The following is a 45,569-nucleotide window of genomic DNA, read 5'->3' on the forward strand; positions in this document are numbered from 1 at the left end:
GACTGGGCCTTCGTCCCCTTCTTCCCGGACAGCCGCAGACCCTGCGGGTGTGACTTGGACACCACCGAGCCGTCGGGGGCGTTGGTGAGGTCCACGTCCACGTCACGCCACTGGCCCGTGGCGTCCTTGAAACGGATCGGACCCGCGGCGACCTCGGTGGTCAGCGAGCCGTCCTTGTTCACCCATGTCGTCGAGGTCTCCGACCGCTCCGACAGGGCCTCGACCCGCTGGCCCGACAGACGGGCGGCCACGCGGGCGGACGGTATGTCCGCCGCGGCCGTCGCCGGTGCCGCCTCGCGCTGCCCGTCCGGCACGGTGGCCGCGACGGCGACGTCGGAGCCGGGCAGCGCGGAGACCGCCATGACGACGGCAAGACCGGCAGCGGTGGCGCTGAGCAACCCCGCACGGCTCGCCATCGGGCGGGCACGCCACAGCTGCGTGCCCGATCTACTACGGAATTTCACTTTCCCCCCAGGGAGAAACCTTGAAGTGCTGACGTCTCAAGATCAACGTCGGGTGAAACGTAGTTGCTCACTCCGGTCGCCGAGACGGGCAAATGGGTGCATATCGACTGCAAAGTTGATCAAGAGTTATGGAAAGGTGAGCAAACGTCAGAAGATCGTGACGACTCTTCAGGTGTTTTTCGCCGACCGTTACTTCGCTGGTCAGGGGCGGTGTGACAGGAGTCGAGGGGATCGCGTCGGGCGCTCGGCCCCTCCGGCTCGTCGGCGCCCGTGCGCCCTCTGGCCGACGTGCCGTGCCGCGCTGTCACGCAATGTCAGAACCCTGGTCCCCGGCGCGTCATCTGACGTACCGTCATACCTGCTTGTCCGCACCGCAGCCGCCGTCACGCACAACGCCCGGAGGTCCGCCATGCCCGCCGATCGGCCCGTCGCCCTCGATGAGTACCCGATCCACCAGGCACCCCTGTCGATGAAGCACCTCGTCAGCGGTGACCGCAACGCCTACGACCGCTGCATCTTCCACGTCTTCGACCACGCCGGCCGCGCCGTCCTCATCCTCGGCCTCGGGGTCTACCCCAACGCGGGTGTCATCGACGCCTACGCCACCCTCCGCGTCGGGGACGAACTCCTCGCCGTACGGGCCTCCGACGCCCTCACCGACGACCGGATGAACCTCTCGGTGGGACCGCTGTCCCTCACCGTCGACGTGCCGCTGCGGCAGCTGACCCTGCGCTGCGCCGCCGATCCGGACGACCCGGACGGGCTCTCGTACGACCTCACCTGGACCGCCGAGTTCCCCGCGGTCTGGGAGCCCCACCACACCCAGCGGCGCGGCGACCGGCTCATCCTGGAAGGGCGCCGCTTCGTGCAGGCGGGCAACGTCACCGGCACCATCCGCGCCAAGGGCGAACAGATCGCCGTCACCGCGGGGGAGTGGACGGGGACCCGCGACCGCAGCTGGGGCGTGCGCCCCGTCCCCGGGGAGGACGGCGGCCGGGCCGCCGAGGAGCACCGGCCGGAGGGGTTCCACTGGCTGTGGATCCCGGTCCGCTTCGAGGACCGGTTCGTCATGGTCATCGCTCAGGAGGACGCCGACGGACACCGCACCCTGAGCGAAGCCGTCCAGGTGTTCCCCGAGGGCAGCGGCCGCCACGACGTGCAACTCGGCTGGCCGCACACCGAGATCCGCTACCGGCCCGGCACCCGGCACCCCGAGAGCGCCGTCGTCCACCTCACCGACCCGGCCCGCAAGCCCCTCGAACTCGGCGTGCGGATCCTGAACTCCTCCCCGCTCGCCGTCGGCGCCGGCTATCCGCCCGCCGCCGACTGGCAGCACGGCACCTGGCAGGGGCGCGGGTGGACCGACCGCCGCGTCTACGACCTCTCCGACCCCGCCGCCCACCCGATGGCCGCCTTCGGGGTCACCGACCACTCGGCCCGTTTCACCCTCGACGGACAGGTCGGGCACGGGATCTTCGAGCACGGCAGCTTCGGCCGCCACGACCCCAGCGGCTTCACCGACTACTCCTCCGTCGCCCAGTAGGTCCCGCAGGAAAGGGGTTCACCCATGGCCACCGCACCACGTCCGCGCACCTCCACCCGCGAGCCCGAGGAACTCGGCCGGCGCCTCGCCGCCTGGCTGGACACCCAGCTCCCCGGCGCGAAGGTCACCAACGTCTCGGTGCCCGGGTCCAACGGCATGTCCAGCGAGACCCTCCTCTTCGACATAGACCACCCCGACACCCCGCTCCGCGCCTGCGCGCTGAGACTCGCCGCCGACCCCGCCGCCTACACCGTCTTCCCCACCTACGACATGCCGCGCCAGCACCGGGTGATGAGCCTGGTGGCCCGGCACACGGACCTCCCCGTCCCGCGCGTGCAGTGGCTCGAGGAGGACCCGGGGCCGCTCGGGGCTCCGTTCTTCGTGATGGCCCGCGCCGAAGGGCGGGTCCCGCCCGACGTCATGCCCTACACCTACGAGGGCAACTGGCTGCACGCCGCCACCGACGCCGAGCGTGCCGAGCTCCAGGAAGCCAGCATCTCCCTGCTGGCGCGCCTGCACGACCAGTTCCCGGCGAAGGAGGCCGAGTTCCTCCTGCCCGACGGCGCCGGCAGCCCGCTGCGCCGGCACGTGGACGCCCAACGCGCCTACTACTCCTGGGTGGTGGGCGGACTCGCCCCGTCACCGCTGATCGAGCGGGCGTTCGCCCGCCTCGAGGAGCTGTGGCCGCAGGACGAGGGGCCGGCGGTCCTCAACTGGGGCGACGCCCGCATCGGCAACGTCATCTATGACGGCTTCCAGCCCGTGGCCGTCCTGGACTGGGAGATGGCGGCCTTCGCCCCGCGCGAAGTGGACCTCGGCTGGACCGTCTACCTGCACCGGTTCTTCCAGGACCTCACCGTCGGCTTCGGCCAGCCCGGCCTGCCGGACTTCCTGCGCCGCGAGGACGTGGAGCGCCGCTACGCGGAACTCACCGGGCACACCCCGCGCGACATGGAGTTCCACACGCTCTACGCGGCGCTGCGGCACGGCATCGTGATGCTGCGCATCGCCTACCGGCAGGCGCACTTCGGCGAGGTCGAGATCCCCTCGGACCCGGACGGCCTGATCCTGCACCACGCCAGTCTGGCCGCCATGGTGCAGGGAACGTACTGGTAACGGGGCTGGTGCAGGGGCAGATCGGGCGCCCGCACCGCCCGCGGTCAGGCCGCCTGGGCGTGTTGCCCGCGGGTCTGCGGCAGCAGCGGGCTCAGCATGCGCACCGGACGCGAGCCCGGACCGCCGACGTGCGAGAAGGGCTGCGTCCGCCAGTCGAGCCCCTGCGGCAGGCTCAGCATCACCACGGGCTCCAGCTCCTGCGCCGCCGCCGGCTGGACCATGCCGACCGTGGGAAGTGCGTCGCCCACGGGCCGTCCGGTGCCCGCGCACACCGTGAGCCCGAAGGGGTTCCACGGGGTCAGGCAGAGGGCGTGCTGCGGCAGGTGCTCCTCGTCGGCGACGAGGGCGATCGACTGGCCGCAGTCGGGGCAGACCGCGTGGTGGATCTCGAAGCCCTCGGCGTCGTCGAGGTATTCGCCGTCCTCGGCGTACGCGTCCTCGCCGGGATCGAGCGCTTCCAGTGGCTCCGGTTCGGTGCGACCGGCGCGCTTGGTGTTCAGCATGGATGTACTCCCCCTTGGGTGGGCCGGGCGGGCAGGTTCTTCGGCCTCGGCCACACCAAGCACTTCCCGCCGCGCGGCACGAGTAACCACAACAGCCCCCAGGACGCCCGCATCCGCTTGTGGCCTTGGTCACATGCCCGGCGCAGATGCCTCCAGTGGATGGACAGCACTGTGCCTGGAGAGGCGTTGGGCCTTAGGTTGAGCGGCTATGAGCGCAATGGAGGAGCTGGACCGCCAGATCGTGGATCTGCTCGTGCGGGACGGGCGGATGAGCTACACGGATCTGGGCAAGGCCACCGGACTGTCCACGTCGGCCGTCCATCAGCGAGTACGCCGGCTGGAACAGCGCGGTGTGATCCGCGGCTACGCGGCCGTGGTCGATCCCGAGGCCGTCGGCCTGCCGCTGACCGCCTTCATCTCGGTCAAGCCGTTCGACCCGAGCGCCCCGGACGACATCGCGGACCGGCTGGCCGGCGTTCCCGAGATCGAGGCCTGCCACAGCGTCGCGGGCGACGAGAACTACATCCTCAAGGTCCGCGTCGCGACCCCGCTGGAGCTGGAAGACCTCCTGGGCCGCCTGCGCGCCCTCGCGCACGTCTCGACGCGCACGACGGTGGTCCTGTCCACCCCCTACGAGGCCCGCCCGCCCCGCGTGTAGAACGACTCCGCGGCGCCCGGAGGGACCCGGCGGTCGGGCGGCGCCGGGCGACGCGCGAGACTGGTCCGCATGACTGACCGCACCGCCCACTCCGCCGACGCCGCCGGAGCACCGACCAGGACCGTCCTCCTCCGCGGGGGCGAGGTGCACAGCCCCGCGGACCCCTTCGCCACGGCGATGGTGGTCGAGCGCGGGCACATCGCCTGGGTCGGCTCCGAGGGCGCGGCCGACGCCTTCGCGCAGGGCGTGGACGAGGTCGTCGACCTGGGAGGGGCGCTCGTCACGCCCGCCTTCACCGACGCCCACGTCCACACCACGTCCGCCGGCCTCGCGCTCACCGGGCTGGACCTCTCCGCCGCGCCCACCCTCTCCGCCGCGCTGGACCTCGTACGCGCCCACGCCGCGAGCCGTCCCGCCGACCGGGTGCTCCTGGGGCACGGCTGGGACGCCGCGCGCTGGCCCGAGCGGCGCGCGCCGCGCCGCCGCGAGCTCGACGAGGCCGCCGGGGGCCGCCCCGTCTACCTCAGCCGCATCGACGTGCACTCGGCGGTGGTCACCACCGCCCTGCTGGACCTCGTCCCCGGCGTGACCCCCGACGGCGACGAGCCGCTGACCCGCGACGCCCACCACGCCGTGCGCGCCGCCGCCCTGGCGGCCGTCACCCCCGCCCAGCGCGCCGAGGCCCAGCGGGCCGCCCTGGACCGGGCCGCCTCGCTCGGCATCGGCTCCGTGCACGAGTGCGGCGGGCCCGGTATCTCCTCGGCCGAGGACTTCACCGCCCTGCTGGCGCTGGCAGCGGAGCGTCCGGGGCCGCGCGTGTTCGGGTACTGGGCCGACCGCGACCTCGACCGGGCCAAGGAGCTCGGCGCGGTCGGCGCCGCCGGGGACCTGTTCGTCGACGGCGCCCTCGGCTCGCACACCGCGTGCCTGCACGCCCCGTACGCCGACGCCCCGCACACCGGCACCGGCTACCTGGACGCGCGCGCGGTCGCCGAGCACGTCGCAGCCTGCACCGAGGCGGGCCTCCAGGCCGGGTTCCACGCGATCGGGGACGCCGCGATCACGGCCGTCGTCGAAGGGGTCCGCGCCGCCGCGGAGAAGGTCGGCCCGGCCCGGGTCCGCGCCGCCAGGCACCGCGTCGAGCACGCCGAGATGATGACCCCCGCCACCATCGCAGCCTTCGCCGAGCTGGGCCTGACCGCGTCCGTGCAGCCCGCCTTCGACGCGGCCTGGGGCGGCCCGGACGGCATGTACACCGACCGGCTGGGCGCCGAGCGCGCCCGCACCCTGAACCCGTACGCGGCCCTGCTCAAGGCCGGCGTGCCGCTGGCCTTCGGGTCGGACGCGCCCGTCACCCCGCTGGACCCGTGGGGCACCGTACGAGCGGCCGCCTTCCACCGGACCCCCGAGCACCGCATCTCCGTCCGGGCCGCCTTCACGGCCCACACCCGGGGCGGCTGGCGGGCGCTGGGCCGCGACGACGCGGGGGTCCTGGTCCCCGGCGCCCCGGCCGACTACGCCGTCTGGCAGACCGCCGAACTCGTCGTCCAGGCCCCGGACGACCGGGTCGCCCGCTGGTCCACCGACCCCCGCTCCGGCACGCCCGGACTGCCCGATCTGTCCCCCGGCGCCGAGCTGCCGGTGTGCCTGGCGACCGTGGTCGGCGGGCGGGAGGTATTCGTACGCCCACAGGGGTGATCCGGCGAGCCTGGGTTCGGTGCGGGCGGCCGGACCCGGATAGGTTCGGCCGGGTCCACCACAGGACGTCCGTGCCGGACGGATCCGTCTGCTCAGCGCGCCCGCGCCTCGGGGGCGAGGGAAGGTTTCGCCGGTGGGGGCACCCCCAGCGGCAGTTGGGGGAGGGTGGCCCCAGTTCGGGGCCCGGCGGTCCAGTAGACAACGGTCACGGCGGCCCGCAGCCAGCGGGAGTCCGACCGGCCCGAAGGACCGCGGGCCCCGATCACTGTTCTAAAGTCATTGACTGCGACCAGACCATCAGGACGTGCAAGCGCACAAAAGGGGACTCAGTGAGCGACGGCGGACAGCGGACCTACGGACCGCTCGGTACGGCCTTGGTGATCATTCCGACCTACAACGAGGCGGAGAACATCGGGCTGATCGTCGGCCGCGTCCGCGCGGCGGTGCCCGAGGCCCACATCCTGGTCGCCGACGACAACAGCCCGGACGGCACCGGCAAGCTCGCCGACGAGCTCGCGGCCGGCGACGACCACGTGCACGTCCTGCACCGCAAGGGCAAGGAGGGGCTCGGCGCCGCCTACCTGGCCGGCTTCGTCTGGGCCCTGGACGCCGGCTACGGGGTGATCGTCGAGATGGACGCCGACGGCTCCCACCAGCCGGAGGAGCTGCCGCGGCTGCTCACCGCCCTGGCCGGCGCGGACCTGGTGCTGGGCTCCCGCTGGGTGCCGGGAGGCCGCGTCGTCAACTGGCCCAAGAGCCGCGAGTTCCTCTCGCGCGGCGGCTCGACGTACTCACGGCTGATGCTGAACGTCCCGATCCGCGACGTGACCGGCGGCTACCGGGCGTTCCGCCGCGAGACCCTGGAGGGGCTGGGGCTGGACCAGGTGGCCTCCGCGGGCTACTGCTTCCAGGTCGACCTGGCGCGCAGGGCCGTGCAGAAGGGCTTCCGCGTCGTGGAGGTCCCGATCACCTTCGTCGAGCGCGAGTTCGGCGACAGCAAGATGAGCAAGGACATCGTGGTGGAGGCCCTGTGGCGGGTCACCCAGTGGGGGCTCAAGGCCCAGGCGGCCAGGCTGCTGCCGGGCCGGGCCGCGGACAAGGACACCGACAAGGGCACCGACAAGGGCACCGGCACCGGCACCGACAAGGGCACCGGCAACGGCACCGACAGGGACACCGGCCGGGGCTCCGGCAAGGCCTGACCGGCCGGCCGGGTTCCCTTAAGGGACGCCCTGTACCTCCGGCTGAGGCTGCTCTTACGCGGGCCCGGGCACACTGGGGGGTATGACGACCGGCGTTCCCACTTCGACGGCCCCCCGGCAGCGGCGCTCACCCGCCCGTACGTTCCTCCCCCTGGCGCTCGCCGCCTGGCTGATCCTGGAGATCTGGCTGCTCGGCCTGGTCGCGGGCGCGGCCGGCGGGCTCACCGTCGCGGCGTTGCTCGCGGGCGGGATGGTTCTGGGCGTGGTGGTCATCAAACGGGCGGGCCGCCGTGCCTTCAAGAACCTGACCGACACCTTCCAGCAGGCGCAGCAGGGCGTGCGGCCCACCCCGCAGCAGCCCGGCCAGGGCAACGGCCTCACCATGCTGGCGGGCCTGCTCCTGATCATGCCCGGCCTGCTGTCCGACGTGGCGGGCCTGCTGTGCCTGCTTCCCCCCGTCCGCGGGTGGATCGGCCGCCGGACGGCGAGCTCGCTGGAGCGGAGGATGGCCTCGGCGTCCGCCGGGACCTTCGCCGACGCCTTCCAGCAGGCCCGCATCCACCACCCGGACGGCAAGGTCGTCCAGGGCGAGGTCATCCGCGAGGACCGGCCCGGGCAGCACCCCGGTCCCGACACGGGCTACCGCCCGCCCCTCTCCCCGTAACTCCCGCCCGCAGCCCCGCCCCGCAGCCGGAGGCCGGCCCCGGGGACACACCGAACAGCCGAGGGCCCCGCCACACACTGTGTGGCGGGGCCCTCGGCTGTTGTCTCGTCCGGCTGTCAGGCGGACTTGCGGCTGTCCCGCGGATGCACGGCAATGTTCATGGCGCCGGAACGAAGGACCGCGAGCCTCTCGGCCAGCACTTCCTCCAGCTCCTCGCGGGTGCGCCGCTCCATGAGCATGTCCCAGTGCGTTCGCGCAGGCTTGCCCTTCTTCTCTTCGGGCCCGTCCCCGTCCACCAGGAGTGCCATGGCGCCGCACGCCTTGCACTCCCACTCCGGCGGAATTTCTGCCTCAACCGAGAACGGCATCTCAAATCGATGTCCGTTCTGGCATGCGTACTCCACCGCCTGGCGCGGGGCCAGATCGATGCCGCGGTCCGTCTCGTAGCTGGTAACCACGAGGCGCGTACCGCGGAGAGCTCGCTCACTCATGAATCGTGCCTCCCGGGCTTGTCGCCCACAGGACAGGTGTCGCTGTCGTCGTCATCCGGTCAACGTCCGGTCGGCGGTATAGATTCCCGCTCCGGGTCGTGCGTCGCCCGTCGTGCCGCCCCTTGTTGTACCCACCAATGCCCGTTTTGTCACATCTGGCAGCAGATGTCACCCAACGTCTACACTTCTCGAGCGCGCAGTAACGGTCCGCCTGGCAGGCCAAAGGCGTACACTACCGGCCCTCGGCTTCAACGTCTAAATCCGTTCGGAATTCGTTCGCGGATCCGAGGCCGGACGCACTGCGGACCCGCTCTCAGATCCGTTCCGGTACAGGATTGCCCGCCGCTTCCACCGCGCGCCGGACCGGCACTCTGGCCAGCAGCACGAATCCCAGTGCGAAGAAGACCACCAGCGAGATGATCGCGTCCCGGTAGCTGCCCGTGACCTGGTAGGTGAGGCCGAAGACCAGGGGGCCCACCCAGCTCAGCCCGCGGTCGCTCATCTCGTACGCGGAGAAGTACTCGGCCTCCTTGCCCGCGGGCACCAGGTGCGAGAACAGCGAGCGCGACAGCGCCTGGCTGCCGCCCAGCACCAGCCCGATCATCGCCGCGAGCGCGAAGAACCACACCGGAGTCCGGGCCGGCAGGAAGTACCCGGCCGCCAGCGTCACCGCCCACGCGGCCAGCGAGCCCAGGATCGTCCGCTTGGCGCCGTAGGTCCGGGCCAGCCGGCCCATCCCCAGCGCGCCCGCCACGGCGAGGACCTGCACGAGCAGCACCGCCCCGATCAGCGTGGACTGCTCCAGCTGCAATTCCTCCTTGCCGTAGATGGAGGCCTGGGAGATCACCGTCTGCACGCCGTCGTTGTAGATCAGGTACGCCAGCAGGAACGACAGGGTCAGCGGGTAGCGCCGCATGTCCTTCAGTGTGGCGACGAGCTGCTTCCAGCCGTTGACCGGCTGACCCGCCCCCGCCTCCCGGACCACGGCCCGGTCCCGCAGCCGCCGCAGCGGGATCAGCGCGAAGGCCCCCCACCACAGGCCCGCCGAGGCCAGACAGATCCGTACCGCCTCGCCCTCGGACAGGCCGAAGGTGTCGTGGCCCATGTAGAGCACCAGGTTCACCACGAGCATCAAGGACCCGGCCGTGTAGCCGAAGGCCCAGCCCCGCGAGGACACCGCGTCCCGCTCGTCCGGCGTGGAGATCTGCGGCAGGTACGCGTTGTAGAGCACCATCGAGACGGACAGCGCGGCGTTCGCCACGACCAGCAGCAGCCCGCCCAGCAGGTAGCGCTCGCCGCCCAGGAAGTACATCCCGGCCGTCGCCGCCGCGCCCGTGTACGCCGCCACCGCCAGCATGGGCTTCTTGCGGCCGGACCGGTCCGCGAGGGCCCCCACCAGCGGCATCAGCAGTACGGCCAGGATCACGGAGGCCGAGACCGCGTACGCGAAGAAGGAACCCGCCCGCACCGGGACGCCCAGCGGGTGCACGAACCCCTCGCTGTCCGCCGCGGCCTTGGCCACCCCGGTCAGGTACGGCCCGAGGAACACCGTGAGCACGCTGGCCGAGTACACCGACACGGCGAAGTCGTAGAAGTACCAGCCCCGCTGCTCGCGCTTGCGGTCGGCCGCCGCCGCGACGGCCGATCTGCCGTCCTCGGCCCCGGATTCCGCTTCGTCTGACGTCCGCGCACTCATGGGTGCCCCCTCGCTGGTCCCCGTACCGCGCGGCCCCCCGGCGCCCGCACGGAGACCCGCGGCCTCGTCAGGCCCAGGCCCCGCGCCGGTCCAGCACCGCGCGCAAGATGTCGATCCGGTCGGTCATGATGCCATCCACTCCCAGGTCGAGGAGAGACTCCATGCGTTCCGGTTCGTTCACGGTCCACACGTGCACCTGCAGGCCCCGCTCGTGCGCGGTCCGCACGAAGCGCCGGTCGACGACGCGGATGCCCCCCTGGACCTCCGGAACCTGGGCCGCCACCGCCCCCACCCGCAGCGCCGCCGGGATCGCGTACGAGCGCAGCCGCAGGCCGACCACCCCGCGCACGCCGTACGAGGTCGCCAGCCGGGGCCCGGCGATCTTCTGCGCCCGGGCCACGCGGCTCTCGGAGAACGAGCCCACGCACACCCGGTCCCAGACCCGGGCCCGCGCGATCAGGTTCACCAGCGGGTGCAGCGCCGACTCGGCCTTGACGTCGATGTTCCACCGGGCGTCCGGGAACTCCTCCAGCAGGTCCTCGAAGAGCGCCAGCGGCTCGGTGCCGCCCACCCGCGCCTCGCGGATCCGCTTCCACGGCAGCTCGGCGATCCGGCCCTGCCCGTCGGTGATCCGGTCCAGGGTGGAGTCGTGGAAGGCGACGAGCTTCCCGTCGAGCGTGGCGTGCACATCGGTCTCGAAGTACCGGTAGCCCGCGGCGGCGGCCCGCCGGAAGGCCGCGGCGGTGTTCTCCAGCCCGTCCGCGGCCCCTCCCCGGTGGGCGAAGGGGATCGGGGCCGGGTGGTCCAGATACGGATGGCGAAGGCGTACGTGCGTCACGGCGGCAGTATCCCCCGAGACGGGGGTGGCGGTGCTCCGCAAGGTGAACGCGGGAGGCAGGCCCCTGGTGCAGGTGGACCGGCGCATGACAGTCTGTCTTCGCAGACTTCAATCCAATCCCGGCCTCCGGCGCGCCCAGTCGAGGCCAATTCGACGAAGGTGGACCGGACGCAATGGCCGAATGGACCTCGGCGGTCGGTGCCGCGCAGCTCGCCCGCCTGATCACGTCCCAGCAGGACCGGCCCACCGCGCCCGGGTCCCGCAAACTGCCCGCGTACCGCACGCTCGCCGACGGCATCCGCCTGCTCGTCCTCGAAGGCCGCGTTCCGGTCGCCGCCCGGCTCCCCGCCGAGCGCGAGCTGGCCGCCGCCCTCTCGCTCAGCCGCACCACCGTCGCCGCCGCGTACGAGGCCCTGCGCGGGGAGGGGTTCCTGGAGTCCCGCCGGGGCGCCGGCAGCTGGACCTCCGTGCCGGCCGGCAACCCGCTGCCCGCCCGCGGCCTGGAACCGCTGCCGCCGGAATCCCTCGGCTCCATGATCGACCTGGGCTGCGCCGCCCTGCCGGCCCCCGAACCCTGGCTCACCAAGGCGGTCCAGGGAGCCCTGGAGGAGCTGCCGCCGTACGCGCACACGCACGGCGACTACCCGGCGGGCCTGCCGGCCCTGCGCCGGATGCTCGCCGACCGCTACACCGAGGCGGGCATCCCCACGATGCCCGAGCAGATCATGGTCACCACGGGAGCGATGGGCGCGATCGACGCCATCTGCAGCCTGTTCGCCGGGCGCGGGGAGCGGATCGCCGTCGAGTCCCCCTCCTACGCGAACATCCTCCAGCTCATGCGCGCGGCCGGAGTGCGCCTCGTACCGGTCGCGATGGCCGCCGGGCTGACCGGCTGGGACATGGATGTCTGGCGCCAGGTGCTGCGCGACTCCGCCCCGCGCCTGGCCTACGTCGTCGCCGACTTCCACAACCCCACCGGAGCCCTGGCGTCCGAGGACCAGCGCCGGGCCATGGTCGAGGCCGCCCGGTCCGCCGGCACCGTCCTGGTGGTCGACGAGACCATGCTGGAACTGCGGCTCGACCCGGACATGGAGATGCCCCGCCCGGTCTGCTCCTTCGACCCGGCCGGCAGCACGGTGATCACCGTGGGCTCCGCCAGCAAGGCCTTCTGGGCGGGCATGCGGATCGGCTGGGTCCGTGCCGCCCCCGACGTGATCCGCAGCCTGGTCGCCGCCCGCGCCTACGCCGACCTGGGCACGCCCGTGCTGGAACAGCTCGCGGTGAACTGGCTCATGCGGACCGGCGGCTGGCAGGAGGCCGTCGGCATCCGCCGGGAACAGGCCAGGGACAACCGGGACTCGCTGGTCGCGGCGGTGCGCCGCGAGCTTCCGGACTGGGAGTTCGAGGTTCCGCAGGGCGGGCTCACGCTGTGGGCCCGGGCGGGAGGACTGTCGGGCTCCCGGCTGGCCGAGGTCGGCGAGCGGGTCGGCGTACGGGTCCCCTCGGGCCCCCGGTTCGGCGTCGACGGCGCCTTCGAGGGCTATGTCCGACTCCCGTTCACGGTCGGCGGCCCGGTGGCGGAGGAGGCGGCGGCCCGACTGGCGGCCGCAGCCCGCCTGGTGGGCACGGGCGCAGGCAGCAACGGCTCGGAACCCCCGCGCACGTTCGTGGCGTAATGCGGGGTGGGGGCCGGTGCCGGGGCCGGGGTGGGGTGTCGTCGGGCCCCGGCCCCGGCCCCGGCCCGGCCCCGCCGTAGCCGCCGCCTACGGCGCCTCGGCCGCGACTTCCGGCGCCTCCGAGGCGTCCATCGCCGACCCCTGGGCCGGTGGCTGCGCGGGCTTGGTCGCCGTGACCGGCCCCCGCCCCCCGCCCCCGCCCCCCGCGGGCCGTTCCGGCAGCAGGTCCAGCACCGCCTGCCGGAACGCCGGATGCGCGGCATCGTCGTACGGGTCCGGCGTGGCGGGCACCTGCAGCCGGTGCACGGGCCCCGAACCGAGCCGGGCGTACCCCCGCCCGGGCGGCACCTGCGCCGGCGGCGTGGTGTGCGGTGGCAGCCCCAGGACGTCGGCGACCTGCTGGATCGCGGCGGGCCCGAGGACGACCCGGGCGCGGGTGTGCTGCCAGACGGCGTCGTGCAGCAGTTCCAGGTGGTCGAACTGTTCGGTGACGGCCACCGTGACGTACGCGCTCCGCCCGTGCCGCAGCGGTACCTGGAGCTGCGCGAGTGGATCGGGGCCGCCCTCGGCTGCCGCGAGGTGCGCGAGCACGCTGGGCCGGTCCAGCAGGATCCACAGGGGCCGGCGGGTGTCCTCGGGCGCGGGGCGGCCGGCCTCCCGGGCCCGGTGGGCGGCGATGAGGCGCCGCTCGGTCTCCTTCGCGGCCCACTCCAGGGTGGCCAGCGCCCCGACCGGCCCGCATTCGACGGCGAGGACGCCGCTGCGGCCGGACAGGCAGGAGTACTCCCCGCTGCCGCCGCCCTCGACGATCAGTACGTCGCCGCCGTGCCGCAGGGCCTGCAGGGCGAGGGAACGCAGCAGGGTGGAGGTGCCGCTGCCGGGCTGGCCGACGGCCAGCAGGTGGGGCTCGGTGGCGCGGGGTCCGGTGCGCCAGATGACCGGCGGCACGTCCCGGGGCTCGTCGCCCTCCAGGACGGGCAGGGTGCGCTGGACGCTGCCGGCGTCGGTGAAACCGAGGACGGTCTCGCCGGGGGAGGTGACGAACGGCTGGGCGGCGATGCCCGTCGGCAGCGCCGCCAGCACGCTCAGGTCGAGCTGGTTGCCCTCCTCGTCCCATTCGAAGAGATACTCCCGTCCGCGCCCGGACTTGGCGTGCAGCAGTGCCTCGATCCGGGCCCGTGAGGCGGCCTCGCCATCGGTGAAGTAGGCCGGGTAGCGGATGTGGAGCCGGGTGACGCGGCCCGCCTCGTCGAACTCGTAGCCGCTGAAGGCCTTGTCCCAGTCCCCGCCGTGGGCGAAGAGCGGGCTCGGGTCCTCCGGGGTGGAGAAGTACGGCACGAGTGCTTCGTAGAGGGAGCCGAGCCGTTCGGTCTCGGCATCGCTGGGCCCGGTCTTCACCGGGGTGCGGTCGCGTCCCTGCCAGGCCGCCGCCGCCATGAGGGTGATCAGGGCGAGGAGCGGACCGTAGGGGACGAGCGCGACCACCAGGACGCAGGCGGCTCCCAGGAACAGCGCGGGACCACGCTTGTCCTTGGGGGTTTCGGACCATTTGCGCCGCCCGGCCGAGGCCAGGATGCGCAGGCCGCGTCCGATGGTGAGGAGCGGATGGAGGACGTCCGTGGCGCTGTCGGCGGCCGTGCGAGCGATGTCGCGGCCCCTTACCAGCGACGCGGTGCCGCTGCTGAGGATGCGGGGAAGTGGGCGCCGGGCCACGGGCGTCTCCTGGAGTTGTGGGTGTTCGGGTACTTCGGGTGCGGCTGGTGTCGCCGTGCGCGGGCCGGGCTAGAGCTTGATCCCGCCGAGCAGGCTCGCGAGGCTCGCCGTGCTCGCGGTGATGCTCGGAGCGATGGCGGAGCCGGCGAGGAAGAAGCCGAACAGCGAGCAGACGAACGCGTGGGTCAGCTTCATCCCGTCCTTCTTGAAGAAGAGGAAGCAGATGATGCCGAGCAGGACGACGCCTGAGATGGACAGGACCATGAGAGGTTCTCCTGGTGGGTGGGGACAGTCACCATCAGTTGTTCCAGGCTCACAGGAAGTATCAATGCGACAAAAGGTGCATACGGGTGAATCCAGGAGTTTTTCACTGGACCGGGTCACTCCGACTGGCGCGTCCGGTGCGAAGGGGGGCAAGGGTGATCATTGCCTCGGCCTGGCCCCGACATGTGCAGGTCCGGGCGCTACCCTGACGATTCACCCGTACGGACGCAGTGCCGTGCACCCCCCTGCCCCGCACCGCCCCCGGCCCGCCCGGGCCCGGGCCGCCGCGGGGGCGGACCATGCCAGCAGCGAGTGGAAGGCGGTACGAACGATGAGCGAGCACACCGAAGGCGGCTCCGGTTCGCAGGGCGTCCCCGACGAGGACGTCATCGAGCTGGCCACCAAGATCTTCGACCTCGCCCGTCAGGGCGAGACCGCGACGCTCGCCGCGTACCTCGACGCCGGGGTGCCGGCGAACCTCACCAACGACCGCGGCGACACCCTCGTGATGCTGGCCGCCTACCACGGCCACGCCGACACCGTCACGGCCCTGCTGGCCCGCGGCGCCGAGGCCGACCGCGCCAACGACCGCGGCCAGACCCCCCTCGCCGGAGCGGTCTTCAAGGGCGAGGAGTCCGTCATCCGCGCCCTGCTCGCCGGAGGGGCCGATCCGACTGCCGGAACCCCCTCCGCCGTCGACACGGCGCGCATGTTCGCCAAGGCCGACCTGCTGGAACTCTTCGGAGCCGAGTAGTCCGCTTTTTGCCCGGTGGCGGCCGGGTCCGACCGGCCTGCGACCTCACAGGTTGGTCACGGCAGCCGTAAATGTGGTCGCGGCGCACAAACCGGCTGGGTCATCATGGCGTCGGATTCGATTCGCGAACATGACGGACGGGCAGGAGCGGGCTGGACACGAAGGGTGTCCACACCCCACCCCTGCCGCTCCGGCCGCCATGGCCGCGAAGCACCGACGAGAGTGAGAAGGCAATGGTCTACATCGAGCGGAACCTGACGGCGAACGTCCTCACATGCTGTTACGCGGCCCTGTGAATCCCGATTCCCGGTTGCGTCCCCAGCTTGATTTGAGGCCATTCCCATGTTCGAACCAGTCATAGCGCCGAGCGGCACGCTGCTCGGGATGCTCCAGCGGGGCCGTGGCGACGGCACGCTGCACGCCCTCGCGGCGCCCAGGGCGGAGGCCCTGGAGGCCCTCGACCAGTGCGTGCTCCGCGACCCGCGCCAGGACTGGCAGGTCGAGAACCGCTCCCTGTACTACGCCAGGCTGTACCTGGATCTCGACGGCCCCCTCGGCGCGATCGAGGCCCACCTGTTCGCCGCCGAGGACCTCCTCGACGACGCGGAGGAGCGGACGGGCCTCGCCCTGTCCGTCCTGGGCCACCTCGCCTCGTACGGCCGCGACGACGCGCTCATGCTGCTGCGCCGGTACGCCGCCTGCGGAGCGAACTGGGCCTGGGCCCTCGACGAGCTCGCCCTGCGCGACGACGACGAGGGACTGCGGTCCCTGGCCGAGCCGGTCATCGCCCGCTTCCCCGCCACGGCGGAGGGTGAGGCGCGGCTGGCCGCCGCCATCCGCGACGCGTACGAGCCCCGGCCCTGGTGCCTGTGGGAGGAGTCACCCCGGTACGGCGAGCGCCTGCGGGCGGCCCGCCGGCAGGGTTCCTTCGACCGCTGGCAGCGCCAGCTGAACCCGAGCGGCCCCCGCCCCGGCTGGGGCGTGCAGGCCGTCTTCGACTGGGCCGCCGACGGGCTGCGCCGCGGCACTCCGCTGCACGTCCCCGCCGCCCGCTGTCTCGCCGCCGTGGCCCAGCCCGAGGACCGCCCTGCCATCCTCGCGGCGGCGGCCGGAGCCTGCGGCGAAGCGGCCCGTGCCACCGCACTGCACCACCTGGTCCTCGCCGAACCGGAGAACCCGGCCGTCCTGGACCTCATCGAAGCCGCCGCCGACGAGCCCGCCGTGGCCGCGTACGAGCGCATGTGCGGCCCCGGCGCCGTCGAACGCGCCCGCCGCTGGATCCACCGGCCCGACGCCCTGGGCGCGGCCGCAGCGGCCACCCTGGCCGCCCGGGGCGGAGCCGAGGACGCCGGCCTGGTCCTCGGAGCCCTGCGTTCCACCGTCCGCGGCGAAGGCCCCGGCACCCGGGCGCTGTACGCCCTGGTGGACGGAGCGGGCCGCCTGGCGATCGCCTGCGCGGCCCCCGTGCTGCGGCACATCTACCGCGAGACCGCCTCGTCCCACCTGCGCGGCCGGGTCGCGCGGGCCCTGGCCAGCACCGACCCCTCCTTCGCGGCGGGCTTCGCCGTCGAATGCCTGTGGGACTGCGAGGAGACCACCCGCGAGGTGGCCGCCCGCCACGCCGAAACCGCCGACGCCCGGGTCGCACCCCGGCTGCGGCGCCTGGCGGCGGATCCCGCGGAGGAAGAGGACGTCCAGTCGGCCGTCCGGAGCCGCATCGCCCCGGAGTCCGCCGTGTAGCCGCTCCGGCCCCCTCTCCGAAACGCACCCGGCCCGGCCCCCTGACACGAGGGGCCGGGCCGAATGCCGTGCCGGCGGGGCCGGGCTCAAGGAGACGGCGTCCCTGTGTCCTGCCGATCCTTGAGCGCCTTGAGCGCGGCGTCCATCTCGGCCAACTGCCTCGACTCTTCTTCCGGGCTCGGCGCGTAGTCGGGCTCGCAGGCAGGCACCTTCGAGGTCTCCTTCACCCCGACCCTGACCTGGTTCGGGTCACGGAGCGGGGGCCTCATCGGCTTCATCAGCACGAGGGTGTGACCCGGCGGGACCGTCTTCGAGTTGATCTTCAGCACCATGGCGGTGCCGCGCCCGCGCACCACGTTGCCCTCGAGGTCGATGGTGCCGTCCGGGTGGTGCAGCGACTCGCGGTAGCCTCCCGAATTCTCCCCCGGGCACTCCGCTGGGGGTTTCATCGGCACCACCACGGCGCTGACACCCATCGCTTCCAGTCTTCGTGCCAGTTCGGGCAGCTCATCGGGCTTGGGCATGGGCACCGTGACGGTGCCGTCGCCGTCCTTGCCCAGGCCGTGTGCGGGACCCGCCCCGCCGTGCTCCCGGAGGTCCGGCAGGGTCACCAGCCCGAGGACGGCGGCCGTGACCAGGCCGACCGCGAGCGGCACCCCGTACCGCCGCGCGAAGGAGCGGGCGGGGAGGGGTTCGGGCGTGGCCGGGATCCGCGCCAGGAGCGCCGCCTTGAGCCGCTCTTCGAATCCGAGTGGCCTGTTGCTCATCGGGCTGCCTCCAGTCGGTGTTCGGTGACGGAGCCTGAGGCTCCCCGCAGGGCCCGCCGGGCCCGGTGCAGGCGGACGCGGACCGTCGCCTGGGTGACGCCGAGGGCCTGGGCGGCCTCGGCCGGGGTGAGTTCGTCGACGACGACCAGGTCGAGGGCGGCGCGCAGCGGCTCGGAGAGCCCGGCGTGGCGCTCGGCCAGGGCCCTGAAGGCCCGCTGGGCGTCGATCCTTTCCTCCAGCGCGGCCACGTCCTCGTCGTCGAGCAGCCGGCGCCCGCTCAGCCGCGCCAGCGCGCCGCTCTCGCGGGCCAGTCCGCGGGCGTGGCCCGACAGGACGTTGCGCGCTATCCCGAACAGCCAGGCGATCGGCGCCCCCCTGTGGGGCCGATAACCGGAGGCCGAGCCCATCGCGGCGAGGAAGATGTCCGCCGTCAGGTCCGCGGCCAGATGCGGGTCGGCGACCCGGCGGGTGACGAAGCCGAGCACCGCGTCGATGTGGTCCTCGTAAAACGCCCCGAACCCCTCGGGCGTGGTGAGATCCGGTGGCCCGGTCTCGTGTCGTGGGCTGCGCACCCGGTTCCTCCCCTGCACAGGGGGCCCGGTCGGCCCCCCTCACCCTGTACTTGGCCGAAGCCCCCGCAGACGTTTCATCGCGCCCTCACGAACCTGACCGGCACCCCCGGCCGGGCCTGCGCCGCCGCGTCCAGGGCGGGGCCGGGCGGGACCACGCCCACCACCGGGTAGCCGCCCGTCACCGGGTGGTCGGCCAGGAACACCACCGGCAGGCCGTCCGGCGGGACCTGGACCGCGCCCAGGACCATGCCCTCGCTCGGCAGTTCGCCCTCCCGGGCCCGGACCAGGGGTGCCCCGGCCTCCGTGCGCAGCCCGATGCGGTTCGACATCGGAGACACCCGGAACACCGAACGCCACAACCCGGCGAGCGAGGCCGCGGTGAACCAGTCCGCCCGCGGCCCCGGCCGCAGCGGGAGCAGCAGCTGCGAAGGTGCCCCGGGCAGTGCACAGGCATCCGCCGCGGGGACCGGGTCCGGCGCCGCCGAGCCCACCGGCAGCAGCATCCCGGCCGACAGGACCGGCGGGCCCAGCCCCGACAGCAGGTCCGTCGAGCGGCTGCCCAGCACCGGCGGGACGGTCAGGCCTCCCCGCACCGCGACGTAGCTGCGCAGCCCCGATTCCGCCCGGCCCACCTCGAGCTCCGCTCCGGCCGGCAGCCTGACAGCGGCTCCCCAGGCCACCGGGCGGCCGGCGGCCCGTACGGAACAGGGCGCGCCCGTGACCGCCACGGTGACCGCAGCCAGGGCCCGCAGCCCCACCCCGTCCAGGGTCGTCTCCAGCGCCGCCGCGTCCGGGGCGTTGCCGAGCAGCTGGTTGGCCAGCGCGTAGGCCGCCGCGTCCAGGGCCCCCGAGCGCGGGACCCCCAGGTGCGCGTGGCCCGGCCGCCCCCGGTCCTGCACCGTGGTCAGCGCTCCCGGCCGCACCACCAGCAGCCCGGTCACCGGCCCGCCTCCGTGAACCGGACCTGTACCCCCGGGGCGAACAGAGCCGCCGGGTCCCGCTCCGGATCCCACAGCACCGCGTCCGTGGATCCGATCAGCTGCCAGCCGCCGGGGGAGGAGCGCGGGTAGACCCCCGCGTACTCACCGGCGAGGGCCAGCGAGCCGGCCGGGACGGCGGCCCGGGGTGTGGCCCGCCGGGGCAGGTGGAAGCGCTCCGGGAGCCCGGTCAGATAGCCGAAGCCCGGCGCGAACCCGCAGAACGCCACCCGGAAGACGGTGTCGCCGACGATGTCCGCGACGGCCCCCGGGGCCACCCCCCACAGCCCGGCCACTTCCGCCAGGTCCGGCCCGTCGTACCGCACCGGGACCGTGATCAGGGGGCCGTCCGACTCCGCGAGCGGGGGCACCTCCCAGCGGGTGATCCGCGCGGCCAGCCCGGCCGGGTCCTTCACGCCGTCCAGCAGCACCGTCCGCGCGGCCGGCACGAGATCCCGTACGGCGCCCAGCTCGCCCGCGTCCCGGCGGCGCAGCAGTTCGGCGTGGAGCGCGGCCACCTCGGCGGCCGAGTCCACCTCGATCAGCAGCGCCTCCCCGCCGACCACGAGGGGCCTCACGCGAAGGCCTCCACCCGGACCCCGGCCGCGCCCAGCGCGGCGCGGACCCGGCGCGCGAGGTCCGCGGCGCCGGGGGTGTCCCCGTGCAGACACAGGGAGCGCGCGGCGACGCGGACCGGGGAACCGTCGGCCGCCGTCACCGTCCCCTCGGCCGCCATCCGGACGGCCCGCGCCACCACCGCGTCCGGGTCGTGCACCACCGCCCCCGGCTCGGTGCGCGGCACCAGCGTCGCGGCGGGCGTGTAGGCGCGGTCGGCGAAGGCCTCGGGGACGGGGGACAGCCCGGCGTCCGCGGCGGCCTCCAGCAGCAGGGAGCCGGGGAGGCCGAGGACGGGCAGGGCACCCCCGGCCGTCAGGACTCCCGCAACCACCGCGGCGGCCTGGTCGGCATCGTGGACGGTGCGGTTGTAGAGCGCGCCGTGCGGCTTCACGTACGACACCCGGGAGCCGGCGGCCCGCGCGAACACCTCCAGCGCCCCGATCTGATAGGCCACCTCGTCCGCCAGCTCACCGGCCGGCACGTCCATGGAGCGCCGTCCGAAGCCCGCCAGGTCGCGGTAGGAGACCTGTGCGCCGATCCGTACGCCCCGCTCCGCCGCCGATTCGCACACCCGGCGCATGATGGACGGATCCCCGGCGTGGAAACCGCAGGCGACGTTGGCGCTCGTGACGACCGACAGCAGGGCCTCGTCGTCCGTGAGCGTCCAGCGTCCGAAGCCCTCGCCGAGGTCGGCGTTGAGGTCGATCGCCGCCTCGGGGGGTGTGATCATGGAAGCCATGCGGTGAGCGTAGAACAGGCCTGCCGCCGCGGGTGCCGGCGGGCGACGGCCGACGGTCTGCCGTCGCCGGGCGACCATCCGCGGACGATCCGGCCGAACCATGCCGTTTGGGATGTTGTCAGGGTCAGCGCCTAGTCTTTGCCCGTGACTTTCCCCGCCCCGGCGAAGACCCTTCCGTCCCCGGCGCCGGGCCCGGCCGCCGACGAGGGCCTGGCCCGGCGGCTGCGCGCGCTCGCCTGCACCGCCCCGCTGCACGACCTCGACGTACGCAAGGCCAATCTGGCGGGCGAGTACGGGGTCTACGCGATGGCGGAGGTCGCGCTGGCCGCGATCGACCTGGTCACGCTCAACATGGACTTCGACACGGGCGCCGACCACGAGCAGATAGTGGCCAGGCTGCTCCCGCGCGTCGCCGCCCAGGCCCCGGCCCGGCCGGCGGCCGAGCACGAGCGGGTGGCCCGCTGGGTGCTGGAAAACCTGATCAACGTCGGCAGCGTGGACCGCGGCTTCCGTGCGATCTACGGCACCTTCGGCCCGGACGGCGTCTACGTCCGGCGCGACTACGACTTCAAGCTGATCGAAGAGGTGCCCGGCTACGGCGGGGCGGTCTACCTGCGCACGACCGACGAGGCCGTCAACGTCCTGGTCGGCGCCCTCGACACCGACGTGACCAGCGCGCAGATCGCGGCCGAGGTCAAGCTGGAGGTGCTGATCAGCCGCGGCCGGCTGGCCGACGCCCAACTCGCCGCCGAGCAGGCCCGGTACCGGACGGTCCAGTACGCCGAGACCCTGCGCCGCACGCTGGACGCGACGCGGCGCAACGTGCGGGCGGTGGACTGGCTCCGCTCCGTCCCCGACATGATCGAGGAGGCCCTCGACCACGTCGCCGACCGCTACCGCCACGAGAACGCGATCCTGACCAACATCCGGCGGGCGCGCGACGAGGCCGAGGAGCCCGAGAGCAAGCGGCGCGCCGCCGAGCTCGTCGACATCGTCAAGGACTGCATCCGCCGCCACACCCAGCTCCAGTCCCGGCTGCTGGACGCCGGGCCGCTCTTCCGCGCCGAGCAGGACCGCCAGGCCTTCGCCGCCCCCGCGCCGCGCTCCGGCATCGACCTGTACGGGCAGCTGGTGGCCCCGCTGCTGCCGCTCCCGCTGGAACGGGCGAGCCGGGTCACGGACGCGTTCTTCGCCTCCGGCGCGGGCCTGCGCACGCCCGTCTCGGTACGCGTGGGGGACCTGGTCGACATACTGCTCACGCCGCCCGTGGAGCGGGAGCACCTCGGTGCGGAGATGCCCGAGCCCGACCTCATCGCCACCCCGGACGACAGCCGCTTCAGCGAGGAGCAGCTCGCCGCCGCGATGGAGCTCCTGGACCTGCCGCACGACGCCCCGCGCCGGCTGTCCGGCCTCCTGGCGGAGGCCCGCCGCAGCGACCCCGACCTGCCGTACCTGGTGGCCCTGCTGGCGGTGCACGCGGCGAGCCCGGCCGTCGGCACGGCCTACCGCCAGGGCGAGGAGCGGCTGCTCTTCGCCGTGGACGACGGCACCCCGCTCGAGGACCCCGAGTTCGGTGGCGCCGACCTGATCGTCGGCACGGCCCTGCTCGACGCGGCCGGCATGGCCGCGGACCGCACGGAGGCGGCGTGACCCCGCCCCCCACCCCGCCCCCCACCCTGCCGGGCCGCGCAGCCGCATCCATCACCATCCGTACCGCCGAGGAGACGAACCCGTGAGCGACCACCACGCCGAGTACCCCGCGTGGAGCGAGCCCGACGCGCCCTCGGCTCCCGTCGCGCCCGGGCCGGGCGCCGGCGCCCTCACCCCGGCGGACGCCGCCGACGCGGCCCGGCTCGTCGCGTTCGGGCTGCAGCCCAAGCTGCTCCCCGCCCGCGACGCCGAGTACGCCGAACTGCTGCGCCGCTACCGCGAGGACCCCGCCTTCGGCCGGCTCGCCGACGCCGTCGCCACCGGCCTCGGCCTGGTCGTCCTGGAGGTGTCCCCGCGGGCCGGCATGGCCGTGGCCGCCGGGGAGGACTCCGTCTTCGCCGTCCGCATGGGCGACTACGCCCGCCGCACCGCCGCCGACTCCGCGGACCGCTTCCTGCACGGGCTCGCCCACCTCGCCGTCGCCGCCCTCGCCTTCCCCCGCCCCGAGGACCTCGCCGACGACGGCTACATCGGCCGCGTCACCGTCAACGGGGTCGACGCCTTCGTCCGGCAGACCTGCCGCCGCCTCGAGGAGCGCGCCGAGGAGCTCGGCGAGAACACCGACCCCGCCTCCGACGCGCCCGGCCTGGAGGCCGCCTGGCGCGTCTACGCCCGCCGCAGCGCGACCGGCGCCACCAAGGACGCCCGACGTCTCGCCGGATCCACCACCGGCATCGTCGGCAAGGCCGCGGCCTTCCTCACCGAGTCCGGCTTCCTGCAGCGCACCGGGGACGACGCCGGCGGCACCTACCGCACCACCCCCCGCTACCAGCTCCAGGTCCGCGACATGGCGGGCAGCGCGGCCATGGCCGAACTCCTGGAACTGGGCGTGGTCCCCGTCAGCGACGGCTCCGCCACCCTCCTGCCGCCGCCCGAGGGCGACGACCTGGAGCTCGCGGCCGACGCCGGCCTGCCCTTCCACGCCTGAGCCGGCCGCCCTGCGTACCGAGAACACCCCGAGAACACCGAGAAGCAACGAGAGTCCGCCGCCATGTACGAGCTGTCCCGGATCCGCCTCTACTCCATCGGGCCCGCCGGCGCGCGCTACGCCGACACCGTGCTCGACCTGCGCGGAGTCGGCGAGCCGGTGCCCCACCCGGCACCCGCACAGGCGGAGTTCTTCGAGGACGAGCCCACCGGCCCGCCGCGCCGCCCCGCGCCCGCCGGCGTGCTCTTCCTGGAGAACGGCGGCGGCAAGTCCGTCCTCCTCAAGCTGATCTTCTCGGTGATGCTCCCCGGCCACCGCAACACCCTCGGCGGGGCCAGCTCCGGCGTGCTGCGCAAGTTCCTGCTCGCCGACGACTGCGGCCACGTCGCCCTGGAGTGGCAGCACACCCAGACCGGCGAGTGCGTGGTCGTCGGCAAGGTCAGCGAATGGCGCGGCCGCCAGGTGTCCAACGACCCGCGCAAGTTCGCCGAGGCCTGGTACTCCTTCCGCCCCGGCCCGGGCCTGAGCCTCGACAGCCTGCCCGTCGCCGAGTCCACCGCCGTGCGCCCGCCCGTCGAAGGCGCCTCCGGCGCCCAGGGCCGCCGCCGCACGATGAAGGGCTTCCGGGACGCCCTCACCGACGCCGGCAAGGCCTACCCGCACCTCGAGGTCTTCTTCGAGGAGATCCACGACCGGTGGAACGAGCACCTCACCGAGCTCGGCCTCGACCCCGAACTCTTCCGCTACCAGCGCGAGATGAACGCCGACGAGGGCGAGGCCGCCGGCCTGTTCGCGGTGAAGAAGGACTCCGACTTCACCGACCTGCTGCTGCGCGCCGTCACCGACACCCGCGACACGGACGGCCTCGCCGACCTCGTCCACGGCTTCGGCAACAAGCTCGGCCGCCGCGCCGAACTCATGGCCGAACGGGACTTCACCGCGGGCTCGGTGGACCTCCTGGGACGCATCGTCGAGGCCGCCGGGACCCGCTCCCGGCTGCGCGACGTCCACGCGGGAGCCGAACGCCGCACCCGCACCCTCGCCCGACGGCTGTCCGCCCGCGCCACCGAGGAGCGCGGCCGCGCCGCGGACCTCGCCCAGCGCGTCACCGGCGCCGCCCACGAGGTCACCGCCGCCGAATCCGCCCGCACCCGCAGCGCGGCCATCGCCGCCGAACTCGCCTACCGGCACGCCTCGCTGGCCCTCACCGTCGCCGACAAGGCCGCCGCCGCCCAGCGCCGCGAACTCCTCGAAGCGCGCACCCTGCACTCCGCGTGGCAGGCCGCCGAGACCGTGCTGCGCCACCGCGCCGCCGCGGACCGCTCCGCCCGGGTCGCCGCCGCGATCCTGGAGGCCGAGCGCGACGCGGCCCCCGCGCTGGCCGCCCGCGCCACCGCCGCCGCCGACCTCGTACGGGCCCTGCACACCGCCGCCGAGCACGGCGAGCGGGCGGCCAACGAGGAGGAAGAGCGGTCCGCGGCCCTCCAGGCCGCCGGCGAGGCCGCGCACCGCGACGCCACCGCCGCCGCCACGGCCGCGCAGCGCGCCCGCAGCGAGGCGGAACACCTCCGCTCGCGCCTGGGCGAGGTCCAGCAGGAGACCGCCGAGGCCGTCCGCGCCGGCTGGCTCGACGACTCCGCGCCCGACGCCGACCCGGCCAGGGCCGCCCTGGCCGCCGCCGACGCCGAGAAGACCGCCGTGGCCGCCTGGGACGAGTCCCGCGAGGCCGCCCGCGCCGCCACCGAAGCCGCCCGCGAGGGCGCCGCGGCGGAATCCCGCGCCGAACTCACCGCGGCCCGCGCCGCGGACGCCGCCGACGCGGCCGAAGCCGCCCACGACGCGGAACGCCGCGCCGCCGCCTCCCTCGCCGCCTCCCCGCGCCTGGCCGCCCTCCTGGGCCTCCCGTCCACCCCGGACGCGGCCCTTCCGCACCCGCGGGGCGCGGCCCCCGGCGGCGCCGGACCCACAGTCCAGGACGAACCCGCCACCGCGGGACGGCTCACCGCCGAGGATCTCGACCGGAACGCCGAGGACCTCCACCACCTGCTGACCGAGTCGGTCGCCGCGGCCGAACGGCAGTTGTTCGAGCTGCGCACCGCCGCCGCCGACGACGCCCGCATCCTCGGCGCGCTCGGCGACGGCGGCCTGCTGCCGCCCGGCCCCGACGTCCTCGCCACCGTCGAGTACCTCGGCGAGCACGGCATCCCGGCTCTCCCCGGCTGGCGCTACCTCGCCCAGTCCGTCGACCCCGCCGACCACGCCGCCGTCCTCGCGGCCCGTCCCGAACTCGTCGACGGCGTCGTCATCACCGACTCCGACACCCACAGCCGGGCCCGCGAGGTCCTCTCCGGCGCCGCCCTGCTGCCCCGCTCCACCGTCGCCGTGGGCACGGCCGCCGCCCTGCTGGCCCCCGTACCGCCGCCGGCCCCCGGCGAGGACACGGCCGTCTCCGGCATCTTCATCGTCTCGCCCAACCCGGCCATGCACGACGAGCACGCCGCCGACGAGGAGCGCCGCGCCCTGCGCGCCCGCGCCACCGCCCGCGACACCGAGATCCGCGAGCTGGCCGCCCGCCTCGCCGGGGACCGCGAACTCGCCGCCCGTCTCGCCTCCTGGCGCACCGGCTGCCCGCCCGGCCGCCTCGCCGAGCTCGCCCGGCAGGCCGAGGCCGCCCGTGCCTTCGCAGAAGAGGCCGACGCCGAGCTCGCGGAGGCCCGTACCGTGCGCGCCGAGGCCGACGAGGCCGCCGCCGACGCCGTCCGGGTGCGCGACGAGCGCCAGGACACCGCCCAGCGGGCCCGCCGCGTCGCCGACGCCCTCGCCGGCCTCGCCTTCCGCCTGCGCGAACGCGCCGGCTGGCAGGCCCGGCTCCGTGAACTCGCCGACGACGCCGCCGAATCCGAGGCCCGCGCCGAGGTCTGCCTGGAGCGGGCCCGGGCCGCCGACGAGGACCGGCGAGCCGCCCAGCGCGCCGCCGACGACGCCCGCCGCACCGCCCGGGCCCTGCGGGCCGAACGCGCCGACATCGCCGGCGCCCCCGACCCGCTCCCCGAGGACGACGGGGCGCCCAAGGCGCCGCTGCCCGACCTCCGCGAGGCCTACCGTGCCGCTTCCCAGCTGTACGAGAAGGTCGGTGTCGGCGCCGACCTGCGCGCCGAACAGGCCCGTGCCGAGAGCGACGAGAGTGCCGCCCTCGCCGAACTGGACCGCCTCACCAACAAGGTCCGTACCCGCGCCGCCCAGCTCCTGGAGAGCCCCGACGGCGCCGACGGCCCCTCGCGCCAGGCCGCCGCCGCCCGCGCCGAGTCCCTTGTCCAGATGCTGGAGACCCGCGCCTCCACCGCGAGCGAGCAGCTCGGCCGGCTGCGCGGCGAGGCCGAACGCCACGCCCCCGCCGAGGGCGGGGCCCACACCGACCTGCCCGAGGAGCTGGTCCCCGGGGACGTGGACCACGCGCAGGCCCTGCTGCGGACGGCCACCGCCCAGCTCGCCGCCCACAGCGCCGCGGTGGAGAGCGCCCGGGCCGCCCACGCGGACCTGCTGCGCGCCCACCGGGCCGCCGAGGACGGCGCCGGCGGCTTCGACGAGACCGCCGCCCTGCTGCGCGACCTCCTGCGCGACCACACCCACGCCGAGGACGAGCAGGAGCCCGCGCCCCACGCGGGCACCCTGGAGGAGGCCCGCCAGTCGGCCACCGAGGCCCGTCGCGCGCTGCGCGCCTGCGCGGCTGACCTCTCGGCCGCCGAGTCCGCCGTCCGCGAGGCGAGCGACATCCTCGTACGGCACGCCAACGCCACCCGGTACGAGCAGGTACGCACCCCCGCGCGCCAGCAGATCCGGGAACTGCCCGCCTCCGCCCTGCCCGAGCACGCGGCGGCCTGGGCAGCGGCCTTCGCCCCGCGCCTGCGGGTCCTCACCGACGAGCTGGCCCAGCTGGAGCGCAACCGCGACAGCATCGTGGACCGGCTGCGCGGCCTCGTGGAGTCGGCCCTGGCCACGCTCCGCTCGGCGCAGCGCCTCTCCCAGCTGCCGGAGGGCCTGGGGGAGTGGTCGGGACAGGAGTTCCTGCGGATCCGTTTCGAGGAGCCGGACCAGGCCACGCTCACCGAGCGGCTCGGCGAGGTCATCGACGAGGCCACGCGGGCGGCGGTGAAGAAGAACAGCACCGCCTCCTTCGGAGAGGGCCGCCGCGACGGCATGTCCCTGCTGCTGCGGGGCGTCCAGGCCGCGCTGGAACCCAAGGGCATCTCCGTGGAGATCCTCAAGCCGGACGCGGTACTGCGCGCCGAGCGCGTTCCGGTCGGACAGATGGGCGACGTGTTCTCCGGCGGGCAGCTGCTGACCGCCGCGATCGCCCTGTACTGCACGATGGCGGCGCTGCGCAGCAATGACCGCGGCCGTGACAAGCACCGCCACGCGGGCACGCTGTTCCTCGACAACCCGATCGGCCGCGCGAACGCCACGTACCTGCTGGAGCTCCAGCGGGCGGTGTCCGATGCGCTCGGCGTCCAGCTGCTCTACACGACGGGCCTGTTCGACACCACGGCGCTCGCCGAGTTCCCGCTGGTCATCCGGCTGCGCAACGACGCGGACCTGCGGGCCGGGCTGAAGTACATCAGCGTCGAGGAACACCTGCGCCCGGGCCTGCCGCAGCAGTCTCCGGAGCAGGAGACGATCCACGGCGAGATCACGGCGACCCGCATGTTCCGCCGGAGCTGAACCGACGGGCCCGCGGACCGACGGATCCTGGCCGCCGGCCCCGCCGGCCCCGCCGGCCCCGCCGGCCCCGACGGGACGCGGCCCCCCATCGACGGGTCGGCGGGACGCGGCCCCCTCAGCGCCTGCCGAAGGCCGCGAGGGGCCCGTCCTCGCGCGGTATTCGCACCGGGGCCGCCTTCCGCTCCCCCCGGGCGGCCCTGGCGGCCCGGCGCTCCTCGCGGCGGAGGCGCCGCGCCGTGCTGCTCGGCTCCGACACGACCCCGTACCGCTGGTTCCACATCTGCCGGGTGATCCACACGTCCAGCACGCCCCACGTGGCCACGACGATCCCCGCGACCGCGCCCAGCGCCATCGGGAAGGCCAGCCAGGACCCGGTGAGCGTGAGGAAGAAGCTCACCGTCGCCTGGATGAGGGTCAGGGCCACGATCAGCACCGCCCGCACCGCGGACGCCCGCACCGGATCGGGCATACGGCGCCGCCGGGCCGGCTCCTCCACCCACAGCCCGCGCCGGTCCGCGTCGCCCGCGCCCCGGCCGTCCTGCGCACCGCGTTGCGACCCGAGGGCCGCAGCCCCGCCGTCCTCGTACCTGCTCATGGTCCGCTCACTCCCCACCGCGCGGTCCCCGCACTGCCTACCCCACACGTCTACCCCGACGCGCTCCCCTGAACAGAAGACGTACGGCGCCGCCCAGAGATTCCCGCAGCGCAATTCCCGGACCGCGCAGCCGCCCCCTCGCCCCGATGATCGCGGAACAAATAATTCCAGCCATCCATCCAGGTGCGGGAACTGACGCCCCACCAAGTGTCATGTGCCACATATCGGGCCGCACTTGACCGGAATTATCGGACAACTCGTGATCTTCGTCGAGAGGTCCGGCCGAAAACGTCCGGACACGCCTTCGAAGCCGCTGCGTTGCAGTAGTAGGCTCACGCCGGTTTAAACGACGGAACACCGACGGAACACCGACCCCCCGACATCGGGGACGAGCCGGGGGAGGCTGGGGAGGCCATGCGCTTTCGCGGGAAGTCCATCCGCCGGAAGATCGTCGCGTTGCTCCTCGTGCCGCTCGTCTCCCTGACCGCGCTCTGGTCCTTCGCCACGGTCATCACCGGTCGCCAGGCCGTCCAGCTCCTCGACGTCGCCTACGTCATCGACAAGGTGGGCTACCCCATCGAGGACGTCGTCCGCGTGATCCAGAAGGAACGCCGCCAGACCCTCGTCGTGGTCGGCGACCCCCGCGCCTCCGCGGCCACCACCGAACTCGCCAAGCGCCGCGCCGCCACCGACGAAGCCGTCGAGCAGATCAGCGCCAACGCCCGCGACCCCGAGGTCATCGAGGAGCTGAGCCCCGACAACGCCCAGCGCCTGCGCTCGATCCTCGCCGCCTTCCACGGCATCAGCGCCCTGCGCCGCTCGGTCGACCAGAACACCCTCGACCCCAGCCAGGCACTGGACCTCTACAGCCGGCTCGTCGACCCCTGCTACGACTTCCTCATGAACCTCCACGCGCTGGAGGACGTGGAGATGGACAAGCAGGGCCGCGCCCTCGTCGGCATCACCCGCGCCCGCGAGACGCTCTCCCGCGAGGACGCAGTCATCGCCTCCGCCCTCGCCGCCCGCAACGTCAGCGCCGCCGACCTCCGGCACGTCTCCGACTTCGCCGCCAACCGCACGCTGCTGTACGAGTTCAACCTCGCGATCCTCCCCGACGCCGAGCGCCGGCGCTTCGAGCAGTACTGGGGCGGCCCGGACAGCAAGATGCTGCGCGACGCGGAGGAACGTTTCCTGGGCGGCGGTGCGGGAAAGAACCCGCGCGTCACCGCCGCCCAGTGGGACGAGGCAGCCGGCAAGGTCCTCGACGAGCTCGCCGTCATGGGCACCGACGCCGGGGACCGCTACCAACAGCGCGTCGAGCCCGTCGCCATGGAGGTGCTGATCCAGGCCGCCGTCGCGGGCGTCCTCGGATTCATCGCCCTCGTCGTCTCCCTGATCCTCTCCGTCCGCATAGGCCGCGACCTCGTCCGCGACCTGTCCCGGCTGCGCAAGGAGGCCCACGAGGTCTCCGGCGTCCGCCTGCCGAGCGTCATGCGCCGCCTCGCCGCGGGCGAGCACGTCGACGTGGAGACCGAGGCGCCCCGACTGGAGTACGAGAAGGACGAGGTCGGCCAGGTCGGCCTGGCGCTCAACACCCTCCAGCGCGCCGCCGTCGAGGCCGCCGTGAAGCAGGCGGAACTGCGCCGCGGCGTCTCCGAGGTCTTCGTCAACCTCGCCCGCCGCAACCAGGTGCTGCTGCACCGCCAGTTGACCCTCCTCGACACCATGGAGCGCCGGACCGAGGACACCGAGGAGCTCGCCGACCTCTTCCGCCTCGACCACATGACCACCCGCATGCGCCGCCACGCCGAAGGCCTGGTGATCCTCTCCGGCGCCGCCCCCTCCCGCCAGTGGCGCAAGCCCGTCCAGCTGATGGACGTCGTACGGGCCGCGGTCGCCGAGGTCGAGGACTACGAGCGCATCGAGGTGCGGCGGCTGCCGCGCCTGGGCATCGCGGGCCCCGCCGTCGCCGACATCACCCACCTCGTCGCCGAACTCCTGGAGAACGCCACCGTGTTCTCGCCGCCGCACACCGCGGTCCAGGTGCACGGCGAGCGCGTCGCCAACGGCTTCACCCTGGAGATCCACGACCGCGGCCTCGGCATGAACCCGGAGGCGCTGCTCGACGCGAACCTGCGCCTCGCCGAGACCCCCGAGTTCGAACTCTCCGACACCGACCGCCTCGGCCTGTTCGTCGTCAGCCGCCTCGCGCAGCGCCACAGCGTCAAGGTCGTCCTCCAGCCCAGCCCGTACGGAGGCACCACCGCGGTGGTCTTCATCCCGTCGGCCCTGCTCACCGATGCCCCCGAGACCAACGGCACGGGCATCCGGCTGGACGACGGCCCCGCGGCCAAGGCCGCCGGGCGGACCGGCGCGATCCCCTCCGCGCGGCCCGCGCCCGCCGCCGTCGAACGGGCGGCCCCGGCCCGGTCCGGCCGCCCGCTGCCGGTCGCCGAACTGCGCGGCCCGGTCGAGCTGGAAGCCCCGATCGGCGTCCTCGGCCTCGACGCGGTGGACGCCCTCGACGAGGACCCGGCTGCCCCGGACGGTGTCGGCGCCCGTCCCGTCATGGCCACGCTGGACGACGAGACCCCGCCGAGCGGCACCCCCCGCAGCGCCCTGCTCGGCCTGCGCCCGGCGGACAAGCCGCACCACGGGCGCCACCGGGACCGCGACCGGCCCACCGGCCCGGTCCGGCTCGACGCCCAGCGGGTGGAGACCCCCCGTCCCGACGGCCCCCGCTCCTCGGGAGCCGTCCCGCTGCCGCGCCGCCGTCCCGCCCCGACCCTGGTCGCCGAGCACGGCCGTCGCGTGGACGCCCGCCCGGTGTCCGCGGTCCCGAAGCCCACACCCGCTGCCGCACCCGCGCCCGCCCCCGCTGCCGGTACCGCCCCCGCCGCCGTTTCCGGGGACGCGCCGGCCGGCGCCGGGCTGCCCCGCCGGGTCCGCCAGGCCAGCCTGGCCCCCCAGCTCAAGAACGCCCCGGCCGCGGCCCCCGACGACACCGCCACCGCCCCCCTGCGGGACCGCGACGCGGAGGAGGTGCGCACGCGCATGTCCGCACTCCAGCGCGGCTGGACGGCGGGCCGCAACCAGCACGCACAGGAGCAGTCCGTGACCGGGGCAGGCACCCCCGCCGCCACCGGTCCCGCGCACGAGAACGAAGGGGACGGTCGATGACCGCACCGCAGACCGGCAACGACACCAGGGGCCGCGGCTCCGGCCCGCTCAACTGGCTCCTCGACGAGCTCGTCGACAAGGTCGGCTCCATCCGCAAGGCGGTGGTCCTCTCGGGCGACGGCCTGCCCACGGGCAGCTCCAAGGACCTGACCCGCGAGGACAGCGAGCACCTGGCAGCGGTCGCCTCCGGCTTCCACAGCCTGGCCAAGGGAGTCGGCCGGCACTTCGACTCCGGCCGGGTCCGCCAGACCGTCGTCGAGCTCGACGAGGCCTTCCTCTTCGTGATGGCCGCCGGTGACGGCAGCTGCCTGGCCGTGCTCGCCGACTCCGAGTCCGACGTCGGGCAGGTCGCGTACGAGATGACCCTGATGGTCAAGCGGGTGGGCGACCACCTCGCCACCGCCCCGCGCACCGGGCTGCCAGCCGGAGGGTGAGTCGTACGGCATGAGCGATCCAGGCCAGGACCACCCCGCCCCCACCCCGGCCGGGGACCACGCCCCGCCGCCCGACCACGCGCACTGGTTCGACGACGACGCGGGTCCGGTGGTACGCCCGTACGCGATGACCCGCGGCCGGACCAGCCACGCGGGCCAGCACCGGCTGGACCTGATCGCGCTCGTCGTCGCCGAACCGGCCGCCGACGACCCGGTCTGGGACATGACCCTGTCGCCGGAGCACGCCCACATCCTCGGGATGTGCCGCGAGCGGCCGCAGTCGGTCGCCGAGCTCGCGGCGGAACTCGACCTCGCGGTCGGCGTCGTGCGCGTCCTGATCGGCGACCTGGCCGACGACCAACTGGTCCACGTAACCCGGCCGGTACCGCCGGCCGAACTGCCCGATGAATCCATTCTGCGTGAGGTGATCGATGGCCTTCGGGCGCTCTAGCCGCACCGGTGCCATGCATGCCGTGTCACCGGTCGAGCCGCTGACCCTGAAGATCCTGGTCGCGGGCGGCTTCGGGGTGGGCAAGACCACCCTGGTCAGTGCGGTGAGCGAGATCAGGCCCCTGCGGACCGAGGAACTGCTCTCGGAGCCGGGCGTCGGCATCGACGACACCGGGGGAGTGGAGGGGAAGAGCACCACGACCGTGGCCATGGACTTCGGGCGCATCACGCTGCGCGAGGACCTGGTCCTGTACCTGTTCGGCACCCCCGGACAGGACCGGTTCTGGTTCCTGTGGGACGAACTGGCCCAGGGCTCGCTCGGCGCGGTCGTCCTCGCCGACACCCGCCGCCTCGCCGACTGCTTCGCCGCCATCGACTACTTCGAGCGCCGGGAGCTCCCCTTCGTCGTCGCGGTCAACTGCTTCGACGGCGCGGACCGGCACCCCGTGGTGACCGTACGGGAAGCACTCGACCTCGATCCCGGGGTACCGGTGCTGCTGTGCGACGCACGGGACCGGGAGTCCGTCAAGGACGTGCTCGTCGGGGTCGTGGAGCACGCGATGTCGGTGGCCCGGGAGCGGCGCCGGAGCCTGACGACGGGGACCTGACGCAGAGGCGGCCCGTACCCCCGCCGACTGGGGTACGGGCCGCAGCTCTCATGGGGGGATCCGGGGTCCCGGGCGCCGCACGGGACCGTGGAGCGAGTGTGAACCCGCCGCCCGGGGCCGTCAAGCGTTCCGACAACACCGGCCGGTCGCGCCCGCTCAGCGCACCGCCACCACGGCCGACCCGTGGCCGAACAGCCCCTGGTTCGCGGTGATCCCGGCCCGTGCCCCCGGCACCTGCCGCTCCCCGGCCGTGCCGCGCAGCTGCCAGGTCAGCTCGCACACCTGGGCGATGGCCTGGGCGGGCACCGCCTCCCCGAAGGAGGCCAGCCCGCCACTGGGGTTGACGGGAACCCGCCCCCCGAGGGCCGTCGCCCCCTCCCGTACGAGCTTGGCGCCCTCGCCCTCCCCGCACAGGCCGATGTCCTCGTACCACTCCAGCTCCAGGGCGGTGGACAGGTCGTACACCTCGGCGAGCGAGAGGTCGTCCGGGCCGAGCCCCGCCTCCTCGTACGCGGCGCGCGCGATCGAGGCACGGAAGGAGCCGTCCGCGGGCCGCACGGCCGCTGCCGAATCGGTGGCGATGTCCGGAAGGTCCAGCACCGTCCGTGGATAGGTGGGGGTCACCGTCGAGACGGCCCGGATCCGCACCGGGTCGGCGATCCCCCGCGAGCGGGCGAAGTCCATGCTGGTGAGCACCAGCGCCGCGCCCCCGTCGGAGGTGGCGCAGATGTCGAGCAGCCGCAGCGGATCGGCGACCACGGCCGAGGCCGCCACCTCCTCGGCGGAGACGGCCGTGCGGTAGCGGGCGTTCGGATTGAGCGTGCCGGCCGCTGCGTTCTTCACCTTGACCTGGGCGAAGTCCTCCGGGGTGTCCCCGTAGACGGCCATCCGGCGCCGTGCATACAGGGCGAAGTACGCCGGGTTCGTGGCGCCCAGCAGGCGGAAGCGCAGCCAGTCCGGATCGTCGGGCCGCTCGCCGCCCGCCGGGGCGAAGAAACCCTTGGGCGCTGCGTCCGCGCCCACCACGAGCACCACGTCGGCCAGGCCGGCCAGGATCTGCGCCCGGGCCGTCCCGATCGCCTGGGCACCGGAGGCGCACGCCGCGTACACGCTGGTCACCCGGGCCCCCTGCCAGCCGAGGGCCCGGGCGAAGGTCGCACCGGCCACGTAACCGGGGTAGCCGGAGCGCACGGTGTCGGCGCCGACGATCGACCCCACGTCCGTCCAGTCCAGCCCGGCGTCCGCCAGCGCGGCCCGGGCCGCGGCCCGCCCGTACTCGACGAAGCTGCGGCCCCACTTGCCCCAGGGGTGCATCCCGGCCCCGAGCACGGCGATGTCGGCGCTCACGCGTCCCCTCCCACCGGCTTGAACTGCCAGGTGGTCCAGGCCGTCGCGGTGTCCGCATCCTCGTTCAGCACACCGCCCACCACCTCGACCTCCATGCCGACCGCCAGATCGGCGACGCCCACGCCGGGCACCGCCTGCCCCAGCACCACCATCCCCTCGGCCTCCAGCTCGACCGCGACCAGCGTGTACGGCTCCCAGGGCGCGGCCGGGTCGGACACGTACGGCGCGGGCGGCCGGTAGCGCCCGTCGGTGTAGGACCAGACCCGGCCGCGCGGGGACAGCCGGACCTCGACCAGCTCCCCGCCGCCCGGGCACCCGGGATTGCGGCAGTACGCGTCCTCGCGCGGGAAGAACACCGCGGTGCACGCCGAGCACCGGGTGCCGAGCAGCCGGAAACCGCCGCCGTCCGCCGCGGATTCGGTGAACCACCCGCTCACCACGGGTGTACGTGTGAGTGCCAAGACCCCTCCCATGCAGAAACCTGACGCGTCGTCAGGAGTGTGTCACGGGTGGGCGGGCCGGGTCACCGGTTCTCGGCGAGCCACTTCCCGGCGATCCCGGCCAGTTCCGCGTCCCGCCCGGCCAGCATCATCCGGATCATCTGCGCGTCCCCGCGCAGCGACCACGCCGGATGGCCGAAGGTGGCCGGGTTGTTCCCCTCGAGGAAGAAGTGCGCCGGCCACGCGGTGCCGTACCCGACGAGCGGCAGCGCGGCGAGGTAGCGCTTGCGGCCGCGCGCCACCCCGTAGGCGGTCACGGCGAGACCGGTGAGGGTCCCGGCGAGATGGACCCAGCGGGTGGCGGCGCGGGAATGCATGGCGACGTAGTACGGCCAGAACTCCTCGTACGAACGGAAAGTCATGCCGGGCACGGTACTCACGGCCGGACGGAGGCGACAGCCACCGGGAAGTCGAAGAAGGAATCGGGAAAGGCCTCGGGCCGGTAGGTGAAGTGCCACCACTCCTCGGGCAGGTTCACGAAACCCTGCTCACCCAGGACCTGCTTCAGGAACTGCCGGTTGGCGCGGGCGGCGCCCGTGACCCGCGGGTCGTCGGTGTGCGAAAGGGGATCGAAGAAGTCGAACGGCGTCCCCATGTCGACCTCTCCGCGCTCCCGGCCCTCCACGCCGGGCAGCCGCACCAGCGTCACGTCGACCGTGCTCCCGCGGCTGTGCCCGGACTTCTCGGCGATGTAGCCGTCCGGGATCAGCCGGCTCTTGTCCACGGCCGGATAGAACTCCGCCTTGGTCGACTGGTCGTCCAGGTCCTGCGCCCAGCGGACGAAGCGGTCCACGGCGCGCTGGGGCCGGTAGCAGTCGTACACCTTCAGCGAGTACCCGCGCCGCAACAGCCCCCGCTGCGCCCGGCGCAACGCCTCGGCGGCGGGCCGGGCGAGCAGGCAGACGGGCTCCTCGTACCCGTCCACCACCCGGCCGGTGAAGTTCCGCCCGCTCGCGTACCGCATGTCCTGGCGGATGCTCGGATCCACCTCGCGCAGCGCCGCGAAACCGGCGGGCGCGCCCCCGCCGGCCGGCAGCGCGAGAAGGCCCGCAACGCCCGCAACAGCCACAACTGCCGTCATCCGCATATCGCTTGGCATACCATCGCGGCATGCCGGCACAGCTGAGGGACGCGCACTGTTCCACCTGCGGAGCGCCCTACTCCACCCGATCGTGGCCCCGGACCTGCGCGGCGTGCGGGGCAGTCGCCTACCGCAACCCGCTCCCGGTGGCCGTCGCCCTGCTCCCGGTCGAGGACGCGGACGGCACCGGCCTCGTGGTCATCACCCGGACCATCGAACCGGCCCTCGGCGGCATCGCCCTGCCCGGCGGCTTCATCGACTTCGGCGAGGACTGGCGCGACGCCGTCGTCCGCGAACTCCGCGAGGAGACCGGCATCACCGCCCCCGCCCCGGAGGTCGCCCTGGCCGACGCACTGAGCTCCCCGGCCGGCCACCTGCTGCTCTTCGGCCTCCTCCCGCTCCGCCCGGCCGACACCCTCCCCGCCTCGGCCCCGACGGACGAGACCACGGGCTGGCACATCCTGCGCACCCCGACGGAACTGGCCTTCCCCCTCCACACCCGGGCAGCCGACGCCTGGTTCGCGGGCCGCTACACCTGATACCGGCCCCGCCAACGCCCGACGCGCGGGCGCGGGCTGCGGATCTGCTCCCGAATGACGCGGCCCCGGCCGCTCACGCGCGGGGCATGGCCCCGACCGAAGGCGCAGCCCACCGCCTCGCGCCCCCTGCCGCCCCCCGCCCGCACACTCCACCGCGAAGCCCGCGCCGCCGCCAGTGCAGCGCCGAAGCCCTGCGGCCCCGGTCAGAGCACTACACCCCCCGCACCACGACCCCCTCCACCGCGGCCCCCGCCTCGTCCGCCACCACCACCTCGTCCCCGGCCCACCGCGAGGTGTACCGCTTGACCTCGCCCGCCTCGAACCCCGGGCCCGGGTCCCGGATCACCACACCACCGCCCGTACGCCCCCGCGCCGGCGCCCACACCTCAAGCCCCACACCACCCGCCCCGCCCCCCACGGGGAGCACCGCGCCCGCCCGCGCCAGCACCGGGATCCGCCCCCGCGGCGCGTCCAGCAGGATCTGGGCCGGGCCCTCGTAGGCCGCTCCCGTCGCGGTGTCGTACCACCGCCCCCGCGGCAGCCGCACCGCCCGCCGGTCCGCCCCGCACTCCAGCACCGGGGCGACCAGCAGCGCGTCACCCAGCAGGAACGCGTCCTCGCAGTCCCGCAGCCGCCGCTCCTCCGGCGTACCCCACCACACCGGCCGTACATAGGGGGCCCCGGTCCGCCGCGCCAGGTGGGCCAGCGTCACGAAGTACGGCCGCAGCCGCTCCCGCTCCGCGATCACCGCCCGTGCGTGCTCCTCCACCTCGGCCCCGAACTCCCACGGCTCGCGCCGCCCCGCCCAGATCGCCGAATGCGTCCGGAACAGCGGAAGGTACGCCCCCAGCTGGAGCCACCGCAGATACAGCTCGGGGGAGGGCGACCCGCCGAAGCCGCCGACGTCCGGCCCCGAGTACGGCACCCCGCACAGACCGAGCCCCAGCACGAGCGCCAGCGAGGCCCGCAGCCCCTCCCAGCTGCTCTCCACGTCACCCGACCACGTGCCGCCGTACCGCTGCATCCCCGCCCACCCCGACCGGGAGAACAGGAACGGCCGCTCGGCCGGCCGCAGCCGCACCAGCCCCTCCCAGCCCGCCCGCGCCATCCCCAGCGCGTACACGTTGTGCCCGGCCCGGTGGTCCCCGCCCGCGCCGTCCATCGAGTGCCGAGCGGATCGCGGCAGCGTCATGTCGCCGAACGGCCTGAACGACACCGGCTCGTTCATGTCGTGCCAAAAACCCGCGAAGCCCTGCGCGAGCCGCTCCTCGTACAGCCCGCCCCACCACTCGCGCACCGCCGGATCCGTGAAGTCCGGGTACGCGCACTCGCCCGGCCACACCTCGCCGCGCACCTCCACGCCCTGCGCGTCCCGTACGAACGCCCCCGCCGGCCCCACCGCGCGCCCCGCCGCGTGCACCGGGTCGCCCGCCTTCACCGCCGGATCGACGATCGAGACCAGCCGGACCCCCCGCTCCCCCAACTCCCGCGCCAGCTCCGGCAGATCCGGGAACCGCCCGCAGTCCACGGTGAACACCCGGTGCCCGTCGTAGTGGTCGATGTCCAGGTGCACGGCCGACAGCGCGAACCCGCGTTCCGCATAGCCCCCGACCACCCGGCGCACCTCGTCCGAGCTCCCGAACCCCCAGCGCGCGTGCTGGTACCCCAGCGCCCACTCCGGCGGGACCGCGGCCGCACCCGTCAGCCCCGACCAGCCCTGCAACACCCGCGACGGCGGCCCGACCAGCACCCAGCACCTCAGCGGCCCGCCCTCCATGCGCAGTTCGCACACCCCGGGGCGGTCCACCCCCGACCCCGCGCCCTCCTCGCCCTCCCGCAGCACCACCCGGCCGTCCCAGGAGTTGTCGTGGAACACCAGGTGCGTCCCCGCGTCCGCCACCACCAGCTGCACCGGCATGGTCAGGTACAGCGGATCGTCACCCGGCCCGAACCCGCCCTTCGGGTCCGTGTTCCACAACCGGTACACCCCGTCCCGCAGCCTCGGACCCGCGGCCCGCCCGCCCAGCCCGAAGAACCGCGCGTCCGCCGCCACTTCGCTCCGCTGGAACCACCGTGCCCCGTCGGCCGCCGCGACCCTCGCGGCCCCGTCCGCCGAGCCGTCCCCCACGGTCCCCCCGCCCGTGGCGTCCCCCGCGGCCCGCTCGGCCCCCGCGCCGGCGGCCACCGGCTCCCACCAACGCGGCGGCAGCTCCCGTCGCAGCACCGTCCCGCCCGGCGTGCGCACCTCCACCGCCCCGTGCCGGGACACCGCCACCGTCACCCGCTCCGACACCACCCGCCAGCCACCCCCGGTGTCCGGCTCGAGCACGGCCCGCGGATCCGCATCCGGTCCCTCGCCCACCACCGCGTACGAGGGCGTCGGCCCGGCCCCGTCCCACCCCCAGAACACGGCCCCGCCCACGGTGACCCGCACCAGCAGCTCGGAACGGGCGAACCGCAGCACGCCCCCGCCCGGCCGCGGCTCCGTACCGGTCAGCAGCCCCGGCACCCGCGCCCGCTCCGCACCCCGGCGCGGGAGCCCCACCGCGTCCGCCCGCCGGTGGCGCCACGCAGAGAGCCAGGCGCGCCGTCCCCGCTCCGTACCGATGTCCTTGACCGCACGCACCAGATCACGACCGTTCATGGAGAGCACCCTGCCACCGCCCCCCGGGCCAAGGTGCGGCGTTCAACTGCCGTTCACCCACAGGCGACCGCCCGCGCCCGGCCCCCCAGCACCACCCCCGAGCCGCCACCGCCCCGCCCCGCGCGACCGCCGAAGACTGGTGGCCGCCCACATGCCGCCCACCCCGTGAGCGGTGATGACGGCTCTGGTGCGGATGTCGATCACATGGCATGGTCCCTGTGAGCCGCCGCGCACCCACCCCCCGCGCGATGGCACCGTACGCACACGAAGCGCGAGCCGCAGACTTGACCGGGAGCCGACCCATGACCTCAGCCACGCAGCCGGAACCCCTCTGGGCCCCCGGCCCCGACCGGATCGCCGCGGCCCGGATCACCGCCTTCCAGGCCTGGGCAGCAGAGCGCTTCGGAGCGCCGTCCGACGGCGGCTACCCCGCCCTCCACAGCTGGTCCGTCGACGAGCTCGACACGTTCTGGCAGGCCGTCGCCGAATGGTTCGACGTCCGCTTCACCACCGCGTACGGGTCCGTCCTCGCCGACCGCTCCATGCCCGGCGCGCGCTGGTTCGCCGGAGCCACGCTCAACTACGCCGAGCACGCCCTGCGCGCCGCCGAGGACCCGGCCCGCGCCGACGACCCCGCCCTGCTGTACGTCGACGAGACCCACGAACCCACGCCCGTCACCTGGGCCGCTCTGCGCCGCCAGGTCGGCTCCCTCGCCGCCGAGCTGCGGGCCCTCGGCGTACGCCCCGGCGACCGGGTCAGCGGCTACCTGCCCAACATCCCCGAGGCCGTCGTCGCCCTCCTCGCCACCGCAGCCGTCGGCGGCGTCTGGACCTCCTGCGCCCCCGACTTCGGCGCCCGCAGCGTCCTCGACCGCTTCCAGCAGGTCGAGCCGGTCGTCCTGTTCACCGTGGACGGCTACCGCTACGGCGGCAAGGAGCACGACCGCCGCGACACCGTCGCCGAGCTCCGCGCCGAGCTCCCCTCGCTGCGCGCCGTCGTCCACATCCCGCTCCTCGGCACGCCGGCCCCCGAGGGCACCCTCGCCTGGTCGGAGCTGACCTCCTCCGACACCGAGCCGGTCTTCGAGGCGGTCCCCTTCGACCACCCGCTGTGGGTCCTCTACTCCTCCGGTACGACCGGCCTGCCCAAGGCCATCGTCCAGTCCCAGGGCGGCATCCTCCTCGAGCACCTCAAGCAGCTCGGCCTGCACTGCGACCTCGGCCCCGAGGACCGGTTCTTCTGGTACACCTCCACCGGCTGGATGATGTGGAACTTCCTCGTCTCCGGCCTGCTCACCGGCACGACCGTCGTCCTGTACGACGGCAGCCCCGGCTATCCCGACACGGGCGCCCAGTGGCGGATCGCCGAGCGGACCGGGGCCACGCTCTACGGCACCTCCGCCGCGTACGTCATGGCCTGCCGCAAGGCCGAGGTGCACCCCTCCCGCGACTTCGACCTCTCCACCGTGAAGTGCGTGGCGACCACCGGCTCCCCGCTCCCGCCCGACGGCTTCCGCTGGCTCCACGACGAGGTGGCCGAGGACCTCTGGATCGCCTCCGTCAGCGGCGGCACCGACGTCTGCAGCTGCTTCGCGGGCGCCGTCCCCACCCTCCCCGTCCACATCGGCGAGCTCCAGGCCGCCTGCCTCGGCACGGACCTCCAGGCCTGGGACCCGTCCGGCAAGCCCGTCATCGGCGAGGTGGGGGAACTCGTCGTCACCAACCCCATGCCGTCCATGCCGGTGCGCTTCTGGAACGACCCCGACGGCGACCGCTACCGCGAGAGCTACTTCGAGATGTTCCCCGGCGTCTGGCGCCACGGGGACTGGATCACGATCACCGACCACGGCTCGGTGGTGATCCACGGCCGCTCCGACTCCACCCTGAACCGCCAAGGAGTCCGGATGGGCTCCGCGGACATCTACGAGGCCGTCGAGCGCCTCCCCGAGATCAAGGAATCTCTGGTCATCGGCCTGGAGGAGCCGAACGGCGGCTACTGGATGCCGCTCTTCGTCCACCTCGCCCCCGGCGCCACGCTCGACGAGGACCTCCGCGCCCGCATCAAGGCGACGATCCGCGAGGAACTCTCCCCGCGCCACGTCCCCGACGAGATCATCGAGGTCCCGGGCATCCCCCACACCCTCACCGGCAAGCGCATCGAGGTTCCGGTCAAGCGCCTCCTCCAGGGCACGCCCCTGGCCAAGGCGGTCAACCCCGGCTCCGTCGACAACCTCGACCTCCTCCCCTTCTACGAGGAGCTCGCCCGCACCCGCGGCTGAAACCACTGTCAGTGGCGCTGATTACTCTGAGTGAGCATTCGATTGCACACCCAGGGGGAGCCATGCCACCGCAGGACGACAGCAAGAACACCACTCCGACGACCGGTCCGACGACCACTCCGACGACCGGTCCGAAGAGCCGCCGGACCGCCGGAACCACGACCGGCACGACAGCCCCGCGGAGCGCCGGCAACGACCGGCTCCACAGGCTGCGCCGCGAGGTCCCCAGCACCGTCGGCCTCCTGGCCGACGCGGGGGACTTCGCGGCCATGCGCGACTACAGCAGCTTCACCTTCGACCACCACGACCACTACACCGACTACCTCCGCCACGTGGACGGACTGCTCCGGTCCCTCGCGGCCCAGGGCCTCCACACCACGGTCGCCCTCTTCGACCCCGAGGCGTACGCCGAGTTCTGCGCGGAGAGCGGCCTCGACCCGGACACCGCCGAGGCCCGCACCCGCTTCACCGCGGAACTGGCGGGCAGCGGCGCCGGCCTGCCCTACGCGGGCCAGCCCATCGACGAACTCGTCCCCCTCCTCGTGGACGAGGCCGTCCGACAGGCCACCTGGGAGTACGCGACCATGCTCCTCGCCGAAGCCGGCACCTGCGCGGACTGCGGCGAGGACATCGGCCACGCCTCCTTCGAGCGCGCGGCGGCCGCACTGCGACGGCTGATGGAGGGGGCCGGCCCCGGCCGGCACCACCTCGTCTGCAGCGTCCCGACCAGGGCGGAACAGCTCGTCGCCGTCCTCCACGCCGAGACCGGCACCGACCCCGAGGCGGCGCCCCGGATCGACGGCCGCGCCGGCCTGGACTTCGTGACCGTCCTCGCCGCCGGACTCGCCCTGGGCGGAGCCGGGGGACTGGTCCTGCGGACCACCAGCGACAACGAACGGGACCGGGTCCACGGCTGGCGGCTGGACCGGGGACGCCTCACCGTCCTCACGGCCGCGGCCGTGTTCAACGCCTACTGCACGGACGTCGACACCGGGGAGCCGGTCGCCCCCGAACCGGGCGTCGAGTACTGCCCCGGCTACGAGGTGGACGGCCCGGGCCCGCACCGCTGAGCACCCGCACATGCGGGCCCACGGTCCGGCCACTGCACACACCGGCAGACCCGCCGGAAACGGCCGAGGGGCCCTCGCACCGGCGAAGGCCCCTCGATCGAACACACCGGCTACTCGCCGGACAGCACCGCCTGGGCGGCCACGCGGGCCTCCTCGGCACTGTCGCACGCCCGCGCCGCCGCTGCGGCACGCTCGCACTGCGCGAGGGTGTACTTGGCGAGCGTCGCCCGTACATAGGGGATGGACGCAGCACCCATCGAGAGAGAGGTGACACCCAGACCCGTGAGCACGCAGGCGAGCAGCGGGTCCGAGGCAGCCTCGCCACAGACGCCACAGCTCTTGCCCTCGGCCTTCGCGGACTCCGCCGACATGGCGATCAGGTCGAGCAGCGCCGGCTGCCACGGGTCCTGGAGCCGCGACACCGCACCGACCTGGCGGTCGGCGGCGAAGGCGTACTGCGCCAGGTCGTTGGTACCCAGCGACAGGAACTCGACCTCCTGGAGGATCGAGCGGGCCCGCAGCGCGGCGGAGGGGATCTCCACCATCGCCCCGAACTTCGCCCGGAGCCCGGCCTCGCGGCACGCGTCCGCGAACGCCTTGGCATCGGTCCGGTCCGCCACCATCGGGGCCATGACCTCGAGGTAGACGGGCAGCCCCTCGGCCGCCTTGGCCAGCGCGGTGAGCTGCGTACGCAGCACGTCCGGGTGGTCCAGCAGCGAGCGCAGGCCGCGGACGCCCAGCGCCGGGTTCGGCTCGTCGGCCGGGGTCAGGAAGTCCAGCGGCTTGTCGGCACCGGCATCGAGCACCCGTACGACGACCCGGCCCTCGGGGAAGGCTTCGAGCACCTTGCGGTAGGACTCGATCTGCTTCTCCTCGGACGGAGCCTTCTTGCTGTCGTCCAGGAACAGGAACTCGGTGCGGAACAGACCCACACCCTCGGCCCCGGCCTCCACGGCAGCCGGCACGTCCGCCGGACCGCCGACGTTCGCCAGCAGCGGCACCTTGTGACCGTCGGAGGTCGCACCCGGACCGGACGAGGCAGCCAGCGCAGCCCTGCGCTCGGCGGCCGCGGCCTCCAGCTCGGCCCGCTTCTCGTCGCTCGGCTCGACGAACAGGTCGCCGGTGCTGCCGTCGACGGCGATGACCGTACCCTCGGCGATCTCCCCGGCACCCGGCAGCGCCACGATCGCCGGCACGCCCAGCGCCCGCGCGAGGATCGCGCTGTGACTGGTCGGACCGCCTTCCTCGGTGACGAAACCGAGGACCAGCGCCGGGTCGAGCAGCGCCGTGTCGGCGGGAGCGAGGTCCCGCGCGATCAGCACGTACGGCTCGTCACTGTCCGGCACGCCCGGCATCGGCACCCCCAGCAGGCGCGCCACGATGCGGTTCCGCACGTCGTCCAGGTCGGCGACCCGGCCGGCCATGTACTCGCCGGCCCCCGCGAGCAGGTCACGGTAGGAGGCGAACGCGTCGTAGATACCGCGCTCGGCCGTGCTGCCGACGGCGATCCGCCGGTCGACGTCCGCCATCAGCTCGGGGTCCGTCGCGATCATCGCCTGGGCCTCGAGCACGTGCTGGGCCTCGCCGCCGGCCAGCTGGCCGCGCGCGATCAGGTCGGCCGACACGGCTTCCACGGCCTTGCGTGCGCGCCCCTGTTCGCGCTCCGCCTCAGCCGCGGTGATCTGCTTGGCCGGCGGCTCGAGGACCGCCGTACCCATGTGCCGCACCTCGCCGATCGCCACACCGTGGCTCACGCCGACGCCTCGCAGCGTTGTCTCCATTTCACCCGTCTCCGATTGAGCGGCGGGCCCAGCCGCCGCGGTGGATGTCCGACTCGCCCGTGAAGGCGGACAAGGTCACTTCCAGCTGAAGAGGACCTCTTCGGCCTTCACGTCCCCGGACTCGACGACGTCGGAGAGGGACTCCGCGGAGGCCTCGAGCGCCACGATGGGGCAGATCGGCGATTTGCCGGCGTCCTCGACGGCCTGCGGGTTCCAGCGGATGACGGCCTGGCCGCGGGTCACGGTGTCGCCCTTGTTGACGAGCAGCTCGAAGCCCTCGCCGTTGAGTTGGACGGTGTCGATCCCCAGGTGCGTGAGCACACCGTGGCCTTCGCCGTCGACTACGACGTACGCGTGCGGGTGCAGGGAGACGACCACACCGTCGACGGGGGACACCGCCTCCGAGGGCTCGCGCACGGGATCAATAGCGGTGCCCGGTCCCACCATCGCGCCGGAGAACACCGGATCGGGCACTGCCGCGAGTCCGATGGCGCGCCCGGCAAGTGGGGACGTCACGCTGGTCATGGGGGCCTCCCAGGGGTGGAGCTTCTCAGTGGCGCCGTCACTGCCTGTCGCGAACGGCGTACTCTTCAGAAGGATAAGTCACTAGATGTTCGGGTTCGCCCGATGTAGGGCCCGATCCGGACTGGTCCTTCCGCACGGAGACTAGTGGACTAGACCGGTGGACTAGACCATACGCCTGAATCGATTTGCTTGGGCACCCCACGGCCTGTACTGTCGTGACTCCCGCCACGGCGCCGTGTGTGAATTTTTCGCGAACGCCGGATGGACGGGACTCCTCCCCAACAGTGTCGATCTTCAACTCGATTGCTACCCGCATGCCTCCAGGCAAAACGGCGAGTGGTCAGAGGGACAGAAAAACGCTGCTAGGGTCGGAACCGCTGAAAGGGAAAAACGCGAAAGCGCAGAACCTGGAAAGCGCCGAGGAAATCGGGCCCGAAAGAGTCTGATAGAGTCGGAAACGCAAGAACACAGAACGAAAGCCCGGAG

At 73.9% G+C, this 45,569-nt stretch carries 39 protein-coding genes; 19 read left to right on the top strand and 20 right to left on the bottom strand.

Annotated elements, in window-relative coordinates:
* A partial coding sequence (locus tag AB0D44_RS27895) for a hypothetical protein (protein WP_362595877.1) occupies positions 1-416 on the bottom strand: 416 nt, incomplete at its 3' end.
* Between the two features lie 457 nt (positions 417-873).
* Here AB0D44_RS27895 and AB0D44_RS27900 point away from each other — a divergent pair.
* Together AB0D44_RS27900 and AB0D44_RS27905 are read left to right on the top strand one after the other, a co-directional pair.
* Positions 874-2,007 (top strand): hypothetical protein, encoded by a 1,134-nt coding sequence (locus tag AB0D44_RS27900; protein ID WP_362595879.1) that lies wholly within the window; start codon positions 874-876, stop codon positions 2,005-2,007.
* A 24-nt stretch (positions 2,008-2,031) separates the two neighbouring features.
* A complete protein-coding gene (locus AB0D44_RS27905) occupies positions 2,032-3,123 on the top strand; it encodes a phosphotransferase family protein (RefSeq protein WP_362595881.1) in 1,092 nt (363 codons plus the stop codon).
* 44 nt (positions 3,124-3,167) lie between these two features.
* Here AB0D44_RS27905 and AB0D44_RS27910 read toward each other — a convergent pair whose 3' ends face one another.
* On the bottom strand, positions 3,168-3,626 hold the full coding sequence (locus AB0D44_RS27910; protein ID WP_362595883.1) for a hypothetical protein: 459 nt from the start codon (positions 3,624-3,626) through the stop codon (positions 3,168-3,170).
* Between the two features lie 217 nt (positions 3,627-3,843).
* Between AB0D44_RS27910 and AB0D44_RS27915 the strand changes: the two genes are divergently transcribed.
* The 4 genes from AB0D44_RS27915 to fxsA all read left to right on the top strand — a co-directional run bounded on the left by AB0D44_RS27915 (position 3,844) and on the right by fxsA (position 7,848).
* Entirely contained in the window at positions 3,844-4,284 is a 441-nt protein-coding gene (locus tag AB0D44_RS27915) for an Lrp/AsnC family transcriptional regulator (protein ID WP_030011705.1), read from the top strand.
* 69 nt (positions 4,285-4,353) lie between these two features.
* Positions 4,354-5,982: an amidohydrolase gene (locus AB0D44_RS27920; protein WP_362595885.1), complete on the top strand. Its 1,629-nt coding sequence runs from the start codon at positions 4,354-4,356 to the stop codon at positions 5,980-5,982.
* A gap of 329 nt (positions 5,983-6,311) precedes the next feature.
* Positions 6,312-7,184: a polyprenol monophosphomannose synthase gene (locus AB0D44_RS27925; protein WP_362595887.1), complete on the top strand. Its 873-nt coding sequence runs from the start codon at positions 6,312-6,314 to the stop codon at positions 7,182-7,184.
* Positions 7,185-7,266: 82 nt separating this feature from the next.
* The gene (fxsA, locus tag AB0D44_RS27930) at positions 7,267-7,848 is read left to right on the top strand and encodes an FxsA family membrane protein (RefSeq protein ID WP_362595889.1); all 582 of its coding nucleotides are present in this window, start codon (positions 7,267-7,269) and stop codon (positions 7,846-7,848) included.
* A gap of 116 nt (positions 7,849-7,964) precedes the next feature.
* Here fxsA and AB0D44_RS27935 read toward each other — a convergent pair whose 3' ends face one another.
* The 3 genes from AB0D44_RS27935 to AB0D44_RS27945 all read right to left on the bottom strand — a co-directional run bounded on the left by AB0D44_RS27935 (position 7,965) and on the right by AB0D44_RS27945 (position 10,873).
* Positions 7,965-8,339, bottom strand: a complete 375-nt coding sequence (locus AB0D44_RS27935) for an RNA polymerase-binding protein RbpA (RefSeq protein WP_007262928.1) — start codon at positions 8,337-8,339, stop codon at positions 7,965-7,967.
* A 313-nt stretch (positions 8,340-8,652) separates the two neighbouring features.
* Positions 8,653-10,035, bottom strand: coding sequence for an MFS transporter (locus AB0D44_RS27940; protein ID WP_362595891.1), 1,383 nt, complete (start codon positions 10,033-10,035; stop codon positions 8,653-8,655).
* A gap of 67 nt (positions 10,036-10,102) precedes the next feature.
* Complete coding sequence (locus AB0D44_RS27945; RefSeq protein WP_362595893.1) at positions 10,103-10,873, bottom strand: glycerophosphodiester phosphodiesterase; 771 nt, start codon at positions 10,871-10,873, stop codon at positions 10,103-10,105.
* Positions 10,874-11,046: 173 nt separating this feature from the next.
* Here AB0D44_RS27945 and AB0D44_RS27950 point away from each other — a divergent pair, with 173 nt between their 5' ends.
* Positions 11,047-12,549 carry a PLP-dependent aminotransferase family protein gene (locus tag AB0D44_RS27950; protein ID WP_362595895.1) on the top strand — a complete coding sequence of 501 codons (1,503 nt, stop codon included), beginning with the start codon at positions 11,047-11,049 and terminating at the stop codon, positions 12,547-12,549.
* Between the two features lie 87 nt (positions 12,550-12,636).
* Here AB0D44_RS27950 and AB0D44_RS27955 read toward each other — a convergent pair whose 3' ends face one another.
* Both AB0D44_RS27955 and AB0D44_RS27960 read right to left on the bottom strand, forming a co-directional pair.
* A complete protein-coding gene (locus tag AB0D44_RS27955) occupies positions 12,637-14,262 on the bottom strand; it encodes a hypothetical protein (protein WP_362595897.1) in 1,626 nt (541 codons plus the stop codon).
* 69 nt (positions 14,263-14,331) lie between these two features.
* Positions 14,332-14,526 (bottom strand): hypothetical protein, encoded by a 195-nt coding sequence (locus AB0D44_RS27960; RefSeq protein ID WP_030031218.1) that lies wholly within the window; start codon positions 14,524-14,526, stop codon positions 14,332-14,334.
* Between the two features lie 331 nt (positions 14,527-14,857).
* Here AB0D44_RS27960 and AB0D44_RS27965 point away from each other — a divergent pair, with 331 nt between their 5' ends.
* Positions 14,858-15,280 (top strand): ankyrin repeat domain-containing protein, encoded by a 423-nt coding sequence (locus AB0D44_RS27965; protein ID WP_362595899.1) that lies wholly within the window; start codon positions 14,858-14,860, stop codon positions 15,278-15,280.
* Between the two features lie 342 nt (positions 15,281-15,622).
* On the top strand, positions 15,623-17,020 hold the full coding sequence (locus AB0D44_RS27970) for a HEAT repeat domain-containing protein (RefSeq protein WP_362595901.1): 1,398 nt from the start codon (positions 15,623-15,625) through the stop codon (positions 17,018-17,020).
* 86 nt (positions 17,021-17,106) lie between these two features.
* On the opposite strand, the gene AB0D44_RS27975 is transcribed toward AB0D44_RS27970, so the two are convergent.
* The 5 genes from AB0D44_RS27975 to AB0D44_RS27995 all read right to left on the bottom strand — a co-directional run bounded on the left by AB0D44_RS27975 (position 17,107) and on the right by AB0D44_RS27995 (position 20,693).
* Positions 17,107-17,787, bottom strand: a complete 681-nt coding sequence (locus AB0D44_RS27975; protein WP_362595903.1) for a hypothetical protein — start codon at positions 17,785-17,787, stop codon at positions 17,107-17,109.
* Positions 17,784-18,359, bottom strand: a complete 576-nt coding sequence (locus tag AB0D44_RS27980; RefSeq protein ID WP_362595905.1) for a sigma-70 family RNA polymerase sigma factor — start codon at positions 18,357-18,359, stop codon at positions 17,784-17,786. Before AB0D44_RS27980 ends, AB0D44_RS27975 begins: the two co-directional genes overlap by 4 nt.
* Positions 18,360-18,433: 74 nt before the next feature.
* Complete coding sequence (locus AB0D44_RS27985; RefSeq protein WP_362595907.1) at positions 18,434-19,300, bottom strand: biotin-dependent carboxyltransferase family protein; 867 nt, start codon at positions 19,298-19,300, stop codon at positions 18,434-18,436.
* Entirely contained in the window at positions 19,297-19,914 is a 618-nt protein-coding gene (locus AB0D44_RS27990; protein WP_362595909.1) for an allophanate hydrolase subunit 1, read from the bottom strand. The genes AB0D44_RS27985 and AB0D44_RS27990 overlap by 4 nt, the downstream gene beginning before the upstream one ends.
* Positions 19,911-20,693, bottom strand: coding sequence for a 5-oxoprolinase subunit PxpA (locus tag AB0D44_RS27995; RefSeq protein ID WP_362595911.1), 783 nt, complete (start codon positions 20,691-20,693; stop codon positions 19,911-19,913). The genes AB0D44_RS27990 and AB0D44_RS27995 overlap by 4 nt, the downstream gene beginning before the upstream one ends.
* A 144-nt stretch (positions 20,694-20,837) precedes the next feature.
* On the opposite strand from AB0D44_RS27995, the gene AB0D44_RS28000 reads away from it, so the two are divergent.
* The 3 genes from AB0D44_RS28000 (at position 20,838) to AB0D44_RS28010 (ending at position 28,050) form a co-directional block, all read left to right on the top strand.
* Positions 20,838-22,343 carry a hypothetical protein gene (locus AB0D44_RS28000; protein ID WP_362595913.1) on the top strand — a complete coding sequence of 502 codons (1,506 nt, stop codon included), beginning with the start codon at positions 20,838-20,840 and terminating at the stop codon, positions 22,341-22,343.
* Positions 22,344-22,425: 82 nt separating this feature from the next.
* On the top strand, positions 22,426-23,331 hold the full coding sequence (locus AB0D44_RS28005) for a hypothetical protein (RefSeq protein WP_362595915.1): 906 nt from the start codon (positions 22,426-22,428) through the stop codon (positions 23,329-23,331).
* 63 nt (positions 23,332-23,394) lie between these two features.
* A complete protein-coding gene (locus AB0D44_RS28010) occupies positions 23,395-28,050 on the top strand; it encodes a hypothetical protein (RefSeq protein WP_362595917.1) in 4,656 nt (1,551 codons plus the stop codon).
* A 115-nt stretch (positions 28,051-28,165) separates the two neighbouring features.
* Here AB0D44_RS28010 and AB0D44_RS28015 read toward each other — a convergent pair whose 3' ends face one another.
* Entirely contained in the window at positions 28,166-28,645 is a 480-nt protein-coding gene (locus tag AB0D44_RS28015; protein WP_362595918.1) for a hypothetical protein, read from the bottom strand.
* A 414-nt stretch (positions 28,646-29,059) separates the two neighbouring features.
* Between AB0D44_RS28015 and AB0D44_RS28020 the strand changes: the two genes are divergently transcribed.
* The 4 genes from AB0D44_RS28020 to AB0D44_RS28035 are packed head-to-tail and all read left to right on the top strand — an operon-like array spanning position 29,060 to position 33,317.
* Complete coding sequence (locus AB0D44_RS28020; RefSeq protein WP_362595920.1) at positions 29,060-31,825, top strand: nitrate- and nitrite sensing domain-containing protein; 2,766 nt, start codon at positions 29,060-29,062, stop codon at positions 31,823-31,825.
* A complete protein-coding gene (locus tag AB0D44_RS28025; RefSeq protein ID WP_069919225.1) occupies positions 31,822-32,259 on the top strand; it encodes a roadblock/LC7 domain-containing protein in 438 nt (145 codons plus the stop codon). The genes AB0D44_RS28020 and AB0D44_RS28025 overlap by 4 nt, the downstream gene beginning before the upstream one ends.
* Before the next feature lie 10 nt (positions 32,260-32,269).
* Positions 32,270-32,710 (top strand): DUF742 domain-containing protein, encoded by a 441-nt coding sequence (locus AB0D44_RS28030; protein WP_362595922.1) that lies wholly within the window; start codon positions 32,270-32,272, stop codon positions 32,708-32,710.
* 13 nt (positions 32,711-32,723) lie between these two features.
* Positions 32,724-33,317, top strand: a complete 594-nt coding sequence (locus AB0D44_RS28035; protein WP_362595924.1) for an ATP/GTP-binding protein — start codon at positions 32,724-32,726, stop codon at positions 33,315-33,317.
* A gap of 156 nt (positions 33,318-33,473) precedes the next feature.
* Here AB0D44_RS28035 and AB0D44_RS28040 read toward each other — a convergent pair whose 3' ends face one another.
* From AB0D44_RS28040 to AB0D44_RS28055, 4 genes are all read right to left on the bottom strand, one after another.
* Positions 33,474-34,664, bottom strand: a complete 1,191-nt coding sequence (locus AB0D44_RS28040; protein ID WP_362595926.1) for a lipid-transfer protein — start codon at positions 34,662-34,664, stop codon at positions 33,474-33,476.
* Positions 34,661-35,125, bottom strand: coding sequence for a zinc ribbon domain-containing protein (locus AB0D44_RS28045; RefSeq protein ID WP_362595928.1), 465 nt, complete (start codon positions 35,123-35,125; stop codon positions 34,661-34,663). The genes AB0D44_RS28040 and AB0D44_RS28045 overlap by 4 nt, the downstream gene beginning before the upstream one ends.
* Before the next feature lie 62 nt (positions 35,126-35,187).
* Positions 35,188-35,535 (bottom strand): DUF962 domain-containing protein, encoded by a 348-nt coding sequence (locus AB0D44_RS28050; RefSeq protein WP_362595942.1) that lies wholly within the window; start codon positions 35,533-35,535, stop codon positions 35,188-35,190.
* A 5-nt stretch (positions 35,536-35,540) separates the two neighbouring features.
* On the bottom strand, positions 35,541-36,245 hold the full coding sequence (locus AB0D44_RS28055; RefSeq protein WP_362595930.1) for a M15 family metallopeptidase: 705 nt from the start codon (positions 36,243-36,245) through the stop codon (positions 35,541-35,543).
* Between the two features lie 29 nt (positions 36,246-36,274).
* On the opposite strand from AB0D44_RS28055, the gene AB0D44_RS28060 reads away from it, so the two are divergent.
* Complete coding sequence (locus AB0D44_RS28060; RefSeq protein WP_362595932.1) at positions 36,275-36,784, top strand: NUDIX domain-containing protein; 510 nt, start codon at positions 36,275-36,277, stop codon at positions 36,782-36,784.
* A 211-nt stretch (positions 36,785-36,995) separates the two neighbouring features.
* Here AB0D44_RS28060 and AB0D44_RS28065 read toward each other — a convergent pair whose 3' ends face one another.
* A complete protein-coding gene (locus AB0D44_RS28065) occupies positions 36,996-39,428 on the bottom strand; it encodes a glycoside hydrolase family 31 protein (RefSeq protein WP_362595934.1) in 2,433 nt (810 codons plus the stop codon).
* A gap of 302 nt (positions 39,429-39,730) precedes the next feature.
* Between AB0D44_RS28065 and AB0D44_RS28070 the strand changes: the two genes are divergently transcribed.
* Positions 39,731-41,707 carry an acetoacetate--CoA ligase gene (locus AB0D44_RS28070; RefSeq protein WP_362595936.1) on the top strand — a complete coding sequence of 659 codons (1,977 nt, stop codon included), beginning with the start codon at positions 39,731-39,733 and terminating at the stop codon, positions 41,705-41,707.
* A 269-nt stretch (positions 41,708-41,976) separates the two neighbouring features.
* Positions 41,977-42,777: a hypothetical protein gene (locus AB0D44_RS28075; protein WP_362595944.1), complete on the top strand. Its 801-nt coding sequence runs from the start codon at positions 41,977-41,979 to the stop codon at positions 42,775-42,777.
* A 110-nt stretch (positions 42,778-42,887) separates the two neighbouring features.
* Here AB0D44_RS28075 and ptsP read toward each other — a convergent pair whose 3' ends face one another.
* Together ptsP and AB0D44_RS28085 are read right to left on the bottom strand one after the other, a co-directional pair.
* Positions 42,888-44,558 carry a phosphoenolpyruvate--protein phosphotransferase gene (gene ptsP, locus AB0D44_RS28080; RefSeq protein WP_362595938.1) on the bottom strand — a complete coding sequence of 557 codons (1,671 nt, stop codon included), beginning with the start codon at positions 44,556-44,558 and terminating at the stop codon, positions 42,888-42,890.
* Between the two features lie 75 nt (positions 44,559-44,633).
* Positions 44,634-45,083 carry a PTS glucose transporter subunit IIA gene (locus AB0D44_RS28085; protein WP_362595940.1) on the bottom strand — a complete coding sequence of 150 codons (450 nt, stop codon included), beginning with the start codon at positions 45,081-45,083 and terminating at the stop codon, positions 44,634-44,636.
* Positions 45,084-45,569: the final 486 nt, after the last annotated feature.

Origin of the sequence: Streptomyces sp. NPDC048349, assembly GCF_040651925.1 — a bacterium.
GTDB lineage: Bacteria > Actinomycetota > Actinomycetes > Streptomycetales > Streptomycetaceae > Streptomyces.

Bases quoted from the DNA above. Each gene is read 5' to 3' on its own strand.
- AB0D44_RS28055 (WP_362595930.1), bottom strand. From the start codon at position 36,245: ATGACGGCAGTTGTGGCTGTTGCGGGCGTTGCGGGCCTTCTCGCGCTG.
- AB0D44_RS27910 (WP_362595883.1), bottom strand. From the start codon at position 3,626: ATGCTGAACACCAAGCGCGCCGGTCGCACCGAACCGGAGCCACTGGAA.
- AB0D44_RS28020 (WP_362595920.1), top strand. From the start codon at position 29,060: ATGCGCTTTCGCGGGAAGTCCATCCGCCGGAAGATCGTCGCGTTGCTC.
- AB0D44_RS27920 (WP_362595885.1), top strand. From the start codon at position 4,354: ATGACTGACCGCACCGCCCACTCCGCCGACGCCGCCGGAGCACCGACC.
- AB0D44_RS28015 (WP_362595918.1), bottom strand. From the start codon at position 28,645: ATGAGCAGGTACGAGGACGGCGGGGCTGCGGCCCTCGGGTCGCAACGC.
- AB0D44_RS28065 (WP_362595934.1), bottom strand. From the start codon at position 39,428: ATGAACGGTCGTGATCTGGTGCGTGCGGTCAAGGACATCGGTACGGAG.
- AB0D44_RS28085 (WP_362595940.1), bottom strand. From the start codon at position 45,083: ATGACCAGCGTGACGTCCCCACTTGCCGGGCGCGCCATCGGACTCGCG.
- AB0D44_RS28060 (WP_362595932.1), top strand. From the start codon at position 36,275: ATGCCGGCACAGCTGAGGGACGCGCACTGTTCCACCTGCGGAGCGCCC.
- AB0D44_RS27950 (WP_362595895.1), top strand. From the start codon at position 11,047: ATGGCCGAATGGACCTCGGCGGTCGGTGCCGCGCAGCTCGCCCGCCTG.
- AB0D44_RS28025 (WP_069919225.1), top strand. From the start codon at position 31,822: ATGACCGCACCGCAGACCGGCAACGACACCAGGGGCCGCGGCTCCGGC.
- AB0D44_RS27900 (WP_362595879.1), top strand. From the start codon at position 874: ATGCCCGCCGATCGGCCCGTCGCCCTCGATGAGTACCCGATCCACCAG.
- AB0D44_RS28010 (WP_362595917.1), top strand. From the start codon at position 23,395: ATGTACGAGCTGTCCCGGATCCGCCTCTACTCCATCGGGCCCGCCGGC.
- AB0D44_RS27965 (WP_362595899.1), top strand. From the start codon at position 14,858: ATGAGCGAGCACACCGAAGGCGGCTCCGGTTCGCAGGGCGTCCCCGAC.
- fxsA (WP_362595889.1), top strand. From the start codon at position 7,267: ATGACGACCGGCGTTCCCACTTCGACGGCCCCCCGGCAGCGGCGCTCA.
- AB0D44_RS27970 (WP_362595901.1), top strand. From the start codon at position 15,623: ATGTTCGAACCAGTCATAGCGCCGAGCGGCACGCTGCTCGGGATGCTC.
- AB0D44_RS27915 (WP_030011705.1), top strand. From the start codon at position 3,844: ATGGAGGAGCTGGACCGCCAGATCGTGGATCTGCTCGTGCGGGACGGG.
- AB0D44_RS27940 (WP_362595891.1), bottom strand. From the start codon at position 10,035: ATGAGTGCGCGGACGTCAGACGAAGCGGAATCCGGGGCCGAGGACGGC.
- AB0D44_RS28030 (WP_362595922.1), top strand. From the start codon at position 32,270: ATGAGCGATCCAGGCCAGGACCACCCCGCCCCCACCCCGGCCGGGGAC.
- ptsP (WP_362595938.1), bottom strand. From the start codon at position 44,558: ATGGAGACAACGCTGCGAGGCGTCGGCGTGAGCCACGGTGTGGCGATC.
- AB0D44_RS27935 (WP_007262928.1), bottom strand. From the start codon at position 8,339: ATGAGTGAGCGAGCTCTCCGCGGTACGCGCCTCGTGGTTACCAGCTAC.
- AB0D44_RS27905 (WP_362595881.1), top strand. From the start codon at position 2,032: ATGGCCACCGCACCACGTCCGCGCACCTCCACCCGCGAGCCCGAGGAA.
- AB0D44_RS27995 (WP_362595911.1), bottom strand. From the start codon at position 20,693: ATGGCTTCCATGATCACACCCCCCGAGGCGGCGATCGACCTCAACGCC.
- AB0D44_RS27960 (WP_030031218.1), bottom strand. From the start codon at position 14,526: ATGGTCCTGTCCATCTCAGGCGTCGTCCTGCTCGGCATCATCTGCTTC.
- AB0D44_RS27975 (WP_362595903.1), bottom strand. From the start codon at position 17,787: ATGAGCAACAGGCCACTCGGATTCGAAGAGCGGCTCAAGGCGGCGCTC.
- AB0D44_RS28075 (WP_362595944.1), top strand. From the start codon at position 41,977: ATGCGCGACTACAGCAGCTTCACCTTCGACCACCACGACCACTACACC.
- AB0D44_RS28035 (WP_362595924.1), top strand. From the start codon at position 32,724: ATGCATGCCGTGTCACCGGTCGAGCCGCTGACCCTGAAGATCCTGGTC.
- AB0D44_RS28070 (WP_362595936.1), top strand. From the start codon at position 39,731: ATGACCTCAGCCACGCAGCCGGAACCCCTCTGGGCCCCCGGCCCCGAC.